This is a genomic window from Anaerolineales bacterium (assembly GCA_003105035.1).
Classification (GTDB): Bacteria; Chloroflexota; Anaerolineae; order Anaerolineales; family UBA4823; genus FEB-25.
Genome location: PQAL01000018.1, coordinates 57,672 through 115,342, shown reverse-complemented (window position 1 = coordinate 115,342; position 57,671 = coordinate 57,672). Strand labels below are relative to the sequence as shown.

Below are 57,671 nucleotides of genomic sequence, written 5' to 3'. Positions count from 1 at the left end.
CGATGGATGATCGTCCATGGTTTAAGCATTACGACAAGGGTGTTCCACAGCATATTGATTACCCAGCGATTCCATTATTTGGCTTGCTGGAAGAATCGGCACGAAAATATCCCGATAGTCCATGCACAATTTTCAAGGGGGCGGTAACCACCTATCGTCAGATGGATGAAATTACTGATCGCCTGGCGGCAGGTATTGCAAAACTAGGCATTAAAAAAGGAGACCGGGTTGGTATATTTATGCCCAACACGCCTCAATTTGTCATTACTTTCTTTGCCATCCTGAAGGCCGGGGGGGTAGTGGTATCGATCAACCCTCTCTATAGCGCTAGAGAAATCATCCACCAGGTGAACGATGCGGGAATCGAATTTATCTTTGTGATGAGCAACTTCTACAACCTGGTCAAGCAAGCCCAGCCGAACACCAAAATAAAGAAAGTCATCGTGACGAACATTAAAGAATACCTGCCTCCATTACTGGCAGTACTATTTGGGCTTGCCAAGGAAAAAAAAGGCGGCTTCCGAGTGGAGCTCGCTGCTGGCGATATCTGGTACAAAGACCTCCTTGCCAGTCACAAAGTGGAGGACCGGCCGAAGCTGGATCTTGGCCCGGAAGATACCGCCATTTTTCAGTATAGCGGAGGAACCACTGGTATCTCGAAGGGCGCCATTGCCCTACACCGCAACCTGGTGGCGAACGCCCTGCAGGTACGCAGCTGGATGCCCACTGCTGAAGACGGTAAGGAAACCGTCTTGATGGCAATTCCTCTCTTCCATGTCTATGGTATGGTGGCAGGTATGTTGTTCGCCATCCGCACAGGAGCAGCGATGGTGATGATTCCCAATCCACGCGATATGGCTGATGTGCTAGACAGTATCCAGAAATACAAAGCTTCCATATTCCCCGGCGTACCAACCATGTACAATGCGATCAACAACCACCCAGAAGTCATCGCCGGAAAATATAACCTGAGCTCGATCAAAGGCTGTATCTCAGGCTCGGCGCCATTGATGAGGGAGACCAAAGAGAAATTCGAAGCGTTGACAGGTGGAAAACTGGTCGAAGGTTATGGATTATCGGAAGCTCCTACAGCCACGCATTGCAATCCATTATATGGAGACATCCGCACAGGCTCCATCGGTTTACCATTATCCGATGTTGACTGCCGGATCATCAGCCTGGACGATGGCATCACCCCGCTTAAACCTGGCGAAGTCGGTGAGTTGTGCATTCAAGGCCCGCAGGTGATGAAAGGCTACCACAATATGCCCACCGAAACAGCCAACACTTTGCGGGATGGCTGGCTATACACGGGTGATATCGCTAAAATGGATGAAGATGGGTACTTCTACATTGTGGACCGCAAGAAAGAATTGATCAAACCGGGTGGTTACCAGGTGTGGCCGCGTGAAGTAGAAGAAGTGATCTCCACTTACCCCAAAGTGATGGAGGTGGGTGTCGCCGGTGTAGTAGATGCTTATCGGGGTGAAACTGTCAAAGCCTGGATAGTCCTCAAACCCGGTGAAACCGCCACTGAAGCAGAGATCCGAGACTATTGTAAGAAGAATATGGCACCATTTAAAGTGCCTACTGAGGTGGAATTTAGAAAGGAACTACCCAAAACGACGGTAGGGAAAGTCTTGCGGCGCGAGCTTGTGCGAGAGCACATGGAAAAACAAGCCGCCCAAGCGGTAGTAACCAAAAATTGATCTGAAAAATGCCGGAGGCTGGTTTACACACTCCGGCATTTTTTATTTAATCATCGGGTGATCTTTTCTACAAAAGTATGCAACAAGTCTGGAGAGGCCAGGTGGATATGTAACACCCGCCTGCCATGTGCTTCCAAGGCTTCGATATCACCAAGCGCTTGACCATATTCAAGCACGCCGAAGCTTAAGCCCTTGCCAGGGATTTCAATATCCTTCTTGGGTGTAGCCGTGATTACCAGGAATAAGCCCCGATTGTATCCACCTTTGTGCAGCTGCCCGGTAGAGTGCTGGAAGCGTGGTCCAAAACCGACCATCGTGGCCATTTTTGAGTGTTCCAATATCCATTGGCGTAACTTTCGCAAGGAGGCGGTATTTTTTTGATCTCGAGCAAGGTAGGCGTTGATTGCTACGTAATCCCCTGGTTTCCCAGAGAGAATAAATTTTTTAACAACCGTCTCAAACCCGCTTCCATCGATATTGAGCTTGCCGCTGATCTCCACACCCTGACCTACGAGGAGTCGCTTCTCCTCTATAAAGCTGTGATGCTTCTGATAATAGGCGATCTTTTCAACCGTCCGATTTTTACTATCTTGCACATCAGGCTGGTCAAAAGCATTCACCATAAGCACGGAACAGGCTGTCGCCACCGCCAGTTCCCATTTGTAGAACTCGGCCCCCAGGTCATAATCTTCGGTAAATTCCTGGGTCAGCACCGGTTGGCCGGCCTTACGTAGCTGTTTTACTTTCTGATCAAGCTCCCCAGACCTGCGGAAGTAAACGAACAAGCGGTCAGAACCGTAAATTTGGGGTTTGGATGTCGGTTCACCCGCTACTGGAACGATACCCTTCCCCAGCTTACCACTGCTTTCAGCCACAAGTTGTTCCAACCAAGCACCAATAGGTGCAATTTCAGGGTCGGAAAGTATGGTGAGTTTGTCATGACCGAGCAGGGCTGCTTCACCCAGTACAGTCCCGAGAACCACGCCGGGATTTCGTCCAACGGGCTGAGATAAGCTGCTTTCTGAAGACATCCAGGCAGCGCAATCGAGTAGCTGGGCTATATCGATGCCCATCAAGGCTGCCGGCACCAGACCAAATGCGGTGAGGGCAGAGTATCTGCCACCCACCTTCGAGTCAGCGAGGAAAATCTTACGGAAGTTCTTTTCGAATGCCAGTTTCTCCAGGGACGTCCCTGGATCTGTGATGGCAATAAAATGCTCACCGGCTCGTTCGCCGACAGAACGCCGTGCAACCTGCCAGAAATAATCGAACATGGCATTGACTTCAGCCGTTCCACCAGATTTGCTGGATACAATATATAAGGTGGTCGGAACTGGGTTTCCTCGGGCAGCCGCAAGCACCTGGCCAGGATCGGTGGAGTCCAGGATGGTGAGCTTCAACCCCTGAGCTTCATTCTCGAAGATGAGGCTCATCACCTCAGCTGCCAGAGATGAGCCCCCCATCCCAAGCAGTAAGGCTTGTGTGTATCCAGCCTCCTTCACCTGTGTAGTGAATTTACTTAATCCGGGTAGCAAGGCTTTGCTTGATTCAGGCAAGCCCAGCCAACCCATGCGAATACGCACTTCCTCCTGACCTTTCGGATCATCAGTCCAGAGCGATCCATCCAGTGCATAGAAGCGCTTAAGGAATTGCTCGGCTTCGAATTTTGAGATTCGGACAGCAACAGGTTCGGCCAGTTCACCCAGTTGGTTAACAGCTACCTCACACCTGGTTTTTACCGTGGCAAATAATGATTCATAAGAATCCGAAAACGCCTTCACCCCCTCTTCCTCAAGCTCCGCTGTGACCTTTTTTATTGAGATACCGACAGCTTCCAGTTCCGAAAACGCTTTTTGTGCTTTATCCAGGTCCTTTTCAATCGTCAGCTCCACTTTACCGTGGTCCTTGAAGGCCTCCAATGTCTGTGGAGGAACAGTATTGACGGTGTAATTTCCAATCAGCTCGTCCACATACATCGTGTCGGGATACTCGGGATTTTTCGTGCTCGTCGAAGCCCATAAAACACGCTGGATGGTAGCACCCTGCTTCTGCAAGCTTCGGAACCGCTCGCTTTCGAATACGACACGGAACTCCCGATAGGCAAGCCGGGCATTGGCCACAGCGATCTTACCTTGCAAGGCCTGGGCAACTTTCGCATGCTCAGGCGAAGTTTGAATCACCTGCGAAAGGTATTTATCCACTTTTGAGTCGATGCGCGAGACGAAAAACGAGGCAACTGAATGGATATGGTCAACAGGTTTACCGGCTTTCAGGCGGTCTTCTAAACCCGATAAATAGGCCTCCATGACTTCCTTGTATCGTTCAATTGAGAAGATCAGGGTAATATTCACATTGATTCCTGCGGCGGTGGATTTACGGATGGCAGGCAGGCCGGCTTGGGTAGCTGGGATCTTGATCATCACGTTGGGCCGATTGACGGTTTCCCAATATCGCTGTGCCACCGCGATCGTCTTTTCGGTATCATTGGCAAGCTCAGGTTGTACCTCAAGGCTGACGAACCCGTCGCCGCCGTGCGTACGATTGAATAATGGTCGTAATAGGTCGGCAACCCGCTCGATATCCTCGATCATCAGCTGCTCGAGGATGCGCTTGTCCGAGTATCCCGCCCAAGACATGGGGACCAGGGCAGAATCGTAGTCCTTCGATTTCGCGATAGCGTTATTGAAGATACTTGGGTTTGAAGTCAATCCCCTCACGTCCCCTTCATCAATTAATCGTGCTAATTCGCCGTTTACAAGGATACGGCGTTCCACATAATCCAACCAGATAGACTGACCGAGGTCAGTTAGTTTATTAATCTTTGTAGACATTTTTCCACCTTTATTCTAAAATTCTCCCTTTTTCAAGCTCATAGACCTTATTTACGCGACGGACATGACGCTTGCCATATGAGAACTGTGCCATTAAGAATGCCGCCACCAGCTCTTTAGCTAATTCATCACCGATCACCCTGGCCCCCAGGCACAGGACGTTCATGTTGTCATGCTCCACCCCCTGGTGAGCTGAGTATGTATCATGGCATAGACCTGCATAAATCCCCTTGATTTTATTGGCAGCGATGCTTGCACCAACCCCTGAACCGCAGATCAAGATGCCGCGTTCCGCCTCGCCACGCGTGATGGCCAGGCCTAATTTTTTAGCAAAATCAGGGTAATCAACGGGCTGTGTGCTGTCTGTGCCGAGATCGAGCAACACATGACCGCTCTCCGTCACACACTCCTTTATGATGTTTTTCAGTGGAAATCCACCATGATCACAAGCAAGAGCGATTATCATAAGTAGCTCCGAAATTCTTCGAACCAAGAACAATTAAAAAATTTTTGAAAAGCGACTATACCTTACCATCCATCACAAGCTGGCGTGCACGCTGGATGACATTATCAACGGTAAAACCGAAATGTTCGAAAATAGTCTTGTAAGGTGCTGAGGCTCCGAAGTGTTCGATGGATATACTAGTTCCATGGTCGCCCACCCACTTCTCCCAACCCTGTGCTACCGCGGCTTCAACAGAAAGCCGTAGCGTGATATCTGGGGGCAGCACCTCGTTGCGATAAACATCATCCTGGGCTTCGAACAATTCCCAGCTTGGGAATGAGACCAATCTGACATTCACACCTTCGCTGGCCAGCCGCGCTCCAGCCTCGGTGATCAGGCACACCTCCGAACCGGATGCCATCAAGATCAGCTCCGGTCGCTCATCACCCATGTCTGCCAGGATGTATGCGCCTTTATGCAAGCCCTCCGTAGAGGCGTAAATAGTGCGGTCAAGGATAGGGATCGCCTGGCGGGTTAATATCAGGGCTGTCGGTGCATGACGACGGGAGATGGCTTCCTTCCATGCTTCGGTCACCTCATTGGCATCTGCCGGGCGGATAACAACCAGATTGGGGATCGCCCGTAATGCCGCCAAATGTTCAACCGGTTGATGCGTGGGTCCATCTTCACCAAGTCCAACGCTGTCATGCGTATAAATCCAGATGCTGGGATAGTGCGATAATGCTGAAAGCCTCACCGCCGGCCGCATATAGTCGGAAAAGACCAAGAAGGTGCCACCATACGGGATGACACCACCATGAACTGACATCCCATTAATCACCCCACCCATACCGTGCTCACGCACGCCAAAGTGAAAATTGCGTCCCCCAGGGGTCACTTGTTGGAAATCTGGGATATCCTTGATCCAAGTATCGTTGGAGGGGGTCAGGTCAGCTGAGCCACCGATCAATTCCGGCAGCTTGGGAGCCAGTGCATTGATCACCTTGCCTGATGCAGCTCGGGTTGCCATTCCCTTGGGATCAGCTGGGAAGATGGGCAGATCAGTATCCCATTGTGCCGGCAAATCACCCATTAAACGCCGTTCCAGCTCGGTATCCAGCTCAGGGTATTCAGCCAGGTATGCTTTCAGCTCATTACGCCAAGATCGTTCAGCCCGGTTGCCGCGCCGGATCGACTTTCGGAAGAACGCCAGGACATCTTCGGGCACAAAGAACTTGGGGTCGAGTGGCCAGCCCTGTTTTTCCTTGGCACCATTCAGCTCCTGCTCGCCGGGAGGCTCACCATGGGCTTTGGAAGTGTCCTGGCGGGTGGGAAGGCCATACCCGATGTGCGTCCGGCAGAGGATTAATGATGGTCGAGGGTCGCCCTTGGCGCGCGAGATCGCCCGGTGCACTGCAGCAGTGTCGTTCCCATCCAGTACTTTTTGGACGTGCCAACCGTAGGCTGCAAAGCGAGCTGCCCTGTCTTCAGTAAAAGCAATTTCCGTGCTACCATCGATGGAGATGTGATTATCATCATAGAGGTAAACAAGTTTTCCCAAACCCAGGTGACCGGCGAGTGAAGCCGCTTCTGACGATACGCCTTCCATTAGATCACCATCCGTCACGATCGCGTAAATATAATGGTCAATCACTTTGTGGCCTGGGCGATTGAACTCGGCAGCCAAATGAGCTTCAGCGATCGCCATACCCACTCCGTTGGAAAAACCCTGTCCGAGCGGGCCTGTGGTCACTTCAACACCTGGGGTTAGACCGTACTCTGGATGTCCAGGGGTCTGGCTTCCCCATTGGCGAAAATTCATAAGCTGTTCAAGCGGGAGATCATATCCGGTTAGATAAAGCAGCGTATAAAGCAGTGCTGATCCGTGACCACCAGAAAGAATGAAACGATCGCGACCTGGCCATTTAGGATTGCGCGGATTAAAGCGAAGATGGCGTGTCCACAAGGTGTATGCCACAGCAGCCGCTCCCATGGGTAACCCTGGATGGCCCGAATTTGCTTTCTGAACTGCATCAGCAGCTAAAAATCGAATGGTGTTAATGGCGCGATTTTCTAAATCTTGCGATGGTTTCATACCTTCCTCCCGCACTTTTGATTGGCATAATTTTACCGCGTAAGCAATAAGATAGTTATCTTCCAAAATAATACCCGTGACAATTATCACTAATGTTGTATGTACTTATCCACTGGTAATGATATTCTGGTTCGACAATAATATATTCATCGCCTTTTAGATGTATTGTTTTAATGTATGTTACAGTCGTTGGTAACAGTTTGAAGACTTGGTTATTGTATTTAAATGACAAAAGCACCAAATTTTAACCACCGGGCAACCCGGAAGTATTAATTTAAGAGGAGGTTTCTATGGCGGAAGCCACAACGCAAGCAAGAGCTCCAACGATTTTTGACAGAGTAGTAGCTGCAACACCTGGAACACCTCGATTGGAGATGTGCATCCAGTGTGGCACCTGTGGAGGCTCTTGCCCCTCAGGCGCCGATATGGATCACACACCACGTGCCCTGTTCGCAATGATCAAGGCGGGTATGGAGACCCAGGTATTGAGCAGCAATACTCCCTGGTACTGTGTGTCGTGTTATTACTGCACGGTACGCTGCCCTCAAGAAGTGCACGTCACTGACCTGATGTACACACTCAAGAGATTCTCCATTCAAGAGAAGTATTATCAAGATTCGTCTTCCGCAGACGCCCCCCCGTTTTCACAAACATTCATCCACTATGTTGAGAATTACGGCCGAAGTTTTGAGCTCGGGCTGGCGACCTGGTACCATCTCAAGTACCATCCCCTGGATATGCCAAAGATCATGCCCATGGCAACGGGACTGCTCCGCAAAGGCCGTATCGACATCACCCCAAAGAAGATCAAGGGTATGGATAATCTGAAGGCAATCCTGGCAAAGGCCAAGGAACTGGAAGGTGAGATATGAAATACGGATATTATCCCGGCTGCTCGCTTGAGAAAAACGCAGCTTCATATAACATGTCTACACTGGCAGTCGCCAAGCCTTTGGGAATCGAATTCCAGGAACTGGAAGATTGGAACTGCTGCGGTGCCACCGAGTACATGACGCTTAACCGCATGGCAGCTTATGCCCTCATCACCCGCAACCTGGCTCTGGCAGAGAAACAGCTCACCGACGGGAAACAGGTGGCTGCCCCATGCAGCATGTGCTTCCTCAACATGGCCAAGGCCGATCACTATCTGAGTGAAGACGCTACACTGGCTAAGAACGTCAATCTGGCTCTGGCTGCCGGTGACTTGCACTATACCCCCGGCTCCGTTCGAGCAAGGCACCTGCTGGAGATCATGATCGAAGATATCGGGGTGGAAGCGATCGCCTCCAAAGTCACGAAACCACTCAGCGGTTTAAAGGTAGCCCCATATTATGGCTGCTTAATCACCCGACCGGGGTACCTGTCGAAATTTGACGACTACGAATATCCGACCTCTCTCGATAAGATCATGAAGGGCCTCGGGGCAACCGTGGTGGATTACCCCATGAAAGCCCATTGTTGCGGTGGACACATGACTCAAATCAGCCAGGCTGTGGCGCTTGAGTTGATCCGCCAATTACTCCAGAATGCCGCTGAATATGAAGCGGATATCATCGTCACTCTGTGCCCCATGTGTCAGCTAAACCTGGATGCATACCAGGGAGATGTGAACCGCTTTTTCAAGACCAAATATCACATACCCGTCCTGTATTTCACCCAGATGATGGGCTTAGCTTTCGGCTTTTCAGCTGGCGAGCTGGGCATTGGCAAAGAGCTGGTGGATGCACGGCAGGCACTGGCCAAGATCGGTGTACAGGTGCCGGAAGCTGAACCAACCAAGAAGAAGAAACCTTCCAAGGAAGAGCTTCCAATGCCACGAATGCCGGAGGAGAGTTAGCCATGACAGAGAAAATTGGTGTATATGTATGTCACTGTGGCAGCAACATCGCCGGCACCGTTGATGTAGCTGATGTTGCCAAGTGGGCAGCTGAACAGCTGAAGCACCGTGGAGTGGTGATCGCCCGAGATTACAAGTTCATGTGTTCTAGCCTTGGGCAGGAGCTGATCGAGAAGGATATCAAGGAACTTGGCCTGACCCGCGTGGTGGTAGCTGCCTGCTCCCCCCACCTGCATGAAAAAACCTTCCGCAATGCCTGTAAAAACGCTGGGTTGAACCCGTATCTGTGCGAACTTGTTTCAATCCGTGAGCAAGTCTCATGGGTCCACTCAGATAAGGTTGCTGCGACTGAAAAATCGAAAGCCATCGTGGCGGGCGGAGTCGAGCGGATCATCTGGCATGAACCCTTGACCCCACTCAGAGTCCCCATTCACCCTGCGACGCTGGTCGTTGGTGGTGGGATCGCTGGAATCCAGGCGGCCCTTGAGATCGCGGATGGCGGAACACATGTCTACATGGTCGAGCGTGAACCATCTATCGGCGGTCACATGGCCCAGTTTGACAAGACTTTCCCCACCCTCGATTGCTCTGCTTGCATCCTGACCCCCAAGATGGTCGACGTTGGGAATCACCCCAACATCACCCTGCTCACCTGGGCAGAAGTAACCCACGTAGATGGCTACGTAGGAAATTTCCAGGTCACCATCCGCCAAAAACCCCGCTATATTGACACCGCTACCTGCACAGGTTGCGGTATCTGCCAGGAAAAATGCCCGAAGAAAGTGGTTGATGAAGTCTTCGAAGCTGGATTGGGCTACCGGAAAGCCGTTTACACCCCCTTCCCCCAGGCTGTGCCAAAGTTTCCAGTCATTGATCGGGAAAACTGCACCTTCTTCCAGAAAGGCACTTGCAAGGCATGCGAGAAATTCTGCCCCACCAATGCCATTAACTTCAACCAGGAAGAGACTACTTTACAGATCGATGTTGGGCAGATCATCCTGGCCACAGGTTATGACCTTTTCGACGCCCGACGCATCCCCCAGTATGGCTATGGGCGCCTGGCGAATGTCTTCACCAGCTTGGAGTTTGAGCGCCTGACCAATGCAGCTGGGCCAACGGGTGGCAAAGTATTCTTACGCGATGGGGTGACTGTACCGAAATCCATCGCCATCATCCACTGCGTGGGCAGTCGTGATAAGAATTACAACAATTACTGCTCCAGCATCTGCTGCATGCAGAGCTTAAAATTTGCTCACCTGGCGCATGAGAAGACAGGCGCTGAAGTGTACAATTTCTACATCGACATCCGCACTCCAGCCAAGGCTTACGATGAGTTCTACCAGCGCATCATGGAAGAAGGCACGCACTTCATCCGCGGGCGTGTGGCAGAAGTGACGGATGCAGCCCGCAATCCCGGTGAAGAAGGCAAGCTGATCATCCAGGCCGAAGACACACTGATCGGCAAGCAGCGCCGCATTCCGGTTGATATGGTAGTGCTCTCCGCAGGGCTCGAACCCCGCCACGATGCAAAAGATGTCGGACGGATGTTCGGCCTTTCTTGCAGCTCGGATGGCTGGCTTATCGAGAGGCACCCGAAGCTCGATCCGGTGGCTACGATGACCGATGGTATTTATATCGCCGGCGTTGCACAGGGACCGAAAGACATCCCAGCCAGCGTTGCCCAAGGCGCTGCAGCCGCAGCGCGTGTGATGGGCAAGATCCAGCAAAAAGAAGTCGCTATGGAACCCATCCGGGCGACAGTCAACCAGGATAAGTGCTCTGGCTGCCGCATCTGCAACAACCTTTGCCCGTTCAGTGCCATCCTGTTCCACGAAGACAAGATGGTATCCGAGGTCAACCCAGCCTTGTGCCAGGGTTGTGGCACCTGCGTTGCAGGCTGCCCGGCCGGTGCGATCACTGGAACTGGCTTCAGCGACCAGCAAATCCTGGCTCAGCTCGAAGGCCTCTTACTGCTCAATGTCAAACGACTTGAGCCAGAGCCTGTGCCGGCATAAAAGGAGAACGATATGAGCGATCAATTCGAACCCGTAATCATCGGTTTCACCTGTAACTGGTGTAGTTATCGCGCAGCCGATATGGCAGGCACAGCCAGGATGAAATATTCACCCAACATCCGCCTGATCCGCCTGATGTGCTCCGGACGCCTTGACCCAACCTTCGTGCTCAAGGCTTTTGCCGGGGGAGCGGACGGCGTGATGATCACCGGCTGTCACCCTGGTGACTGCCACTATGTAGAGCAGAACTATAAAGCCATGCGGCGCTTCGTCATCCTCAAGAAGACCCTGGCGCAGTTGGGCATCGAGACTGGCCGAATCAAACTATTATGGGCCAGCGCAGCTGAAGGCGCCATTTTCACCGATGAGGTCAACAAATTCGTCGAGCAGGTAAGGGAACTAGGCCCTCTGCAGTGGCCAACCAGTGGAGGTGGCCTGGAGAAGATGTTCGCCATGCCAGAGCAAATGCTGGTCAAGGAGGTGTCGGCATGAGCGGTAACGGAAAACCTAAATTTGCCATGTACTGGGCTGCTTCGTGCGGTGGTTGTGAGATCGCAGTGCTCAACATCCATGAGAAAATCCTGGATGTGGATGCCAATTTCGAGGTAGTCTTCTGGCCGGTTGCCATGGACGCCAAGTACAAGGATGTCGAAGCCATGGAAGATGGCTCGATCCTGCTCACCCTGTTCAACGGGGCTATCCGCAACGACGAGAATGAGCATATCGCCAAACTTTTACGGAAGAAATCTAAGCTCCTGGTGGCGTTCGGTTCTTGCGCCAATGAAGGCTGTATGCCCGCTTTAGCTAACCTGAGCAATATCCAGGAGATCGTAGACACTGCATTCAGCACACCATCGACTGACAATCCCCAGAATATCCGCCCCAACACCAAATTCAGCGTGCCTGAGGGCGAGCTACATATCCCCACGCTCTACCCGGTGGTGCGGACACTGGACCAGGTCGTGCCGGTGGATTACTACATGCCTGGTTGCCCGCCCGAGTCTCACCAGATCGCGGCTGTGATCGACCTGGTGATCCAGGTGCTGCAAGGTAAAGCCGAGCTACCTCCCGCTGGATCGGTCATTGGCGTGGGTAACTCTACGGTCTGTGATGAATGTACCCGCAAGCGCAACGAAAAGAAGATCAAGAAGTTCGAGCGCATCCAACACATCATGATTGATCCCGAGCTGTGCATCCTCGAGCAAGGCGTGCTGTGCAGTGGCCCTGCCACGCGCAGTGGCTGTTCAGCACTGTGCCCGAAAGCTGGTAGCCCTTGCATTGGTTGCTACGGCCCCGCTGAAGGTGCTGAAGATTACGGATCACGCCTGATGACCGCAGTAGCTTCGGTGGTAGATAGCAACGACCCGGCAGAGATTGAAAAGATCTTTGAAGGCATCCCCGACCCAGCCGGGCAGTTCTACCGCTTCAACCTGGCAGGCTCGCTGCTGCGCTTCAGTAAACCCGCGTGGAAAGGATAACCGGAGGAGGAAACCATGCAAAGAATATCAATTGACCCCATCACCCGGCTGGAAGGCCATGGAAAGATCGAAATATTCCTGGATGACGAGGGAAATTTCGCCAACTCATACTTCCAAATCCCTGAGCTGCGCGGTTTTGAACGCTTCTGTGTCGGCCGTCAGGTCGAAGAAGTACCCATTCTGACCAACCGCATCTGTGGTGTGTGCCCCGAGGCCCACCACATGGCAGGTGCCAAAGCCGTCGATGCTGTGTACCATGTCGATCCACCTCGCACTGGCAAGATGCTACGCGAGCTGCTGTACAGCGCCTTCTACTGCACCGACCATACCACCCACTTTTATGCCCTGGCCGGCCCAGACTTTATCATGGGGCCGACTGCACCGGTTGCTGAGCGCAATATCCTGGGTGTCATCCACAAGGTGGGCCTGGAGATCGGTGGCAAGGTGCTTCAGATGCGCAAGTACGGCCACACCGTGGTTGAGATGATCGGTGGGCGGAAAGTTCACCCCTGCACTTCGATCCCTGGAGGATTGACCAAAGGTATCACCGAGGAACAACGCGTAGAGATCGAGAATATGGGCCGCTGGGCGATCGAATTTGCCCAGTTCTCCCTGCAAGCCTTCAACGATATCGTCCTTGGCAATAAAGAATACGTCGACCTGATCCTGGGAGACATCTACACTCACCACACCTATTACATCGGTACCGTCGATGAGAACAATAAAGTCAATTTCTACGACGGTAAGGTCAGTGTGGTTGACCCCGAAGGCAAGCGCTTGGGGAAGTACGCAGCCAATGAGTATATGGACTGGATCGCTGAACATGTCGAGCCATGGACATACCTGAAATTCCCCTACCTTAAGAAAGTTGGTTGGAAAGGTTTCGTAGATGGCAAGGATTCGGGCGTTTACATGGCTACACCACTCTCACGGCTCAATGCGGCAGATGGTATGGCCACCCCATTAGCCCAGGCTGAATACGAGAAGTTCTATAGCACCCTGGGCGGAAAACCGGTCCACCAGCGACTGGCGATCCATTGGGCCCGACTGATCGAGCTGCTTTATGCAGCTGAGCGGTGGGTGGAACTCGCAACGGACCCGGAAATCACCAGTGATAACTTCCGCACCATCCCGACCGAAACCCCCACCGAAGGTGTGGGTATCGTTGAAGCGCCTCGCGGCACACTCACCCATCACTACTGGACCGATGAGCGCGGGATCACCACCAAGGTCAACCTGATCGTTGGGACAACCAACAATTATGCACCCATCCAGATGTCAACCAAGAAGGCGGCTCAAAATCTGATCAAGAAGGGCGGTGAAGTTTCGGAAGGAATACTCAATATGGTTGAAATGGCCTTCCGAGCCTACGACCCATGTTTCGGCTGCGCAACGCACAGCCTGCCCGGTCAGATGCCACTTGAGATCATCATCAAAGATGCCAACGGCGAGACCGTTAACATCCTAAAACAGAATTGCTAAATGAACGAAGTGAAGGCTCTGGGAATCTCTCCTGGAGCCTTCACTCAATTTATCAGACCATAACCAAGTGAAAACGTTAGTTGTTGGATTGGGGAACCCCATATTAGGAGATGATGGAATCGGCTGGCAGATTGCACAAGAGCTACAGAAGACACAAGGTATTCCATCAAACGTAACCATCGAATGCCTGGCACTGGGTGGAATTAGCTTAATGGAAGCGCTCATCGGTTATGACAGGGCAATTCTAATAGACGCGATCATTACTCACCAGGCTCCCGTGGGCAGCGTTAGCTGCTATAAACTTGAAGATTTACCCAACCTGACCTCAGGGCATATGACTTCAGCGCATGACACATCGCTGGTGAATGCCCTTCAGATGGGTCTTTCCCTCGGAGCTCAGCTGCCCGAGGTTATATCGGTTGTAACCGTTGAATCTCAGAAGATATACGAGTTCTCAGATGAAATGTCGCCGGCAGTGGCTGCCGCTGTCCCCCAAGCATTAAGAATTATTCAGGATTTACTGATAGAATCAGGTGCTGAAGAAGCACCCAACATAGACCAATCTATAAACTGAGGAGGAATCCCGATGGTTTCACCTGAAATTATTCGCCGTTATCCATTCTTCGGTTCACTATCAGACGCTCAGATCAAGGCATTTGCCATGATTGCTGAAGAGGAATCCTTCGCCAAAGGCGCTGTTATATGCGAGGAAGGGCAGCCTGCTACGGCATTTTACCTACTCATGGATGGCGGAGTCAGCCTGTATTACAAGTCGGAAGAAGAATTCCACCCAAACACCCGCAAAGATTTTTTAGTAGGTGAAATCAACCCCGGCGAGGTATTCGCCATCAGCGTGTTTATCGAGCCCTACAAGTTTACATCTACGGTCAAGGCAGAGCAGGCTAGCAGGGTGATCAAGTTCGATGCCGGTGAACTGAACAAGCTGATTGAAAAAGACCCAAGATTGTATTGCATTTTAATGCGAGAGACTGCGAAAGCAGCTATGGAACGGCTGGCCTATGCACGCGTCCAGCTCGCTGCGGCATGGGCAAAATAAGGCAATTAGTAGACCAAGGAGCGCAGGTATGGTTACCAAGGAAGATCTCATCTACCGCCAGGTGTTCACCCTAAAGGATGGTGCCCGGATTCTACTCCGCCCACTCACCCATGACGATCGCCAGGCATTAATTGATCTATTCGGACCAGTATCAGTGGATGACTTGAAGTATATGCGCCATAATCTCATCGATACGAAGGTTATCGACCAGTGGGTAGATGAATTGGACTATACCAAGGTATTTCCATTGGTGGCTGTATTTGGCAGCCGAATCGTAGGTCTGGCCAGCTTGCATCTCAACCAGGGGCCTGCCCGGCACCGAGCAGAAGTACGCATATTTCTTCCTAAGGACTTCCGGCACCGCGGCGTAGGCAGCCGGCTGCTGCAGGGCTTGATTGAGCTTGCCAAGCGCCACAATCTGTACCTGATCGAAGCACAGATCCCCAGCGACCAGACACCCATCATCCGCTCCTTCCAGAACCTGGGATTTGAGCCAAAAACCGTTTTTGATGACTACTTCATGCTCCCAGATGGGGAGCTACGCGATGTAACCCACCTGATCTTGCGTTTACGGGCCACCGATGACCAATTTTAAGCGTTTTGTACATAAAAAAGCTGACATTCTATCCTGGAGGACGACTTCTTAAAATAATACACTTTTTTTGCATTCATCATTAATTCTATATCTTATCAATGCCTTTGGAGGAACATATGCTAAAAGTAACTTTCGAGACCCCCTCACTGTACGGGGATCACCATGTTACCGAGGTGAGACGGATTTTGTTGGAGCTGCCTGGGGTGGAAGATGTGTATGCCAGCAGCGCCTTCCAGGTTGTAGAGGTGACCTACGACCCTGAAAAGATCAACGACCTGCAAATTGCTATGAAGCTGGATGAGGCGGGATACCTGGGGGAATGGACTGTACCCATCGAGTCAGGTGCTACAGCCTACCATTCTACCGAAGGCTTGAAGCCGTATTTTCGCCATACGGCAGCCTACGAACAGACTCGATTAACGGTAACTTTCGCACAAAATGTAGCCTACCTGGGCCGTCCTCTCTGGCCTTGCCCTGGTATGGGTATTATTTCAAAGCCAATGGAGGATTAATCAATGGTACTTAAAGGTAAAAGAAGCAACGAGGATAGGACATCAGATCCTGCGGCCCAGGAGATGCTCATCCGAGCGGATGAACTGGGAATTAACACTGCCTTTAGCCGGGCTGAAGAAATGGTCCCCTGCAATATTGGTGGGGCTGGGATGTGCTGCAAGCAATGCGGAATGGGACCATGCCGGTTAACCAAGGAAGGCCAGGTGGGTGTATGTGGTGCGACCATCGACACCATCCAGGCGCGTAACCTGGTGAGGGCAATCGCAGCTGGTACAGCCGCCCATTCAGATCATGGTCGCGATCTGGCATTCACATTGAAAGCCGTCGCCAATGGTCAAACCGAAGGTTACATGATTCGCGATGTTGCCAAGCTTCGAAACATCGCTTCGATATATGGTATCAAAATTGAAGGCCGATCACCCAACGATATCGCCAATGACCTGGCAGATTTATACCTCTCGCAATATGGCCAGCAAAAAGGGGAGATCGTGTGCATCAGGCGGGCACCCGAAAAGCGTCAAAAATTATGGCGGGAACAAGGCGTTGTCCCCCGGGGTGTTGACCGCGAGGTGGTTGAAGCCCTCCACCGCACGCACATCGGTGATGACCAGGACGCTGTGCACATCTTACATCACGCAATCCGCACCGGTCTGGCCGATGGCTGGGGTGGAAGCATGATGGCTACCGATATCTCGGATATCCTGTTCGGCACTCCGGCACCCCTGCTTGGTCAGGCTAACCTGGGCGTGCTGAAGGATGATATGGTGAATGTCGTCGTGCACGGGCACGAACCCACGCTGAGCAACATGATCGTTGCCGCCTCTCAAGATCCGGAGATCATCGAATACGCCAAGGCGGCTGGTGCTAAGGGTGTCAACCTGTCGGGGATCTGCTGCACAGCCAACGAGATCTTAATGCGCCAGGGTATCCCCGCTGCAGGGAATTTCCTGCATCAGGAGCTGGCCATCCTGACTGGTGCTGTGGAATCCATGGTGGTAGATGTGCAATGTGTCATGCAAGCTCTTGTCGAGCTGGCAGGGAATTTCCACACCAAGATCATCACCACCTCCCCCAAGGTGCAAATTAAGGGTGCCATGCATATCGAATTCGATGAGCACAAAGCCCTTACCATCGCCAAGCAAATATTAAAAGCTTCCATCGATAATTATAAAAACCGCGGCAAGATCCACATCCCGCAGATCCGGGAGGATCTTATCCCCGGATTTTCGCATGAGTACATCAACTACATGCTGGGTGGCAGCTATCGAGCCTCCTTCAGGCCTTTGAACGATGCCATCATGTCCGGCCGTATTCGTGGTGTGGCTGCCATTGTCGGCTGCAACAACCCCCGCAGCAAACAAGATTACCTCCACACCTATGTCACTCAGGAGTTGCTCAAGCAGGATGTGCTGGTGGTAGAGACTGGCTGTGGTGCCATTGCGGCTGCCAAGCTCGGTCTGCTACTCGGTGAAGCCGGACTGGATAAGGTCGGACCGGGTTTACGCGAGATATGCGAGACTGTGGGTATCCCACCCGTGTTGCACATGGGTTCCTGTGTCGATAATACCCGCATCCTGACAGTACTAACTCAGATGGTGTTAGAGGGTGGCCTTGGTGATGATATCGACCAGATCCCTGCGGTAGGTCTCGCACCTGAGTGGATGAGCGAGAAAGCCCTGGCCATTGCCACGTATTGCGTTGCTTCCGGTGCTTATGTCATTTTTGGTGGTGCCAGCCCAATCAGCGGTATGCCCGACCGTGTTTCCGACAGTGATGTGGTGCTCAAGTACATTAGCACCGAGGGTTGGGAAAAGCTGTATGGTGGAAAGCTCGAATTCGTCTCCGACATTAACGAGATGGTTCGCAGATCTCTGGAGCACATTGACAAGAAACGCGCCTCCCTCGGCTTGCCGGTATATGACCCGGCGAAATTCGGCCGAAGTGGTGACACACGCATGCTCGAGTTTGAAAAACTACCCATCTCTGAACGCCGTGAGAAAATTTACGGCACCGCTGCTGATTAAAGAGGAAGAGACACATGTCACGTTATATAGCCACACGAGCAATCCGGGGTGCAAATGCCCTGGTAACCGAAGCAGAATTAATGTTAGACAAGGCCCTGAAGGAAAAAGGACCAGACACCCCTGTCTCCTTTCCTAACACAGCTTATTACATCCCAGTTATCGGTGGGATGACCGGTGCGACAGTTGAAAAATTAGGGCAGCTCAAAGGGGTGATCGAGCATGCCCGCGGCCTGCTGCACCCCTCCCCATCGGTAAATAAGTGGACGCCCTATCTGGGTGAGACCCTCGACAGTGGTATGGCCACATTGCTAGCCGCTGAAATCATAGAAGTGGTGCGGTTCATATACGGGCTGCAGCCCGAGCCGATGCCGGGGCTCTCCCTGGCTGGCGCCACCCAGTATGGGGATCAGAATGGGTCCGGTCATCTCAATGGACCCATCGATGATATCCGCCTGCGATCCTGGGGCATCCAGCTGGTGGATGGCCGTATGCCCGGCTTTGCTGCCATTGTTGGTGCAGCCAAAAACAATGAAGTCGCGGTCAAGATCGTGCGTGAGCTACAGCGCCGCAATATCCTGTGCTTCCTCTCTGGAAACGTCAACGGTCGGAGCATTATCCATCAATTAATGGAAGAGGGCGTTGAGCTGGGGTATGACACCTATACTGTGCCTTTTGGAACCGATACGATCAGCGCTATCTACGCCCTTGGTTTTGCCACCCGTTCCGCCCTCACTTTCGGCGGGTTGAAGATGGGGCAAGCGCGTGAGATCCTGCTCTACAACCGGGCACGCGTGTTCGCCTTCGTGCTGGCGCTGGGCGAGGTGGACGACCTGAAATACGCCGCCGCCGCCGGGGCCATCAACTACGGCTTCCCGGTGATCGCCGATACGGTCATCCCCGAGATCCTGCCCACCGGCGTTACCACTTACGAGCACGTGGTCAGCATGCCCTTTGAAGAAATTGACGGCAAGGATGACCTGGAGAAGGCTGAGCGGCTGGTCCAGAAATGCATTGAGGTGCGTGGGGTCAAGTTAAAATTGACCGAGGTACCCGTACCCGTGCCTTACGGCTCGGCTTTTGAAGGTGAAGTGGTGCGCCGCAATGACATGCGCGTCGAATTCGGCGGCAAGAATGCCCGCTGCTTTGAATACCTGGAGATGGCTGATCTGGATGCGGTGGTGGACGGTAAGGTGGAAATCGTTGGACCTGATTTTTCCAACATCCCACCCCAGGGTTATATGGATATGGGCGTGGTTGCCCAGGTTGCTGGGCGCCAGATGCAGAAAGACTTCGAACCGGTGCTCGAGCGCCAGTTCCACTATTTTGTCAATGGCGCTTCAGGCATCCAGCATATTGGCCAGCGCGACATCACCTGGATCCGCATCTCAAATGCGGCCGCCGACAAAGGCTTCAACCTGGAGCACTTTGGCAAGATCCTGCATGCGCGTTTCCACGCTGATTTTGGAGCGATCGTGGACAAGGTCCAGGTAACGGTTTACACCGACCCGGCGAAGGTTGAAGAATGGCTGGGTAAAGCTCGGGCGGCGTATGATTACCGGAATAAACGCCTGGCAGACCTGACGGATGACAAAGTGGAAGAGTTCTACTCATGCACCTTGTGCCAGTCATTTGCCCCCAACCACGTTTGCGTGGTCAGCCCCGAGCGCCTGGGGTTGTGCGGAGCGTATAACTGGTTGGACTGCAAGGCATCCTATAGCATCAACCCAACGGGCCCCAATCAGCCAATTAAGCTGGGTAAGCTGATCGACCCGCAGAAGGGGTATTGGACCGGGACCAACGATTACGCTACCGTCGGATCACATGGGGTGGTGAGCGAAGTAACCATGTATTCGATCATGGAAAACCCGATGACGGCTTGCGGGTGCTTCGAATGTATTTGTATGCTTATCCCAGAAGCAAATGGCATCATGGTGGTTAGCCGTGAAGATCCCAGTATGACCCCCGCGGGTATGACCTTCAGTACCCTGGCTGGGATTGCCGGAGGGGGTCTTCAGACCCCGGGCGTAATGGGTGTAGGCAAATTTTACCTGACCAGCCCGAAGTTTATCTCTGCTGATGGCGGTTTTAAGCGAATCGTTTGGATGAGCAGCTGCCTGAAGGAAATGATGGCAGATGAATTCAAGGTCGTAGCACAGCGCGAAGGTGACCCCGATTTACTCGACAAGATCGCCGATGAGCGCCTTGTATCCACAGTTGATGAACTCCTGAACTGGATGGCAGAGCACGAACATCCTGCCCTCAGCATGGAGCCGATGTTCTAAGGATTGTTCAGCTAAAAAAGGAGAGAAACATATGCCTGTAGATATACCTAAGGATAATTGGCCCGGCACCGTCCGTACGGTGACCATTGGAGCGACCGCTGCCGATGGTGGTACACGCACTTCCACAGTGACTGTGGGTGGTGAAAAGAATCTACCTTTCCTGCATTTTGAAAGTAAAGCTCCCAACCGTCCGGTGATCGCCATCGAGATCAAAGACCACCGACCGGAAGATTGGTCAACGTTGCTGCTCGACGCCTGGGGAGAGGCGGTGAATTACCCAGTTCAATGGGCTAAGGCCGCTGAAGCTGCAGGCGCAGACCTGATTGAGCTATCCCTCTCTTTAAATGATCTCAACGGCAATCCAACCAGCCCCGAAGCCGCCGTTAAAACCGTAAAGGATGTGCTGGCGAACACCGGTTTGCCGCTACTTGTATTCGGTCCGGGGCAAGCTGAAGCAGACAATAACCTGCTTGTGGCAATTGCTGAGGCAACCAAAGGTGAAAAAATCGTGCTAGGTATTGCCGAAGATAAGAATTACCGCACGATCATCGCCACTGCCATGGCCAATGGTCACTTGGTGAACGCGCGCAGCCCCATGGATGTCAACCTGGCCAAGCAGCTGAATATCCTAATCAGCGACATGGGCATGCCGCTTGACAGGGTCCTGATGGACCCAACCACCGGCGCCCTCGGTTATGGCATCGAATACGGCTTTTCAGCCATGGAAAGGCTACGCCAGGCTGCCTTGCAGGGTGATGCGATGACTCAGCTTCCCATGCTGGTAACCCCTGGATTCGAAGCCTGGAAAACCAAGGAAGCCAAGGTGAACACAGGTGTGCCCGATGGATGGGGTGACTGGTTGGAACGTTCCATCAACTGGGAAACCTTAACTGCCATGACATTGATCGAAGCAGGAGCAGATATTGTCGTCCTGCGTCATGCAGAGAGTGTCCGGCGGGTAAAGACTGCCATCACGGACCTGATGGCTGCCGCGTATACACTTGCCTGAGCGGATGAAAGCAGATCAAGAAGAAAAATACGGAGATGAACTATGGCTCTGACTGGCATTCAAATCTATAAGTTACTACCCCAAACCAACTGTAAAGAGTGCGGCTTCCCTACCTGCCTGGCATTTGCCATGAAACTGGCTGCCAAGCAGGTGGAATTATCCGCCTGCCCGTACGTGACCCCTGAAGCCAAGACTCAACTTGCTGAATCTGCTGCACCACCTATCCGCCTGGTTACCTTGAAATCTGATGGCTATGAAGTGAAAGCAGGGAACGAGGTGGTTCTCTTCAGGCACGATAAAACCTTCTACAACAAGCCAGGGTTGTTCATCAGGCTGTTTGATAACCAACCTATTGACGCCATTAAGGAAGTGGTAACCGAAGCGAGTACGTATGCGGTCAACTATGTCGGTATGGACCTGACCGTGGACGGTTTTGTTGTAGCTTCCACCGCAGGTGACCCAAACGCATTCACAACGGCCGTCCAGGCAGTACGCGCGGCCAGTAAACGTCCTGTCATCCTGATGACCCGCGATGCAAATGTTGCCCGAGCAGGTCTTAAGGCACTACAGGGTGAGACCCCATTGATCTATGGGGCAGATGCCACAAATTGGGAAGCTTTCGCAGACCTGGCCAAGGAAGCCAAGACTTCCCTGGGTGTGGTCGCCGGTTCACTGGCTGAGATGGCCGATCTCACTGAAAAGATAAAAACCAAAGGTGTTGAAGATCTGGTGATCGACCCGGGTGGCCGTGATCTGGGTTCTGGCCTGGCATTGGGCACGACAATCCGGCGATTAGCCATCAAGAAGAATTTCCGCGCCCTTGGCTTCCCGATGATCACCTTCCCTGGTGATGTGGGTGACCCCGGTCTAGAAGCACTCCACGCTGCGCAGGCGATCACGAAATATGCCGGGTTTATTGTGATGGATCATTTCAGCCCGGCGAGCATCTATCCACTGCTTGTCCTGCGCCAGAATATCTACACCGACCCGCAAAAACCGATCCAGGTCCAGCCCGGTATCTATGAGATCAATGCACCCAAACCTGAATCGCCCGTACTGGTAACCACCAACTTCAGCATCACTTACTTCAGCGTGGCGAATGAAGTGGAAGGCTCAGGTCTGCCTGCCTGGCTACTGGTGACAGATGCGGAAGGAATGAGCGTGCTGACTGCCTGGGCGGCCGGCAAATTCGATGCCGAGAGGATCGCCAAAGCGGTGAAGGGCTTCAATGTTGCCGATAAGGTCTCGCGTAAGCGTATCGTCCTGCCGGGGCATGTTGCTGTCCTGTCAGGTGAGTTGGAAGGAGAATTACCCGATTGGGAGATCCGGGTGGGGCCGCGTGAAGCGGTTGACCTGCCCGCATTCATGAAACAGGCACTCTAAACGCAATTAATTGCCTATTCATGATTTTAACTGTTCGGAGTGAGTGCAGCAGGGATAATCCTGCATGACTGAACATTCGGTAACCTTTGATATCGCAGCACAGCCAGTGCGCGTCCCCACGGGCACACTGCTGAGTGAGGCAGCGCGCCTGGCTGGCGTCGATATCGGGCAGCCGTGCGGTGGGCAGGGCCGCTGTGGCCGTTGTGCGGTGCAAGTCACCTCAGGTGATGTCCGCCGGCGCAGCTCTCTCCGCCTTAGTGCGGAAGATATTGCTCAGGGATATGCCCTAGCCTGCCAGTCGGTTATTGAAGGCGACCTCTCAATTACCGTCCCGCCTCAAGAAAAGATTGAACGCCGCCTGACGACCGACAGGACAGCTATAGAAGTATCTATCCCCATCGATTACGATCCAATCTATGTCCAGACCATTCGGCGGATTAACCTCAGGCTGGCGCCTCCACGCATGGACGACCAGACTGACGACTGGAGCCGGTTGAAAACCGCCCTGCGCCAAAAAACTGGGATCGAAGATATCGGTATCTCGTTAAACCTCCTGCAAAAACTTGGCAATATCTTGCGCGAGAATGATTGGCAAGTCACAGTAATCACCGATGCACACGTGGAGCTGGATGGCCAGCGCACGGATGAACGCCTGGTAGCCCTGATCCCCGATCAGGTGCCCATCGACGACCCGCTCTACGGCATCGCCGTGGATATCGGCACCACCACTGTCACCGTGTGGCTGGTTGACTTGATCTCGGGTAAGGTGGAAGCACAGGCATCGGAATATAACGGCCAGATTAGCCGGGGTGAGGATGTGATCTCACGCATTATCTACTCCGGTAAGAACGGGGGTCGTGAAGAGTTACAAAACCGCGTATTAGAAACGATCAACAAACTAGTCAACCAGACCTGCAAGCACGCAAAGGCCAGGCCCCAGGATATTGTCAAAGCCACAGTGGCTGGTAACAGCACAATGACACACCTGTTCCTGGGCATCCCAGCCGCCAGCATCCGGCTTTCCCCGTTCATCACAGCCGTTAACCAGCCCCCGATTGTCACAGCTGGCTCGATCGGCTTGGCGATAAATTCGGAAGCTACAGTGGATTGCTTGCCAGGTGTGGCCAGCTACGTGGGTGCCGATATCAGCTCGGGTGTGTTGGCTAGCCGCATGGATGAGACAGAAAAACTGACCCTCTTCCTGGATGTGGGTACCAATGGCGAGACTGTGCTGGGTAGCCGTGAATGGCTGGTGACATGTGCTTGCTCCGCAGGGCCAGCCTTCGAAGGTGCCGGGGTATTATTCGGTATGCGGGCTACCCGGGGTGCTATCGAAGAATGCTGGATATCAGGAGAAAATTCTCCTCATCCGTATGAGCCGACTTATCGAGTGATCGGCAATGGGAAACCGCGCGGCATCTGCGGCAGTGGTCTGATCTCATTGCTGGCCGAAATGTTCTTAACCGGGGTAGTCGATAAGGGAGGGATGATCAATTTATCACTTGTCGGTACTAACCCGCGCATCCGCGAAGGGGAGCACGGTCCTGAGTATGTAATTGCCTGGGGCAACCAGGTTGAAAACGGGAAAGATATTTCAATCAATAATGTCGATATTGATAACCTGAAGCGTGCCAAAGCTGCCATCTATGCCGGCTTCACCGTGCTGGCACAAAGCGTGGGTGTTCCGCTGGACATGGTCGAGCAAATCTTGATCGGTGGTTCCTTTGGCAAATACATCAACGTTGAAAAAGCCGTTCAAATTGGCTTGTTACCCGATATGCCCTGGGACCGCTTCAAATTCCTGGGCAATACCTCCGTGCAAGGCGCTTACCTGGCTCTACTGGATTGGCGTAATCGCGATCGCATTCGGGATATTGCCTCACAGATGACTTATATTGAGCTCTCAGCAGACAATACATTTTATGATGCCTTCATGTCAGCCATGTTTCTGCCGCATACCGATTTGGCGAGTTTCCCAAGTGTGGCTGCGGCGATTGAGAAAAAAACCATAACCCAAACCAGCGAAACCTAAGGAGGCCATATGTACATCATTGGTGAAAATATCCATATTCTTTCGGATAAGGTGAAAGAAGCTGTCAAAACGAAGGATGCAAAATTCTTTCAAGAACTGGCAGTGAAGCAGGTAGAAGCCGGAGCCCAGGCGTTGGATCTTAATCTAGGCCCGCGCAAAGTTGACTGGATGGATATGTTCCCCTGGATCGTGAAGACCGTGGAAGCGGTCGTGGATGTGCCATTGTCCATAGATACGATCAATATTCTGGGGGTCGAAGCAGCCCTGAAGACCGTCACCAAAGCTCAGCCAATCATCAACTCCGTTTCTGATGAGCCAGAACGATTGGAAAAAGTGCCACTGCTGGCGAAGCAATATAACGCTCGCCTGGTTGCCCTGACGATGAGTACGAGTGGAGTTCCGGTTACCGCGGATGAGCGTGTCAACATTGCCTTAGAGAAGCTCATCCCACGCATGGTGGAAATTGATTACCCAATAACAGATCTAATCATCGATCCATTAGTCCTCACTGTCTCAGGTTGTCAACAGTATTGCCCTCATCTAATTGAAGCCATCCGTACACTTCAGTTCGCCTGGGATCCACCACCGCAAATATCAGTCGGACTATCCAATGTTTCCAATGCAGTCCCACGCGAAGGAAGACCGTTGATCAACCGGGTTTATTGTGCCATGCTGATGGGCGTTGGTATGAATATGATGATCGCGGATCCACTTGATCTAGAGCAAAATGAAGTCATCCGCATCATTGAACAACGAGATTCCAGCACACCTGTTGGAAGACTATACCTGAAGATTGCAGATCGCATCTCAGCCATGGAAGAACCTCAACTGGAAGACGTAGATATGTCTGACCCTGAACAGGCAGCAATCTGGAAGACCATCCAAATCTTGCTCAACAAAGTCATCTACGCCGATGGCTATTTATCACAATAGGAGAACATTATGACCAATCAAGACCAAGTGACAATCGAACAATTATTAGCAAAGGCAAAAAAGCCCGCAGCAGATGCGATGGTCCTGCATCCATTTTACAGGGGGAAAGTCGAAACGGCTTTGAAATGCTGCGTGCGAGATTTTAACGATTTTGCCATCTGGTATACGCCAGGTGTGGCTGCCCCATGCCGCGCCATCGAGGCGGACCCGGAGAAAGTTTATGAATATACCAATAAATGGAATACGGTCATCGTAGTCAGTGATGGCACGCGCGTGCTTGGATTGGGTGATATCGGACCAAAAGCCGGCCTGCCGGTGATGGAAGGTAAAGCCTTGCTGTATAAGTACCTGGGTGGGGTGGATGGGGTTGCCATCATGCTTGACACGAAAGACCCGGATGCCATCATTAACACAACTTTGATGCTTCAACCAGGTTTTGGCGGTGTGAACCTGGAAGACATCTCCAATCCAAAATGCTTTTATATTCTTGACACCCTGCGGGAAAAAGCAGAAATCCCCATCTGGCATGACGACCAGCAGGGAACTGCTACGGTCACCCTGGCTGGCTTGATCAATGCACTCAAGGTGGTCGGAAAAGACAAGGAGAAAGTCAAGATCGCCTTCATTGGCTGTGGAGCTTCCAATGTAGCTATCTCGCGCCTGATCTTTAGCTGGGGGGTGAGGCCAGAAAATTGCCTCATTGTTGATAGCAAAGGTATCCTCGGCATGCACCGCAAGGACCTTGAGATGCGTAAGGCTGAGTATGTCGATAAATGGAAATTATGCCAGACCACCAACAAAGAAAAGCTGGAAGGTAATATCCCCGATGCGATTAAGGGAGCTGATGTGGTAATTGCCCTCTCACGCTCTGGTCCAGGAGTGATCCAGCCAGAATGGATCGAGACCATGGCCAAGGACGCGGTATTATTTGCCTGCGCCAATCCAGTGCCAGAGATCTGGCCTTGGGAAGCAAAGGCTGCTGGCGCAGCGGTCGTTGCCACCGGCCGCTCCGATTTTGACAACCAGGTCAATAACTCACTCGGCTTCCCGGGTATCTTCCGTGGTACCCTGGATGTGCGTGGCCGGACGATCACCGACGAGATGTGCTATGCAGCGGCCAATGCCCTTGCAGACCATGTTGGTAGTGCACTCACCAACGAGCACATTTTGCCCACCATGGATGACTGGGAAGTATTCCCACGCGAAGCTGCCGCGGTGGCGGTGAAATGTCAGGAACAAGGTCTGGCTCGCAAGCAGATGACCTATGAGGAGGAATTCAAGAACGCAACCGAGATCATCGGACGATCGCGCAACCTGACTCAGATGATGATGAAAGACGGTTTCATTGGCCAAGCACCTGTATAAGCAGAGAGGATATTAAAAAGGTGAACTATGTATGATCTAATTGTCGTCGGTGGTGGACCCGCAGGATTAACTGCAACAATCTATGCCATTCGTAAACGCCTGAACGTGCTGCTGATCACCAAGGACCTGGGAGGAAAGACGAATTTCCGCCTGGCCCTCCCCTGGGTAGAAGATTACCAGGTGATCAAAGGCCTTGAGATCGTAAATAAATTCAAAAGCGAGCTTGAGTACCTGGAATTTGCCCGCCATATGGAGCCCGCAGATAAGATCATCCGCAAGGAAAAGGGCTTCATTGTCAAGACACGCGGTGGTGGTGACCTGGAGACTAAAGCGGTGATCATCGCCACGGGTACCCGCCAGCAGCTACTGAACGTCCCGGGTGAAAAAGAGTTCATCATGCGTGGGCTGTGCTACTCAGCACTCAGCTATGCTCCCTTATTCATCGATAAGGCAACCGTTGTGATTGGTGATGGTGACCTGGCCCAGCGCTCGACCGCTGAGCTGGCTACCGTTGCCAAGCATGTGACTTTGGTCTGCCCAGCAGATAAACTGAAAGTTTCATATGTAAACGAAAACTTGAAGACTGCTAAGAACGTCACCATCCTGGAGGGGCATCAGGTAGTTGAAGTGAAGGGTGATGATTATGCCAAGAGCCTGATCGTCAAGGATAAGGCTGGCAAGGCAAGCGAGCTGCAGGCAGACGGGACTTTCGTGGAAATGGCCCTTGTACCCAATTCACAGATCGTTTCAGATTTTGTTGCCTTGGATGAGCAAAAGCGCATCATCATTGATCAAAATAACCACACCAATATCCCCGGCATCCTTGCAGCTGGTGATGTGACCAACACGTATGCAGAACAGGTGTTAGTTGCTGTGGGTGAGGGAGCCAAGGCAGCCTTGAGTGCCTATGAGTACCTGCTTTCATTGATGTAAACGAGCATGCCTGTGGGGAGTGGTTGTATGCCACTCCCCAAGCAAATCTAATCGCCAAGATGGAGGTTTATTATGCCCGGATTTACTCCAGTTAGAAGATGGCAGCCGCCCTACTATCCATTCCGTAGAGATCCCTATGGACTGCGGGTTCTTGAATCAATCGAGCGTCTCATTAAAGGACCGATGTTCGGATGCCGCATGTGCGGGAACTGCCTGCTACAGGAGACTGCATTCATTTGCCCAATGGAGTGCCCAAAGGGGGAACGTAACGGACCTTGCGGGGGCTCCACTACCGAGTACTGCTACGTCGATAAGACCCGTCCATGTGTCTGGTATAAGATTTACGAACGTGCCTTCAAGATGGGCCGGGAAGAAATGCTGATGGAAGTGCTTCCTCCACTAGACTGGGACAAAACGGGTGGAGAAACCTGGGGGGATGTGTATCACCAAATTAAAAAAGTAGGTGGCCGCAAGTTTTTCGGCGGGATATTGAAGAAACAGACCCGCCCTGAAGTCTGGTCGGCAGTCTTTCAGCCCATCCGCCAACCAGATTGGTGGAAAGGTGATGCCGAATACCATGCACCAGCTTATGCCGAGCCAGTTTCCAACCTGGAAAAGCGCCTGAAAGCCGGTGAATTTGTGGTAACGACAGAAGTCGCCCCACCCGCTACGGTTGCCACCAACAAGCTGATCAAGAACATAGAGCTGGTCAAGCCATACGTAGCGGCCATTAACTTCACTGACTGCCCCTCAGCCAGCCCGCGCATGTCCTCCTGGGCGTGCAGCTCGTTCACCGTGCAGGCAGGTGCAGAACCGGTCATGCAGATCGCAGCCCGCGACCGGACCCGCATCGGCCTCCAGGCAGAAGTGTTGGGTTCCAATGCTTTAGGTGTGCGCAATGTCCTGTGCCTGTCGGGTGATAGCATGAATATGTCCAGCACCCCCAAAGGGAAGATGGACATCCTCGACATGGATTCGATCCACATGTTGTGGATCCTGCGCCGGATGCGCGACGAGGCCATTTACATGGATGGCCGGTCGATAATGTTCCCACCCAAATATTTCCTCGGCGCTGCAGGCTCACCCTATGCCTCCAATCCGAAGATCCAGGCTATTCGGGAACATAAAAAGATCAATGCTGGGGCGCAGTTCTTCCAGACTAACCTGGTATATGACCCGCAGAAGCTGGATGACTGGCTCGAAGCCCTGGAAGTGCGCGGCATCCTGGATAAAGTTTACATCCTGATTGGGATCACGCCGCTCAAGAGCCTGAAGGTGGCCAAGTACATGAACGAAGAAGTACCTGGCGTAACCATCCCCGATCATCTGGTCAAGCGGATGGAAGCTGCCGGTGACAAAGCCGATGAAGAAGGCGTGCAAATCGCCCTCGAGCTGATCGATGCGGTCAAGAACAAGAAAGGCGTGAACGGGATTCACTTGATGGCCGTTGGTTGGGAAGAGATCGTGCCGCGCATCATCACCGAAGCAGGCATCCTGCCTCCCGACTTCACACCCCCTCCAGCTCCGGCACCGAAAGGATAGGCCAAAGGATTTTACTGGTTGTATCTATTATTGGTTTACAAATGACTTTACGCAGGTTGATATTAAATAAAACCGGGCAAGATGTGCAGCGCTGTCGAGGCTGCCAGCTGTGTAACGGAGAATTCAGCCAGGACCAGGATATCCCACTGGATAGCCTGGTCCAGCTTATTATAATGAATGATGAAGAAGTCCTTACTTCACGGACTGTATGGTCCAATGAAGTCCTGCGTTCAGCGAAAGATGCCTGTGCGCGTGAGCTGGACCTGGAAAAAATCCTGCTCATTTTGAGGGATGAAGCTATTAAGCGGGGATTGGTCAAGCCCGAGAACCGACCTTAGTTGGGTTATAATTCTCGGCACTTTATTATTTGGGAGATACGATGAAACTAGCGATAAGTGGTAAGGGGGGTGTTGGCAAGACAACCCTGGCAGCCCTGCTGGCCCAGGTGTACGCAGACTCAGGCCGCCAGGTATTGGTGGCAGACGCAGACCCATCACCGTGCCTGGCAGGTGCGTTGGGTTTCCCGCAGGAATTGCGCGATCAGCTGCACCCCATCGCTGAGATGGATGCTTTAATCGAAGAACGCACGGGCGCCAAACCAGGGACAATCGGTGGGTTTTTCACCCTTAACCCTCGCGTGGATGATATCCCCGAGCGATTCAGCGTGGTGCACAAAGGTGTACGCCTGCTCGAAATGGGTTCTGTGGATACCGGTGGTTCTGGCTGTATATGCCCGGAAGCTGCCATGTTAAAAACCCTGTTCACCCACCTGCTTTTTCGCAAAGATGAGATCTTGATCCTGGATATGTATGCCGGGGTCGAGCATCTCGGCCGCGCCACCGTTGATTTTGTGGATGCCATGTTAATCGTGGTGGAACCGACCCGCCGCAGCCTGGGCACCGCCTCACAGATCAAGCAGCTGGCAAATGATATTGGCCTGACACGCTGTTATTTGGTGGGGAATAAAGTGCTAAACGAAGACGAAAAACTATTCCTTGAAGCTGAAACCCCTGGGTTGCCTGTTTTAGGGATTATGCCGGCTGATCTCGGCGTCCAGGAAGCCGATCGACTGGGGATCCCTGTGTATGAGCACGTCCCTGCATTACGCAAGGCAGCTGAGCTGATGGCTAAAGAGCTGGACGAGCAGCTGGTGCGGAGTATGACCGAATGACGATCACAATCGCACTGGCTGGAAAAGGTGGGGTGGGTAAGACCACCATCGCAGGGATGGTGATCAAGTACCTGGTTCAAAACAAGCCCGGCCCGGTACTGGCGATCGATGCCGACCCGAGCAGCAACCTGAATATGGTGCTAGGCCTGGAGCTGGATTGGACTGTCGGGGATATCCGTGAAGACATGTTGGCCCAGGTTAAAAACTCTCTGGTAGCTGGCGGGGCAGCCATGGGTGCCTTGCCGGGGGGTATCTCCAAGCATGATTATCTCGACCACAAGATCAGGGCATCGCTTGCCGAAGGGGAAGCATTCGACCTGATCGCTATGGGTCGCTCGGAAGGCACGGGCTGCTATTGCGCAGTCAACCACAACCTGCGCGAGGTGATCGATTCGATCAGTAAGAATTACCGCTTCATCGTCATTGATAATGAAGCCGGCATGGAGCACTTGAGCCGCAGGACCACCCGCGACGTCCAACACCTGCTGGTGGTCAGCGACCCTACCCAACGCGGCATCGTGGCTGCCGAGCGGATTGCCTCCTTCCGCAATGAGCTGGACATCCGCATCGAGCACGCCTACCTGATTATCAACCGCCTCCCGGGCGAGCTCCCTGCCAGCCTGAAAACGGAGATCAACAAGCTGGATCTCCCCCTCCTGGGTACGGTACCCGCGGATAACGACCTGATCAACTTCGAATTCAGTGGGAAACCCCTGGTAGAGCTGGGAAATGAATCGCAGGTATACCAGGCGGTGGCTGGAATCATGGAAAAAATCCTGTAATCTAAAAACTCGCCGGTAAGAAACTAACCTGTCAGCCCGAACAAGCAGTCTTTTGGAAAAATGCTTCCAACCCATGGAAGCATTTTATGCTTAATTTATGCCCCACATCATCCTCACAGTACGTAACGCTGGCACCTGCCCTCTCCAGGTCAGCCACGCTTTGCCTGGCTTTCTCGACCGGGACAAGCTTGTCTTGTGTTCCATGGGCGATAAATACCGGCATCCCCTGCAAGCGAGTCGGTCGTAACCAGTCTGACGCTCCGTCCGCCAGGAAGCCGGATAATCCTGCCAGCGAGGTGACCAGCTCAGAGTGCATGATGGCAATCGAATAGGCAAAAGCTGCCCCCTGGCTGAACCCAACCAGGTGTAAGTTAGAAAAATCCCCTGAGGGGAAATACTTTTCCGATAAAACGGGAAGCAATCTCTCTACTGCACGTTGAAAATCAGCCATCCACGGCCAGCGTTTTGAGATCTCGGGATACCAGCTATAACCTGCACCAGCGGCTTTAAATAGGCCCCGTGGCGCAATCATCAGTGCATTCCGGGGTAGCCGCGGTGAAAATACCCACATGGAGCGTTCATCACCTGTCCAACCATGCAACAGCAGGATAACAGGAAAAGGGCCTGTCCCCTCAGGCTGGTGAACACGCATCACCCAGCCACCGATGGATATTTCGTGGTCCGCGTTCGACATTATCCGCTATATCCCTTGGTTATTGCGCTTCGCGATCCAATCGATCAACCACAACGAAAGGACAATCAAAAGGAGAGGTAGCAAAACGCTAATCAGGCAGACTAAACCCATCAGAGCTGCTCCTTTCCCAATAAAAATGTAAATCAATCCATCGCCAACGATGAACAGCAAAATGACGAAGCCAGCCACCAGGCGAAAATTAGTCTGCCTGGAGTATTTACGGAGATCACGCCCCATGCTTTGCTCTCCGCCCAAAGGTTAATAATTGAGACATCTTCCGGCTAAATCGCCGTCTCAACTCCCCCGCTTTGCGGAGGGCAGGCAGTGCTTCCTGAGCTGCCAGCTCACCGGTCATGATCACCTGGCGGATGTCCACCCGATCCACAATGCCTATCTGGCCTAGTTTCGGACGGATGATCACATCGGGACGTTCAAGCTGAAGCTGTTTATCCATCAGCATCTGACCGGAAAGGTCCATGGAGTGGATAAATATATTAAACGCCTGAGCCAACCGTAACCTCCCTGCCAAGCGATACACCAGGGGCAGGTTGGTCATTAGAAGAGTGGCATTGGTGGTCGAATTGATACCCGCGTCCACCTGCCAGCCCAATGGCGGTGATAAAACCACCGCAACCACTGGAATATCAGGATTGAAAGCCCGCGCTTCAGCCACCGGGATAGGATTCATCACTCCCCCATCCACCAGCACATGGCCTGAAATGTGCCTGGCAGGAAAGATGCCCGGTGCTGCACTGGTTGCTAATACCCCGTCCATTAATCTCCCTTGTTTAATGACCACCGGGAGGCCAGTGTTCAGATCTGTAGCCGTAAGCGCCAGGGGCAGGCGCAGCTCATCAAAACTTCGCTCACCGAGCAGCTCACCTAAGATCGCTTCTACACCCGCAAAGCCTAAGAGCGCTGGCCCATCACCATGCATGTGAGCAAAGAAGTTACCCTGGTCGATATCTCTCAGGCGGTTCTCCATCTCATCTGGGGAATACCCAGCCGCATAAAGCGCGCTAACCAGCCCACCTGCGCTTGTCCCAGACAAACCTCGAATTTGTATCCCGGCCTTTTCCAGAACGCGGATGACCCCAATGTGGGCAAATCCCTTTACCCCACCACCACTCAACGCTAATGTAATATTCATCCATCTGATTGTATCCAGAGGAGGTTCTCTGGTCAAGGAATGGTAAAATCTGTCCGTGAATTCGCGGCACACATGGCAGCAGGAATATCAATCAGAAATCGAACACGCTGAGCTGGCACGCTTAAATGGAAATGCAGGTATGGCGCGGGTTTGTGCCAGGCGTGCCGCCGGCATTGTCATTGGCGAATATCTGGCGCGACACGGTTATTCCAAACTCACCCATAGTGCTTATGACCGAATAGCGCTTTTTAATCGCTTACCAGAAGTAGACCAGGGACTCAAGATCATTGCACAACATTTTTTGCTCAAGGTGAATAAAAATCACGAGTTCGCCCAAGACCTTGATTTGATAAAAGACGCCCAGATCCTGAAGAAAACCTTACTCACCAACGAAAACTAACGACTATGCGCATATTAGCACTCATCAACAGCGATTATGGTACCAGGCATGTGACCAATATCACCCAGCATGCTCCTCCACATTGGACTATCAACCAGTGGAGAGCCCCGGTTTTCTTTCCCCTGGTCATCGATTACCCCGAAGAATTTATCCCCTCTGATCTTCCGCCTGCAGACCTGATCCTGTCCTTCGCTGAACACAAAGGAGTGGCAGAGCTCATTCCAGACATTGCCAAAATGACAGAGGCGCAAGCGGTGATTGCCGCAGTGGATAACGAAAACTGCCTTCCACGCGGGCTGGCTCGCCAGCTGCGCGGCTGGCTTGAGAAGATGGGGGTTGCCTGCGCCACCCCTAAGCCACTCTGTTCACTGACTGAATCAGACTACGGGGTCACACGCCGGCAACGCCTGGAACACCACAGTCCTCTGATCGCAGAGTTCGCCCATTACTTTGGGAAACCGGAGTTTTCAATCATCGTTGACCCTCAAACCCGGACGGTCAAGTCGGTGGAGGTTAAAAGGGACGCTGTGTGTGGTTGTGCCCGTTTTGTAGCGCAAAAACTGGTAGGGTTGTCGGTCGATGTAGCAGAGTATGAAGCAGGTATGGCTCACCACCACTACCCCTGCCTGGCTAGCATGGGGAAGGATATCGACTTTGGCGATACCTTGATGCACATTTCAGGGAACATCATGAGAGACAATGTGGCAGACCAGGTAAAGCCATACAAAAAGATCCAGTATATTGCGCCAGGGTTTCGATCCGATGAGATACCTGGAGAAAAAACTTGAGCCACATCTGTGGATATGGCCCGAGGGTATAAAATATTACATTACCGTCGAAGGCGATTATTCGGCTAATTTCCGTGTCCTGGATGACTGCATCATACCCAGAGCGCTGAGAATTACCAGCATCAGCCTGATCCACAAAGAAAACAGGAAGAACAAACCGATCACCCCGATCAAGGCAAATACCAGAGGCCTGCGGATATCCTGTTGTGTTTCTTCGACCTCAGGATAGCTGTAATTCATCAACCCTTTTTGCAGGTTTTGAATAAATTCTGGGCGAGGTGAGACTGGCTGCAGGCCTGATTGCAGCATGGATTCCACATCGATCAGATCCCGTTTGCCCTTTTTTGATCTTCGGCGAAATAAACTAGACATTTCCGTCATCTCACTTAGGCGACTGCATATGCAACAATACCAATAGTGCCTGGCCCTAAATTAGCTGCCACTCCAATGGATAACTCCGAAATGAACGACTCATTGATATGCAAAGTAAGGGAGACTTTGTTCATCATCTCTTTGGCTGTATCCAGTGATTGAGAATGGACAACCGCGACGTTCACCAGCTTGTCACCTACCCGCTGGTGAATGATATCCAAAACCCTATCAAGCGATCGCTGGCGGGTGCGAACAATTTCTCTCATGTCCAGCAAGCCTTCTTTCAGGATAATGATCGGTTTTATTTTGATTAATGCTGCCAGGGCAGCGGGTAAGTACTTGACTCGCCCACTTCGGCGGGCATATTCAAGCGAATCCAGGGTAAGGACAATATTGACGTTCTTACGAATAACATCCAGCCGTTCAAGGATGGCCTGGATGGTGGCACCTGCTCTTTCGAGCTGCCGTACTTCCTGACACATAAAGCCCATAGCTGCCGAGCCCGAACCAGAATCAATCGGGATAATGGCCAGTTTTTCTTTAAGCTCCTTGGCTGCCATCACAGCTGAATCGAACGTCCCCGAGAGCTTGCTGGTTACATGCAAGGATAAAATCGTATCTCCAGCACGGGCGATGCGCTCATAAAGATCTACGAACTGTTGCGGACTCGGCTGGGAGGTTTTGGGAATGACCCCTGTCGTGTCGGCGAGACGGTAAAAATCATCATTGCTGAGATCAGTACCTTGCAGGTAGGACTTGTCTCCGAATTGAATATTAATCGGTATCACTTCGACCTGATACTCCGCTTTCCACTCGTCCGGGATATCTCCTGCGCCGTCTATGACAATTCTTAACATGGATCCGTCCTCTAATTCTCCAGTTTTTCATCCATGGATAAGCTATCCATTTCAACTCGCAGGGCAAGCAGGGTGCGATGATAAAGGCTTTTCACTGCCCCTTCTGTGCGGCCCATGATTTGCCCAATCTCAGCATTTGATAAATGCTCTACAAACTTCAAGATGATCAGCTGCTGGCGTTCTGGTGGCAAACCCTGGATGATATGCAGCAGATTATTCTGCTCTTCCATATGTAACAAGGTAACCTCAGGATGCTCAGAATGGGGGATCGCTGCATAGCCTTCATCCAATGATATTTCAGGCCGTCTGCCACGATCACGATGCCAGTTAGCCACCAGGTTATGCGCGATCCGGTAGAGCCAGGCTGAGACCGGTAAACCCCGTTCTTCATAGTCCGGGATCCTGCGCATGGCGCGAAAGAATACTTTGGCAGTCAGGTCTTCCGCCTCATGTTGGTTACCCGTTCGATAATACACATAGCTGAAGATCCTCCCGACATACTGTTCATACAATAAGCCGAAGGCTTCATGATCTCCGTGTATGGCCTGATTTAGATTAAATTCTTCAGCGGTGTTTGACAACCAATCACCCTTTTCAGGCGGGAGTTCTATACAGATGAACCCCGGTTTTGAAAAAAAGTTTCACCGAGTATATCATGATGAATGCTTGTCGAATATGCTCTTAAGCCTTGATACATGAGGATAGACAATTCCCATGCTGGTTGTTTTATGACGCTCACTCTTCTTCATGTTGGGCTAGCCGTGTAATCTCATCCAAGCCCTCGGTGAGCAAACGCTGGAGAAGAGCTGCGGTCTCAGCGTAATCAGATAACTCGCCATTAATTGGGTCTGAGATATCCGCAACCTGTCCGACCATCTCGCTCAGCATATACGTGCGGTCAGCATAATCGCGGTACTGATCTGCAAGCCATCTCTTGTGGTCTTCCTCCATGGTAAGTAAAAGATCGAATTTCTCTAACATGCGTAGAGTGATGGATTGCGAGCGATGTTCACTGATGTCCATCCCCATCTTTTCCATGACATACTTCGATAGAAAGGCAGGCTCGCGGCCATCCGTTGCCCAGGTACCGGCAGATTCGACATGCCACTGGTCAGCATCCGGCTGATTTGCCAGGATTTTTTTTAATATCGCTTCTGCCATGGGCGAGCGGCAAACATTGGCGGTGCACACAATGAGTATAGCTGGCATAATTTGTCTTTGTTCGGCAGATGATTTAATCGACCAGAACGATCCTTCGATCAATAAAAAACCATCATGCCCAGAATTTGTTAAATCCTATATAAATATATATCCGACTGCGAGTATTTGGTTTTACGGTTCACTTAAATCCTGGCATTGATCAGGAATGTTTTTTGGGCTCAAGCTGGCCTGCATCCAGCTCAATTGGGACATAACGATCGCTCAGAAATTGAAGCAGAACCCGCACGCGTTCTGTTCCAGGCAAACGGGTATCGAAAATCGCTTCGTAGCCTTCAAAAGGTCCATAACCAATCCGGACCACATCACCCTTGTGCAGGTCATCAAACACCTCGCCACCAGCTTCTGCAATCTCCTTTACACGGCGCATGATGGCGTTGATCAAGTTATCCGGCACTGTCGAAGGCTCGCCGCCAAAACTTACCAGACCATTCGAGTGCGGCAGCCATTGAAACGTGGACAGTCCAACTGCGTCGATATCCACTCTCACGAACAGGTACCCAGGGAAATATGACCTATACTTCCGCGACCTGGGATTCACCGGGTTGACGCGTAAGCGTGGATAGAACACCTCAAAACCACGCACGCGCATCTGCTTGGTGACAACCTCTTCTTTTTGCGGTTTGCTCCGCAGTGCATACCAGTGTTCAGGCATTAATCTTACATTTCTCCCAGAATGAGCTTGTTAAGCAATCTACTCTCGTACTTACAAAACTCATTCACCAATAATCATGCACTCCAAGAAGCACATTTAAGTGAATATTATAAAACATTATATCTTCACACCACTTTGATTCCAGTGATGCGCGAAAGTAATTTCCTGAATAACCAGGTGGGTGGCAATAGTAGAAAATGGATCAGGATGGTAATACCGAACACCGTATTGATGGCGTTCAATGCCAGGATTAGCCCCCCTTCCAGGCGAGTCGCCAGCCATGGTCCCAATCCGATTAGCAGGATCAACCCAAGCAACCCCAAGACCATGAGTCCAATTGGCAACCAGGACCTGCGGTCAGAAGCTGAAGGCATCATTGTGCTGCTGACCGTGAAAACCAGGTAGAACCACAGCCAGAAATCAGGCTGGTGGATAATAGTCCCAAATGCCTGGCTGATAGCTTGTAGCTGCCCTTGAATAAGACTGCTCCAGACCGTATCGAGACCAAGCCGGTACACCCCCACCAGTGAGACAAAGACACCTCCGGTGAGCATGGGAGCGATCCCGATCAGGGCGTCCCGAAAAAAATCGGTCTGCGCCGTCTCCACATACCCGAGGCGAATGCGTCCTTCATCGATTTTCTTGGGCATGATTGAAAATCGCCCCGTTCTGACGCCCAGGATCTGTGCCATGATAAAGTGACTCGATTCGTGCAAGAGCACACCCGGCAGGAATAACAAGGCAAATAAACTCATCGATAGGTCAGCCTGGCGGGTGATTACCAAAAAAACCGCCTGTATTTCCCGCTGCAGAAACCGCGGAAGGTAGACCATGGGCACCAATAACAGCAATAAAAAAAGGAAGGTGCTCCAGAGCTGATTGTGCATTAACGGGAAGCAGCGGCAACAATTGGGACGAACTCGCTGGCTTTCAGGCTTGCTCCACCCACCAGCGCGCCATCAATATCAGGCTGATCGAATAATTCGCCGGCATTGCTGGCTTTGACTGAACCACCGTACAGGATACGTACTGCTTGAGCCGTTTCCCTGCCATATACTTGCTCCAGTCCACCCCGGATATGGCCTCCTATGACCGCATTAGCCCCTTCTGCAGTTGCTGCTCTTCCTGTACCGATCGCCCATACAGGTTCATAAGCAAGCACGATAGTTCGCGTCAATGTAGCGTCTATCCCATCCAACCCGGCCGTTAACTGCCTGGTCACCACCTCTGCAGTAGAGCCGGCTTCATTCTCTTCTAGCGTCTCCCCAATGCACATTATCGGGATGAGCTGATGGCTTAGGGCTGCCTTAACTTTCCGATTCACAGAAAGGTCAGTCTCGCCAAAATACTGCCGCCTCTCAGAATGACCAATGATCACGTATTTACAGAATTCAGCCAACATGGGGGGAGCCACCTCACCCGTGTACGCGCCGGAGACTTCCCAGTGCATGTTCTGCGCTCCCACAGCAATTTCGCTGCCTTCCAGCATGGCCGCCACGGGGAGGATCGATGTGAAGGGCGGGCATAAAACGATATCGACGCCTTGAATTGTGGCTAAACCCGGAAGCATTTCAGAAACTAAGACCCGGGCTTCACCAACAGTCTTGAACATCTTCCAATTACCTGCCACCAACGGACGGCGCATAATCACCTCGTATGTATCAATGGTTACAGAATAATGACTTGTTATCTGGATACCTAGTATTTTGCTTGCTTACGCAATCAAATTTTACCAAGCAGAATTGCTCGAACAGGAATGGATAAAAATCAGCATTTCTTCCATCCCCAATTGGGTTTTGGGAAATGCTGATTTATCGTTATTTGTCCTGTAGCGCAGCCAGGCCTGGCAGCTCGATGCCTTCCAGCATTTCTAGCGAAGCACCGCCGCCGGTCGAGATGTGGGTGATTTTATCCGCAAGGCCTGCTTGATTGACCGCGGAAACTGAGTCACCCCCACCGATCACCGAGACAGCCTTGCTGGCAGCTACAGCCTTGGCAACCCCGATGGTTCCCTCTGCAAAACGTGGGAATTCAAATACTCCCATGGGACCATTCCAAACGATCGTGCCAGCAGTGGAAATTGCCTTGCCAAAATTGGCAACTGTGCTCGGCCCAATATCGAGGATGCGCCAACCATCGGGAACTGGCCCCATGGCAATGACCTTCATTTCAGCCTCGGCATCATACTTGTCTGCAATAACTACATCCACGGGTAACCGCAGGTGGGTAGCACCCGATTTGAGCAGCTCGCGCGCAGTATCTAAAGCTTCATCCTCGCATAAGGAATCGCCAATGGGATAACCCTGGGCTTTAAAGAATGTATTGGCCATGCCACCGCCAATCAAGATCTGGTCAGCCTTGGTCAGCAGGTTGCGGATCACTCCGATCTTATCGCTGATCTTTGCCCCGCCCAGGATGGCAACAAATGGTCGCTTCGGGTCTGCAATTGCCTGCCCCAGGTATTGAATTTCTTTCTCCATCAGAAAACCCGCCACGGCTGGAAGATAGTGGGCCACACCTTCCGTGGAAGAATGGGCCCGGTGAGCTGACCCGAAGGCATCATTGACGTAAATGTCCGCCAGGGAGGCCATCTTGCGGGCTAACTCGGGATCATTTTTCTCTTCTTCAGGATGGAAGCGGGTATTTTCCAGCACTAATATCTCACCGGGTTTGAGGGCTTTGGCGGCTGCCTCGGCAGCTGGGCCAACGCAATCCTCGGCAAAGGCCACCGGCTTCCCCAGCAATCCGCTTAAATAAGCTGCGACAGGGCGCAAGGAAAATTTTGGATCGGGTCCACCCTTGGGGCGACCCAGGTGGGAAAAGAGGATCACTGCAGCACCGTGTTCCAACAAATAATTAACGGTTGGCATGGCAGCCACGATACGGGTGTCGTCGGTTACCTTACCATCCTTGATGGGCACGTTGTAATCTACCCGTACCAGCACCTTTTTTCCTTTTATATCGACATCTGTAATGGATTTCTTATTGAACATATTCCCTCCATATATACAGGAAGCGGATGGCGGTCAGCCATCCGCTTCTAGAGTTTGGTCTACAGGGATTTAGCGAGTAATGCAGCTAAATCAGCAGTGCGAACAGAATAACCCCATTCGTTATCATACCAGGCGACGATCTTGGCGAAATTATTCCTTTCCTTGCCTAGTACCAAAGTGAAGGGTAGATCGACGGAAGAGCTGTGAGGATCGCCCTTGAAATCGATACTGACCAATGGCTCGTCAACTGCCTGCAGGATGCCCTTCAGTGGACCCGCCGCAGCATCACGGAATGACTGGCGTAGCTCATCCGTGGTCGTGCTATTTTCGAGCTCGACGGTTAAGTCAATCACTGAGACTGTGGGAGTCGGGACGCGTAGTGCATAGCCATCCATCTTGCCTTTCAAGTCAGGGATCACCAGGCTGATCGCTTTAGCTGCGCCGGTAGTGGTGGGAATGATGCTCAATGCAGCTGCGCGCGCTCGGCGCAGGTCGCTATGGGGCAGGTCCAGGATCTTCTGATCGTTGGTGTAGGCATGCACAGTGGTCATGAACCCGCGCACGATCCTATACTTATCATGGACTACTTTCACTGCTGGCGCCAGCCCATTGGTAGTGCAGGATGCGTTCGAGATTACATGGTGGATCTTGGGATCGTACATGGCATCATTCACGCCTAAAACAACTGTCAGGTCTTCCCCTTCAGCAGGTGCTGAAATGATAACCTTTTTAGCGCCACCCTTGGTGATATGGTTCTCCGCACCCTTAACAGTCTTGCCTTTTTTATTTACCCCATCGCTCTTGATGGTGAACAGTCCGGTGCTTTCAACTACGATATCCACACCTAATGAGCCCCAGGGGATGTTCGATGGGTCGGTTTCCTTGAATACCTTGACTTCCTTGCCATCCACGAACAGCGAATCATCCTTAACTTCAACAGTGCCGTCAAATCGCCCATAATTACTGTCATATTTCAACAGATGAGCCATGGTTTTCAGGTCACCAATGTCATTAAATGCCACCACTTCCAATGTGTCTGGATGATAATCACGGATTGCCTTCAATACCTGGCGGCCAATCCGTCCAAAACCATTGATTCCTACTTTTGTTGTCATTTTTTCCTCCATCCGAAATATTATTCAGCAGCATGCCTTTCGGTCAGGCTCCTGTGATTTACCCATAGAAAATATTCGTTGATTATTCTACCAAAGGTCCTGTTCGTTCTTGATACAGGTCGACCAACGTTCTGGCTAATTTGGATGAATCATGCCGCCAGGGTTGGATCGTGTCAGCAAAATTTGCCCGATAGATGGGCACCTCCAATTCTTGCTCCGGTGTGGTTTTCACCCAATCTGTGCCGGGAGGTAATTGTGCCTCAAAATTATCATTCGTGACCACAAGATCGAAAAGCGTCGTCCCAACATGGTCACTGATTACTTTAACATGATCTTCACAGCTATAGCCTTCAGTTTCGCCCAGTTGCGTTGCCACATTACACACATAAATCTTTAACGCCCGGCTGGCCCGGATGGCGGCTGCAATATCTGGGACAAGTAAATTAGGCAGAATGCTGGTAAACAGGCTTCCCGGTCCAACCACAATCAGCTCTGCCGCAAGGATAGCCTGGATAGCCAGCGGATATGCAGCCGGGTTATTGGGTTCCAACCATACCCGCCGTACGTCCCCGGGGAATGTGGGGATGGAGCTTTCACCTTCCACCCTTACTTCGCCAATGTTATGAGGGAGCTGAACGTCGGCAACCAGACGGACATCATGCAACGTAGCAGGAATTACTTTGCCCTGAACTGCCAAAACTTTACCGGATTCAACCACTGCTTCTTCAAAACTGCCCGTGATTTCTGACAGGGCACTGATGAACAGGTTCCCAAAAGGATGTCCATTTAGCTCATCACTGGTATCGGTGAAGCGGTATTGAAACAGTTGGGTCATCAGCGCTTCATCGCTCGACAGGGCAGCCAGGCAGTTGCGGATATCACCCGGAGGCGGGATACCCTTGGCTCGCCTGATCCTGCCCGAAGAACCACCATCATCCGCGACGGTCACCACTGCAGTAATGTTGTAGCTATGGCTCTTCAATCCGCGTAACAGGGTGGCCAGGCCGTGCCCGCCCCCAATGGCAACGATGCGCGGCCCGCGTTCTTTTCTTCGGTGGTCGGTGAGCTCATCCAGCATAGGTTTTCCTGACCGGCGGTAAGGTGCCAATAGCGAGCGGTTGATGCCCCATATCCCTAGCAGAAGCAATCCAACCCCAATCCCCCCGAAGATCAGCACACGCACCGGGCGGCTAAGGGCACGCAGTGATGCAGTAGATAATATCGGAAGCCACCAGGTATCGGGAGCGGTGCGGTAAACTTCCAACAGCAAGAATGCCAGACCAACGGCTAATAGTGTAATACCAAGGAGGATGATCAGCATCCACCGCTTTACCCCCAAACCTGGAACCAACCAACCGAGAGGATTATTGACCCGTTTCCAGGTCTTTTTTTGATTGCCCGTTTTAGCCTTGCTCATACCAACCCTTGATGATAGCAGTCTTTAGGCATCTCGTCAACAATAAATTATGCTATACTGTGAAACATGGGTCGAAATTTCATTGTTGCAGATGTTGGGGGAACTCACATACGGACTGCCTGCATTCCGGTTGATAGCCAAAAACCAATTGATGTAAAAAAGATCAGCACCAAGGAACCAGGTACTCCGCATGAACGGCTCATTAATCTGATCGCTGCCATCGCCCCTGAGGGTGATGAAATCGCAGCCATCACCATTGCAGCTCCAGGTCCAACCGACCCATATGAGGGGATCGTCTTTGAGGCACCCAACATCCCTGGCTGGACAAACCTGCCACTCAAGAAGCTGGTAGAGGAGCGATTCGGTGTGCCAGTCGCCATTGGCAATGATGCCAACCTAGCTGCCCTGGGTGAATGGCGATTCGGAGCCGGTATCGGTCACAAGAACTTGATTTATTTTACGGTCAGCACTGGCATCGGCGGCGGCGTGATCATCGATAATCAATTACTGCTCGGTGTACATGGCCTAGCCGCCGAGCTCGGCCACGTCACTGTCATCCCTGATGGACCCTTATGTAGTTGTGGGCAGCATGGGCACCTGGAAGCTGTCAGCTCCGGCCCAGCGATCGCACGCTGGGTGGAGCAGGAAATAACCAAGGGTGTGCCATCTAGCCTGACCGTCAAGCATCCGATTACGGCCAAGGATATCTCGGAGGCAGCTAGCCAGGGGGACGAGCTTGCCAAATCAGCCCTTGCACGGGCAGGCTGCTATATGGGGATTGCCGTCGCAGATTACCTCCACATATTTAACCCCAGTATCGTGATCATTGGGGGTGGGGTTTCAATGAGTGGTGAGATATTCTTTGGGCCGTTACGCAAAGCCATGCAAGAGCATGTCTTGTCTCAAAAGTATATTGAGAACCTGATCTTGACCACCGCTTCCCTGGGCGACGATGTAGGCTTAATGGGTGCCCTGGCTCTTGCTGAAAAACTGGACGAACCAACGCCATGCCCATAATCACCAAGCGATGGGAGGTGGCTCCTGTACTCCCGCATGATGTCGATCAGGAGTTGAGCGGGTATCCCCCGATACTACGCCAGTTATTATTTAACCGCAGCTATACAACTCATGAAGAGGCACGTATCTATTTAGAGGCCCAGGCTCCACCCGGCTGCGAGCCTGCGAATATGCTCGATGTGCCCAAAGCTGCAGAGCGCATAAGCTATGCCATTCAACATCAGGAGAAGATCATCGTCTATGGTGATTATGATGCCGACGGGGTTACAGCCACTGCCCTTTTGACGTTGGCATTAAGATCACTCGGGGCAGATGTGGAAGAATATATCCCGAACCGTTTCGATGAGGGATATGGCCTGAACCTTGAGGCGATCCGCAGCCTATCTGACAAGGGGGCACGCCTGGTAATCACCGTGGATTGCGGTATCCGTTCGTGGGATGAAGCAGAATATGCACGTTCTCTCGGCCTTGATTTGATCATCACCGACCACCATCATCCACTGGATGAGCTGCCTCCCGCATTTGCGGTGGTCAATCCAAAGCAATCCGGGGATGTTTACCCGGAGAAAAATCTCTCGGGTGTGGGCCTGGCGTATAAACTTGTGGAAGCATTAGCGTTATCAGGCCAATACCCTGCCTTGCACGCGAATGATTATCTCGACCTGGTTGCCCTGGGGACAGTCGCCGACCTGGTCCCGTTGACCGGCGAAAATCGAGCCCTGGTCAGATCAGGGCTGGAGCTGATCCGCCAACCCATCCGCCAGGGGATGATGGCACTCATCGGCGTTTCTGGGTTGATACCCGCCCGGATCACGACCGGTGATATCAGCTTCATGCTGGCACCCAGGCTAAATGCCTCGGGCAGGCTTGAATCAGCCCTGGCATCTCTGCACCTGCTCACCGCCCAGGACCCTCAACAAGCAGGTCAGCTGGCGCAATGGCTGGAAATCCAAAACCGTGAGCGGCAAAAGATCACGCGCGAAATCCAGGCTAAGGCTGAAGCACAAATCATCACTGATGAACAGATCCCGCTGCTCCTTTTTGCAGCTGATGCGGAATACAATCCAGGCGTGGTTGGCCTGGCAGCCTCAAGACTCACCGAGCAATATTATCGCCCGTCGATCATCGCCCACTTTGGCGAGGATTACACCCGCGCGTCCTGCCGCAGCATCCCGGAGTTTCACATCACCAATGCCCTGGATCAATGCAAGGAACTTCTAGAGCATCATGGTGGCCATGCTGCGGCTGCCGGCTTCACCGTACGCAACGATCTGCTGCAAACTTTGATCGAACGGCTGCGCGCGATTGCTTTTGAACAGCTGGGTGATCTGGACCTGCGCCCAAAGATTACCGCTGAGCTCGAGATCCCATTATCCGAGCTCAGGCCTGAGCTGCTCAAGTACACCGGATGGCTCCAACCTACAGGCATGGGAAATCCAGCGCCGATATTCATGTCCAGAGACTTGCGTGTGGTCCGTCAAAAGGCCATCGGTACCGATAACGCCCATTTAAAAATGGTGGTCACCGACGACCGGATAACCTTCGATGCAATCGCCTTCAGGCAAGGGCACTGGATCGCCCAGCTGCCTCCCAGGGTTGACTTAATGTATACTTTCGAGGTCAATGAATTTAATGGCCAGGTATCGCTGCAACTTAATGTAAAAGATATCCGGGCCACTCAGGGGTAAGCTCCCGCGATTAATCAACAAACCGATATTTGAGCAGGGTCCACACGGCAATAAAAGCATCACGCATCTTGATCTTTTTCCCCTCGTTGTAATCGCGCGGGTTAAACTCAATGGGTACTTCATATAAGCGAATTTTTCGCTTGAGAATCTTGGCTGTAAATTCAGGCTCGAACTCAAATCCATGGGCATGCAGCGGAATATCTTTAACCACCTCACGGCGGAAGAGTTTATATCCAGTTTCCATATCGGTCAGGATATTATTGTAAAGGATATTGGTGATGAAGGTTAATATCCTGTTGGCCACCATATTCCAAAATAAAACAGGCCTGCGCCCTGCCCCAAGGAAACGCGAACCATAAACGATGTCGGCAATTCCCTCCTGAACCGGTTTTAGTAAATGGGGATACTCACGCGGATCATATTCAAGGTCAGCGTCCTGGATGATGATTAGATCACCGCTGGCATTTTCGATCCCATCACGCACAGCCCGGCCTTTACCCAGGTTGCGCGCATGGGTGATAAGCCTGATCTCCCCCTGTTCAACCAGGGTTTTAAGGATTTCTCGGCTTCCATCGGTCGAGCCGTCGTCGATGACCAGGATCTCGTCCACCAAACCGGTAGCTTTGACCCGCCGGATTATCTCCTGGATTGTTTTCTCTTCGTTATATTCTGGGATAATCACTGAAAATTTCATTGCATCTCCTGCGCTTTAGCTTAATTTTAACTGATAATTGAGAGACTTATAACTTTCCAAAACAGTCCAGCATGCTATAATCATCCTTGATACCTGATAAAAGCCATTTTATATGGAGGTTGGACCATGGATACTTCAACACGTGCCAAACCAATGATGGGGACCGCGAGTGGCGTTTTCAACCCTTCAATTCTAGAAAATATCGAGGATACAGGGCTCTCGACCCTCTGGCTTCAGGACCTGGCGCTGAAAATTCTCTATTTCCAAGGCTATATGACAGGTTATAAGATTGCCGAGGAAATGGCGTTGCCGTTCACGGGGATCATCGACCAGCTCCTGGAAAATTTGAAACGCGATAAATTTGTTGAAGTCAAAGCCTCCCAAATAGGTTTAGGTGAAGGGGCATACCTGTATGCAATCACCATGGCAGGGGCAGACCGGGCAAGGGAAGCCATGGAACGCAGCCAATATGCTGGACCTGCGCCGGTGCCTATCCAGGAATACAATGAATCGGTGCTGCGCCAGGCCCAAGGTCGCCCGACCGTATCCAACCGCATGTTGCATCAGGGGCTCTCTCACCTGGTACTGCCTGACACGACCTTGCAGCGTATCGGGCCAGCTGTCAACTCAGGTACCTCGATCTTCATGTACGGGCCGCCTGGAAACGGCAAGACAAGCGTGGCCAGGGCAATCGGGAATATGATCCTTCACGAAAGCATGTATATCCCATATGCCATATATATCGATGGCCAGGTCATAAAAATATACGATTCGGTAAATCACCAGCTGTCACCTGATGAATCTGCTGCTTCGAGTGGAGCGGCTGGTGGGAAGATGACCGGGCGGAAAGACTTACGCTGGATACGCATCCGCCGGCCGTTCATTGTCACCGGTGGAGAGCTGACTCTGTCAGGGTTAGACCTGGTCTTTGATAATGTGCACAAATTTTACGAGGCTCCATTCCAGATGAAGGCCAACGGCGGCATCCTGCTGATTGATGATTTTGGCAGGCAGCTCGTACGTCCGCGCGATTTACTTAACCGCTGGATCGTGCCGCTAGAAAACCGCATAGATTTCATGACCTTGAACACGGGCCGGAAGATCGAAGTACCCTTCGATGTGCTGGTCGTTTTCTCAACCAATCTCCCGCCGCGCGACCTGGTGGACGAAGCCTTCCTGCGCCGTCTACGCCATAAGATTGAAGTGGGTGATCCGACATTTGATGAATATCGCGAGATCTTCTCCAGGGTTGCAGCAGCCAAGGGTGTCCAATATAATGATGAAGGTCTGGCATACCTGCTCCAGGAATGGTACATCAAGCGCGCCCGCAAGCTGCGCGGCTCCCATCCACGCGATCTATGCGACCAAATCCTGGATATCGCCCGCTATTTATCGGTAGAACCGTCCATGACCCGTGATCTTATCGACCGGGCGGCGAGTGCTTATTTCGTGGAGCTATAAACCACTTTTATGTCCGTATCTACCTTACTTTCTTTATTTGCCGATTATAAGAAACCGGTGATATTTGCACATCGCGGCGGTAGTGCGTACGCACCAGAGAACACATTGGCGGCCTTCAAGCAGGCAGTTGAGCAACACGCCGACGCCATCGAGCTGGATGCCAAGCTCAGCGCAGATAACCAGGTGGTGGTGATGCACGATGATACGGTCGACCGTACCACGAATGGCACTGGCAGGGTTAAATCACTGACCCTGGCAGAGCTGCAAAACCTGGATGCTGGCTCGAAGCACCCCCCTCATTTTCAACCACAAATCGTTCCCAGCCTGGAGCAGGTTTTTGAAGAAGTGGGCCAGAAGATTTTCATCAATGTGGAATTGACCAATTACTCTTCTCCAATAGATGAACTGCCTGAAAGAGTGGTGGAACTGGTAAAAAAATTCAACCTGGATGAGCGAGTCATGTTTTCATCGTTCAACATGATCGCATTGATCAGGGCACGCAGGGCATTGCCAAAGATACCCCTTGGATTACTAACCTTCCTGGGTTTTGCTGATGCTTCCGTGCGTTTCCAGATGATCCACTTTGGCCCGCTGCTGGCCTTGCATCCAAACCACGAAGACATCAGCCTGGATATCTTAGCCATGCTCCACCGCGCGAAAAGCCGGGTGCATGCTTACACGGTCACCGATCCTAATCGGATGCGAAAACTGTTCGATTTAGGTGTGGATGGCATATTTACCCCCGACCCATTGTTAGCTCAAAGAGTATTGGCGGGTGAGCAATTCTGAAAACCATGATTCCCTACACATGGATCGAGCAAGCTTCTGAGCGGATACACCCGTATATCCACAAAACACCGCTGACGTACGATGCAGGGCACCAGATTTACCTGAAATGGGAAAATCACCAGGCGACCGGATCGTTTAAAGCTCGCGGCGCGCTCAATAAAATCCTGGCGTTACAGGATTGGAAAATTATGCAGGGGCTTGTGACCGCATCCGCAGGGAACCACGGTCAGGGCGTTGCCCTGGCTGCAAAACTACGTCAGGCTTCTGTGACGATTTTTGCTTCAAACCATGCCTTGCCAAATAAGGTCAGGGCGATGCAAGCGCTGGGTGCCAAAGTCCACCTGGTGGAAGGTGGCTATGGTGAAGCTGAAAAAGCCGGCATAGAGTATGCCCGGGAAAGCAGAGCTACCTGGGTGTCACCCTACAATGATGGGATGATCATCGCTGGCCAGGGGACCCTAGCTATAGAAATCCTACAGGAGCATCTCGACCCCTCCCCACTTACCTGGCTCGTGCCTGCAGGTGGAGGCGGGTTGGTATCCGGGATCGGTTGTGTTCTTCAGATGCAGCAACCTGCCACAAATCTGGTAGCAGTCCAATCAGTGGCATCCCCCTTTCTCTATGAAATCTACCATCACAATACCCAAAAAGGAGTGGATGAGCTCCCCAGCCTCGCTGACGGTTTAGCCGGCCCAGTGGAAGAAGGCTCAGTCACCATTCCAATCGTGAAGAACGTCGTAACTGATTTCATCCTGGTGACTGAGGCTGAGATCCGCGATGCCATCAACTATGCCTGGAATACATATCATGAACGTATTGAAGGTTCCGGAGCTGCCTCCCTGGCAGCGGTGCTTTCCCAGAAAGTATCCTCTCGGCCTGCTTTGGTGGTGATCACCGGTGGTAATATTGAGCCGGATGACTTCACAAAGATCATCTATGAATCCGGTTCAGTGCGGATGGAATAACTCATGGACATCACACCTGATGAATACATGGTCGTTTGTATGTCTCGCCAGGTGCGGGATGGAGAATTGGTTGCTCAAGGGATTGCTACGCCTTTGGTGGCAGCTGCCTATCTGCTCGCTCGCCGCACGCATGCACCTAACCTGTATTTTTCATCTGCCATAGGGCAGGGTATCTGCCGCCAGCCTGCTCCGATGAGCCTCAGCCAGGTGGAGCGCCTGTGGCTAGACCGTGCCTTGGTGAATATTGGATTTGCCCGGGCAGTGAGTGAAGTCCTGCCAACCTTGCAGCCTCTCGAATTTTTCCGTCCTGCCCAAATCGATCCCTGGGGTAACTTTAACAATATCGCTATGGGTAAGGATTATCACCATCCTCGTTTACGGTTGCCCGGTACGGGCGGTATCCCTGATGTAACCACATATTTAAATGACATTATGTTGTATGTCCCCCGGCACTCGAGGGTTACGTTCGTAACCCAGCTTGACTTTTGTGCTGGACTCGGGCATAATTCCGCGCGCAGACATGGCAGTGGTCCTCGTTGGCTTATCTCCGACCTCGGGCAGTTTGATTTTGAGGCAGGTCGCCTGAGATTAATCTCGTACCATCACGGTGTGACATTGCAAAATATACAGGCTCATACAGGGTTCCCGCTGGTTGTAGCCCCCGATCTACAAGAAACTCCTACCCCTTCCGAGCAGGAAATTCGTTTACTCCGTGATGAGATCGATCCGCTAAACATCCGTCGCCTTGAAACGCTGAGCGGTCCTGCACGTCGTGAGTTATTGCACCAAATCATACAAGCTGAGAAGATAACCTGACCTGATAGAGAGAAAGCGTTATTAAAGTCAAGAATGCAATCAGGATTGCGTAAATTAATCGCCATAGTTTTTATCCTGAGCCTGATCGTACCTGGCTCGGTCGGACAAGCCTCGCTTTCTTACCAAACCACTGCGGATGAGCTTGCCCAGGCCATGCTAAATCGGCTGACCCCTGAAGAACGGGTAGGTCAGCTTTTCCTGGTGACTTTCACTGGTCCTGAAGCCGCCAGTGCTTCCACCACCGGCGAAAAAATCTACGAATTGATCGTTAATTATCATGTCGGGGGCGTGATCCTGTCACTCAGCAATGATAATTTCGTCGGGACTGACCAGACCTTACCCATCGCCCAAAGCCTGACAGACCAGCTACAGAGGGACGAGTACAGCGCCTCACAATCCACCCAATTGAACCCTGATACCAACGAAACGTTCACCCCAGCTTATATTCCGTTGCTCATCGGGATTTCCCAGGAAGGCGACGGTTATCCATATGACCAAATCCTCAGTGGTAGGACGCCTCTACCCAGCCAAATGGCACTCGGCGCAACCTGGCGCACCGAGCTGAGCCGCCAGGTTGGAAATGTACTGGGAAAAGAGTTGGCTGGCTTGGGCTTTAACTTACTGCTCGGTCCGTCTCTTGATGTTCTGGAAGTCCCGACTTCCGATAGTGGTGGTGACCTGGGCGTCAGGACGTTCGGAGGCGATCCCTTTTGGGTGGGTGAGTTAGGGCAGGCTTACATAGCTGGAGTGCATGAAGGCAGCAATGGAAAGATGGTTGTCGCCGCCAAGCATTTCCCCGGTTTCGGTGGATCGGATCGCCTCCCCGAAGAAGAGGTCGCCACAGTCCTATCTTCCCTGGAACAGCTGAAGCAGATCGATTTGGCTCCGTTTTTCGCGGTTACCGGTGACGCACCCGATACCTTATCCATGACAGACGCGTTGATCGTGTCTCATATCCGCTACCAGGGATTTCAAGGGAACATCCGTGCCACTACCCGTCCGGTGAGTTTCGATCCCCAGGCGTTCTCACAGCTGATCTCCCTTCCAGAATTTAGCACCTGGAGACAGACGGGTGGGGTGATGATCAGCGATAACCTTGGCAGCCGTGCCGTCAGGCGCTTCTACGATCCAAGCGGTCAAACCTTTAATGGCCCGCTGGTAGCACGTGATGCCTTCCTGGCTGGGAACGACTTACTGTATCTGGATAACTTCCTTTCCAGCGGGGATGAAGATGTGTACACATCGTATATTCGCACACTTGAATTCTTCGCCCAAAAATACCGGGAAGACACTGCCTTTGCCCAGCGCGTTGACCAATCGGTGCTTCTAATATTAAAACTGAAATACAAGCTGTATAACAATTCCTTCTCAGTTGCATCGACGCTACCCAGCACAGACGCTTTGAATTCCATTGGGATTTCTTCACAGGTCACCTTCAGTGTAGCTCAGCAAGCAGCCACCCTGATCAGCCCTTCACCAGAGGAATTGAGCAATGCCATCCCATTACCCCCTTCACGTGAAGATAACATCGTGTTCATCAGTGATACGCGGGTGTACCAGCAATGTACGAATTGCCAGCAGCAATACACATTGAGCGTTGATGCACTGAAAAACGCGGTGATCCGGTTGTATAGCACAAGTGGCCAAGTAATCCCCAGTAATCTGTTTTCCTACTCGTTTCAAGACCTGACTGACATGCTCAATAGCGGTATCGGCCAGATGCAGATCGAAAATGACCTGCGGGCTGCGGATTGGATCGTATTCGCCATGGATACGGTATCCAACGATAATCCGGTATCGCTCGCCTTACGCCAGTTTCTTGATCTCCGTCCGGATCTTTTCCAAGGCAAGCGTTTACTCGTCTTTGCCCTAAGTGAACCATACGCCTTGGATTCAACCGATATCTCCAAACTTTCTGCATATTATGCGCTATATAGCCGCTCGAGTTCCTTCATAGAAATTGCAGCCAGGATATTGTTTCACGAAATCCAACCTTCGGGTCATCTCCCTGTGTCTGTTCCAGGGATCGGCTATGAGATCCTGATCGCTACCTCGCCCGATCCAAATCAAGTCATCCGCGTGTATCAGGATGTACCATTCACTCCCATAAGTGAAGGACCTGAGACACCTGCGCCAACCCCGACAGCAATGACTGTAGGAACTCCAATTTCAGTGGTGACGGGTGTAATCCTGGATCATAATGGTAACCAGGTACCCGATGGGACGGTAGTCACCTTCTCCCTTTATCATAGCGGGGAGAATGTCCCATCTCAAATCGTAGAAGGACAGACAGCCCAAGGTATCGCCAGGGCAAATTTCGTCATCGATCAATCTGGGGAGATCAACATCCGGGCTGTGAGCGGTCAGGCGGTCAACTCGGATGTCTTAACTTTCGAAATCCCGCCTGAAGCTGGTACAGCCACGCCTGTCCCGGAAACCCCAACACAGCAGCCTTCGTCAACCCCAACCTTGCAACCCACCTTCACTGTTACAGCCACTCCCCAAGAGACGCCAGTTCCCACGAACGTCAAAAGCCAAGGGCAAGTAAAATTCGGCGATTGGATGATCGCTCTGATCGTGACTGCTCTGATCAGCGGGGCGAACTTCTGGTTCTCCAACTCTAAAAGCGGTCTTCGCTGGGGTGTAAGAGGTGCGCTTCTCCCCATTATCGGTGGTATGCTAGCTTATATTTATTTGGCGGTTAATTTCCCCGGAAGTGACTCGTTAATCAACCAAATGGGTGGGTGGGGAGTATTGTTGACCGTATTGCTCGGAGCGGGTATCGGTGCTGGCGCGATGTGGCTATGGCAGATGATGGATTTACGCCACATTAAGCCAGTATAGATTTGATGCGATCGGTATCCGCTTAGCTAGCTTTAGCTTCCACCTATTACAGCCCGAATGATTTTGTACCCTTCCTTTTCAAAGGTTGTGGCCACCTTATCCTGGAGTTTTTCCCCGGGAGTCAGCGCAACCATGTAGCCACCCCTACCCCCACCGGTGACTTTGGCACCCCAGGCACCTTTATCGATGGCCAGGGTACACAGGTAATCCAGAATCGGGTGAGAAAAATCCATATCTACCAGGAGCTTATGGTTGGTAACCATGATCTGCCCGACTGATGCTAAATTGCCAGCCTCAAGGGCCTGTTTCATCTCATTCGATTGGTCAGTGATCAGTTGCATTCGTGAGGCAAATAAGCCTGGATCTTCCCGTTTTTGTTTATCGCTGACTTCATCCAGCAGGGCGGTATTGGCAGTGATGCCACTATTGGCTAAAACGATCTCAAATGGTTTTGGGGTCTTGATCCGCTCGAAATGCTGCTGCCCACTGATTAAACGGAATTGGAGCAGCCCACCGTAGGTCGAGGCAGTGTTATCTACCCCACTGGCTACCCCATGGTAAGGGAACTCACCCTGCCACGCCACCCGGTTAATCGCTTCGATCGAATATCCCAGGTTGAATTCTTCATTCAATGCCCGCGCCAGAGATACACAGCTGGCCGCACTGGCACCCACACCACTACCGGCCAATAACGTCCCACCGATAGTGATCTTGATCGGATAGCTTTTTATATCGATCTTCATCTCTTCTAGGATCCGATCAATCGAGCGTACCTGTTGTTCCTTTTTCTTTTCCTTGTAGCCAGGAACCTCGTTGCGATTATCTTCCAAAGTCCATCCGGATCCAGTGCTCCGCTCGACGATTGTTTCAGTTTCATAGGAGATAGCTGAGACAATGGCCGGGACCTCTTCAAGCACGAATTGATCCCCAATTAAAATCGTTTTTCCAAAACCTGTACCTTTACCCATGCGATGTCCTTTCAATGATTTTTTCCATTTCAACAATCAGCTGTTCTTCCTTACCGATCGCCACAGTGGTAGCCGCAGTCAGGCTGTGGCAGGCGTCTGAGAACCCACCAAGGATCGTGGTGGCTTCAGGCAACAGGATATTAAGCCCGATCGCACGCCCTGCTCTAATTTCTCCCTCCATGGTCGGAGAGACCCTCATTGAAACCTTTACTTCATTAAACCTGATCGTACCAAAACCAGGGATTTCATCAGGGATGACCTGAAAGCCCGCCAGGTATTTGTGTGGATCGATCAGATCCGTCACCCGGATCGCATCACAGAATGCACCGATCATCTTTACGCCCATCGGGAAGAAGCGTTGCTGCACGTGAAACCATTGGATATGGGGTGCCTGGATGAGCTCACCAGAGCGAAGCCTTCCAATCTCTTCGTCGAAGATTTTCTTGCGGATATTATTCAATTCATCGACCATACTGTCGGAGTCTGCGCTAAACCCATCAAGACACACCTCAATCCCCACGTCAGGTCCATTGCGGTAATAGCCGACTCCCCCCAGCAGGTCCAGATAATCACCAACTTCGAAGCAATCCATTGAGCCTTTCGCGGTGGTCAGTAAGTATTTCTCCCCATCTGCCGTTTCCTGTATCTTTAACTTTCCTTGCCCGACGGCTTCCAAGGCGGCCTCACGGTTTTGGCTAACCAACTTGCCATCCACAAAAAAGCCATCTCCCACCGCACCGATGGTAGCAACGGACGCCAGGTCACGATTTGAGGGATCCATCGTCAGGGCAAACAGATAGCAGGTGGTTGAGCCAGAGATGTCCCGGTCACCTTTCAATCCATACAGGTCAGGATCGAGATTGTGAACTAGTGGATCGGTGGAAGCCTCGGCAACATGATGATCGAGGATCAAGGTCAGATTACGCCCCCGATTCAAGTCAGAGATCAACGGTGCGATCCGGCCGGCAAAATCTGCAAATACGATCAATCCACCTTCTTGTTCAAAGACTTTTTTAAGCACCGCCGGGTAAGGTTTTTCCAGGCAGAATCGCCTGACTTTGAACCCCTGCCTTTCGAATGCACGGGTCAGGATAGCCCCTGAGCTGAGCCCGTCTGAATCATTATGGTGAAAGATCTGCACGGTCCTATCTGGCCATGCTTTTAGCTCTTGGATCGCCTGTTCCATGGCTTTAATCAGAGTATCCAATTTATATCTCCTAAACTTGATCTTGAGCGTAGGAATCATATCACAGAGAGAATAAAAATCAAGACGACTAAAATCACTCAGGACAAATACCAATATTATCCTCATAACTTACTTGCAGCAATCAAATACTCAAAGCCTATCGGGAAGTGGTAAAATCTTGCCTGGCAGTAGCATTCCGACCGCCGCTGGGTAATTGCACCAAGTAAACACTGCTTTGCGAGCCAAATAGGTCATACATACACAACAACAAAAAGGTATTCAACATGGATGATAGCCGCAAATTGAGTCTGGCACGTGGTTTTCTGCTTGACATGGATGGCACATTTTACCTGGGTGATCGTTTGCTTGAAGGAGCCTTGCGATTCATAGAGCTTTTACATCAGCAGCGCAAAGAATTCCTCTTCCTCACCAATAATTCATCCAAGCAGCGCAGCCAGTATGCTGAGAAGATCAACCGGCTTGGCTTACCGATCACGGAAGAAGCAGTGCTGACCTCCGGAGAGGCCACCGCCCTGTATCTTCAAGGACGCTATCCAGGAGCCCGGCTTTTCCTGGTTGGAACCCCCTCCCTGGAAGAAGAATTCCGCCACCACGGCTTTCAGCTGGTGCAACACGATCCTCAGCTGGTTGTGCTGGGTTTCGATACTACCCTGACCTACCAGAAATTATGGGCGTTATGCGATTTTGTTCGCCAGGGTTTACCCTACATCGCCACGCATCCCGACTTCAATTGCCCAACCGAAAGTGGCTATATGCCGGATGTGGGCGCCATGATTGCCTTCGTGAATGCCTCTACCCGCAGGTTACCAGACCTGGTGGTGGGGAAACCCAACCGCATGATCGTTGATGCAGCTGCAGTAAAGCTGAACCTGCCAGTCGAAGGGCTGGCAATGATTGGAGACCGGTTATATACTGACATTGCCCTCGGGCAATCCAGCGGAATTACCACTGTCCTGGTGCTCAGTGGGGAGACAAAATTGGAAGACCTCAAGGATTCCCCTTTTAAGCCAGATTACGTCTTCGAAAACCTGGGTGGCGTGGCAGATTGGTTAGCAGAGAATGCCTAAGGTCTACCTGCGGTGTACGTAAGCATCCCAAGTTTTGTGGATGACCTGACTGATTGTTCTATTTCACCAGGGTGATGATCAAACTGAACAAAATCAAGGCCGCGGCCACGCCAAGCAGCACTTGCTCGCGTGTGTTTGAGATGATCAACCTGATCGAAGGCGGCTGAGGCTTTTTAGTCGGATGGATAGGTGGGGTCCAATTCCCGATCAAGGCCTGGCGGAAGGTTTCAATATCCTGCGGGCGCTCATCCGGATGCAGGTTCATCGCCCATAGTATGGCTTTTTCGGTACGAACGCTGATTTCAGGATTGATCTGCCGGGGTGGGCTCAGATTCTCAGGGTGCAGGAACCGCTCCCTCGCTTCCAATGGGGGTTGGTTGGTAAGTAAATGATACAGGGTCGCGCCGAAGGCATACACGTCGCTGCGACGATCGGTGTGGCCTGTGTCGCCACCATACTGTTCCAGTGGGGTGTACAACGCTGTACCGCGTCCTTGCAGGATGGTGATCGTCATCTCTTCAGAGGCTAGGATTTTCACCAGGCCAAAATCCACCAGCTTGATCAATCCACTTGGGGTCACTTTAAGGTTGCTGGGCTTGATATCGCGGTGCAGGATGGGGGGCGCCTGGTTGTGAAGATAACTCAGGGCATCCGCAATCTGGCTGGCCCACGACAAGACTTCCGCTTCAGGTAAAAACATGCCTTTCTGGCGCGCTTCCATCATTAGCGTGCGTAAATCATTCCCCGGCACAAAATCCATCGCCAGGTAATCGCGTGGCCCTATTGAAAAGAAATCTGAAACCTTGGGTAGATTCGGATGATCCAGGCGCGCTAAAACAGTCGCTTCGCGGAGGAATTGTTCGCGGGCCTGTTGAACAATTTCCTGCGGTAATGTGCGGTCATGCTCGACCTCTTTCAACGCACATTGTCGCCCTTCCAGGCGGAGATCGTCCGCAAGATATATGCTTCCCATGCCCCCGTGC

Annotated in this window: 53 protein-coding genes (1 of these 53 only partly in view); 33 read left to right on the top strand and 20 right to left on the bottom strand. The window is 51.9% G+C overall.

Features of this window, described 5'->3' with window-relative positions:
* Positions 1-2 precede the first annotated feature (2 nt).
* Complete coding sequence (locus C3F13_08135) at positions 3-1,709, top strand: long-chain fatty acid--CoA ligase (GenBank protein ID PWB53866.1); 1,707 nt, start codon at positions 3-5, stop codon at positions 1,707-1,709.
* 50 nt (positions 1,710-1,759) lie between these two features.
* On the opposite strand, the gene tal is transcribed toward C3F13_08135, so the two are convergent.
* The 3 genes from tal to tkt are packed head-to-tail and all read right to left on the bottom strand — an operon-like array spanning position 1,760 to position 7,080.
* Positions 1,760-4,540, bottom strand: coding sequence for a transaldolase (gene tal / locus C3F13_08130; protein ID PWB53865.1), 2,781 nt, complete (start codon positions 4,538-4,540; stop codon positions 1,760-1,762).
* A gap of 10 nt (positions 4,541-4,550) precedes the next feature.
* Positions 4,551-5,006, bottom strand: a complete 456-nt coding sequence (gene rpiB, locus C3F13_08125; GenBank protein ID PWB53864.1) for a ribose 5-phosphate isomerase B — start codon at positions 5,004-5,006, stop codon at positions 4,551-4,553.
* Positions 5,007-5,061: 55 nt separating this feature from the next.
* The gene (gene tkt, locus C3F13_08120; protein ID PWB53863.1) at positions 5,062-7,080 is read right to left on the bottom strand and encodes a transketolase; all 2,019 of its coding nucleotides are present in this window, start codon (positions 7,078-7,080) and stop codon (positions 5,062-5,064) included.
* A 290-nt stretch (positions 7,081-7,370) separates the two neighbouring features.
* Here tkt and C3F13_08115 point away from each other — a divergent pair, with 290 nt between their 5' ends.
* From C3F13_08115 to C3F13_08010, 22 genes are all read left to right on the top strand, one after another.
* Positions 7,371-7,952, top strand: coding sequence for a heterodisulfide reductase (locus C3F13_08115; protein ID PWB53862.1), 582 nt, complete (start codon positions 7,371-7,373; stop codon positions 7,950-7,952).
* Positions 7,949-8,917 carry a disulfide reductase gene (locus C3F13_08110; GenBank protein PWB53861.1) on the top strand — a complete coding sequence of 323 codons (969 nt, stop codon included), beginning with the start codon at positions 7,949-7,951 and terminating at the stop codon, positions 8,915-8,917. The genes C3F13_08115 and C3F13_08110 overlap by 4 nt, the downstream gene beginning before the upstream one ends.
* Positions 8,918-8,919: 2 nt before the next feature.
* On the top strand, positions 8,920-10,932 hold the full coding sequence (locus C3F13_08105) for a disulfide reductase (GenBank protein ID PWB53860.1): 2,013 nt from the start codon (positions 8,920-8,922) through the stop codon (positions 10,930-10,932).
* A 12-nt stretch (positions 10,933-10,944) separates the two neighbouring features.
* The gene (locus tag C3F13_08100) at positions 10,945-11,424 is read left to right on the top strand and encodes a methyl-viologen-reducing hydrogenase subunit delta (GenBank protein ID PWB53859.1); all 480 of its coding nucleotides are present in this window, start codon (positions 10,945-10,947) and stop codon (positions 11,422-11,424) included.
* Positions 11,421-12,410, top strand: coding sequence for an oxidoreductase (locus C3F13_08095; GenBank protein ID PWB53858.1), 990 nt, complete (start codon positions 11,421-11,423; stop codon positions 12,408-12,410). The genes C3F13_08100 and C3F13_08095 overlap by 4 nt, the downstream gene beginning before the upstream one ends.
* A 15-nt stretch (positions 12,411-12,425) precedes the next feature.
* On the top strand, positions 12,426-13,892 hold the full coding sequence (locus C3F13_08090; protein PWB53857.1) for a Ni/Fe hydrogenase subunit alpha: 1,467 nt from the start codon (positions 12,426-12,428) through the stop codon (positions 13,890-13,892).
* A gap of 31 nt (positions 13,893-13,923) precedes the next feature.
* The gene (locus tag C3F13_08085) at positions 13,924-14,466 is read left to right on the top strand and encodes a peptidase M52 (protein PWB53856.1); all 543 of its coding nucleotides are present in this window, start codon (positions 13,924-13,926) and stop codon (positions 14,464-14,466) included.
* Positions 14,467-14,478: 12 nt separating this feature from the next.
* Positions 14,479-14,949, top strand: a complete 471-nt coding sequence (locus C3F13_08080) for a hypothetical protein (GenBank protein PWB53855.1) — start codon at positions 14,479-14,481, stop codon at positions 14,947-14,949.
* Positions 14,912-15,544 (top strand): hypothetical protein, encoded by a 633-nt coding sequence (locus C3F13_08075; protein PWB53854.1) that lies wholly within the window; start codon positions 14,912-14,914, stop codon positions 15,542-15,544. Before C3F13_08080 ends, C3F13_08075 begins: the two co-directional genes overlap by 38 nt.
* A 116-nt stretch (positions 15,545-15,660) precedes the next feature.
* On the top strand, positions 15,661-16,056 hold the full coding sequence (locus C3F13_08070) for a hypothetical protein (protein ID PWB53853.1): 396 nt from the start codon (positions 15,661-15,663) through the stop codon (positions 16,054-16,056).
* Between the two features lie 3 nt (positions 16,057-16,059).
* Positions 16,060-18,081 carry a carbon-monoxide dehydrogenase catalytic subunit gene (cooS, locus tag C3F13_08065; GenBank protein ID PWB53852.1) on the top strand — a complete coding sequence of 674 codons (2,022 nt, stop codon included), beginning with the start codon at positions 16,060-16,062 and terminating at the stop codon, positions 18,079-18,081.
* A 14-nt stretch (positions 18,082-18,095) separates the two neighbouring features.
* Positions 18,096-20,363: a CO dehydrogenase/CO-methylating acetyl-CoA synthase complex subunit beta gene (cdhC, locus tag C3F13_08060; GenBank protein PWB53851.1), complete on the top strand. Its 2,268-nt coding sequence runs from the start codon at positions 18,096-18,098 to the stop codon at positions 20,361-20,363.
* 31 nt (positions 20,364-20,394) lie between these two features.
* Positions 20,395-21,372, top strand: a complete 978-nt coding sequence (locus C3F13_08055; protein PWB53850.1) for an acetyl-CoA decarbonylase/synthase complex subunit delta — start codon at positions 20,395-20,397, stop codon at positions 21,370-21,372.
* Positions 21,373-21,414: 42 nt separating this feature from the next.
* Positions 21,415-22,755 (top strand): acetyl-CoA decarbonylase/synthase complex subunit gamma, encoded by a 1,341-nt coding sequence (locus tag C3F13_08050; GenBank protein ID PWB53849.1) that lies wholly within the window; start codon positions 21,415-21,417, stop codon positions 22,753-22,755.
* 64 nt (positions 22,756-22,819) lie between these two features.
* Entirely contained in the window at positions 22,820-24,787 is a 1,968-nt protein-coding gene (locus tag C3F13_08045; protein PWB53848.1) for a ferredoxin, read from the top strand.
* Positions 24,788-24,796: 9 nt separating this feature from the next.
* Positions 24,797-25,720 carry a hypothetical protein gene (locus C3F13_08040; GenBank protein ID PWB53847.1) on the top strand — a complete coding sequence of 308 codons (924 nt, stop codon included), beginning with the start codon at positions 24,797-24,799 and terminating at the stop codon, positions 25,718-25,720.
* A 9-nt stretch (positions 25,721-25,729) separates the two neighbouring features.
* On the top strand, positions 25,730-27,085 hold the full coding sequence (locus tag C3F13_08035) for a malate dehydrogenase (protein PWB53846.1): 1,356 nt from the start codon (positions 25,730-25,732) through the stop codon (positions 27,083-27,085).
* A 27-nt stretch (positions 27,086-27,112) separates the two neighbouring features.
* The gene (locus C3F13_08030) at positions 27,113-28,018 is read left to right on the top strand and encodes a hypothetical protein (GenBank protein PWB53845.1); all 906 of its coding nucleotides are present in this window, start codon (positions 27,113-27,115) and stop codon (positions 28,016-28,018) included.
* A gap of 72 nt (positions 28,019-28,090) precedes the next feature.
* Positions 28,091-29,560 (top strand): hypothetical protein, encoded by a 1,470-nt coding sequence (locus C3F13_08025; protein PWB53844.1) that lies wholly within the window; start codon positions 28,091-28,093, stop codon positions 29,558-29,560.
* A 41-nt stretch (positions 29,561-29,601) separates the two neighbouring features.
* Complete coding sequence (locus C3F13_08020) at positions 29,602-29,898, top strand: hypothetical protein (GenBank protein PWB53843.1); 297 nt, start codon at positions 29,602-29,604, stop codon at positions 29,896-29,898.
* A gap of 29 nt (positions 29,899-29,927) precedes the next feature.
* Positions 29,928-30,731, top strand: a complete 804-nt coding sequence (locus C3F13_08015; protein PWB53842.1) for a hypothetical protein — start codon at positions 29,928-29,930, stop codon at positions 30,729-30,731.
* Complete coding sequence (locus tag C3F13_08010) at positions 30,728-31,513, top strand: carbon monoxide dehydrogenase (protein ID PWB53841.1); 786 nt, start codon at positions 30,728-30,730, stop codon at positions 31,511-31,513. The genes C3F13_08015 and C3F13_08010 overlap by 4 nt, the downstream gene beginning before the upstream one ends.
* Positions 31,514-31,544: 31 nt before the next feature.
* On the opposite strand, the gene C3F13_08005 is transcribed toward C3F13_08010, so the two are convergent.
* From C3F13_08005 to C3F13_07995, 3 genes are read right to left on the bottom strand one after another with little or no spacing between them, the layout of a single operon-like run.
* Entirely contained in the window at positions 31,545-32,207 is a 663-nt protein-coding gene (locus tag C3F13_08005) for a hypothetical protein (GenBank protein PWB53840.1), read from the bottom strand.
* A gap of 6 nt (positions 32,208-32,213) precedes the next feature.
* The gene (locus C3F13_08000) at positions 32,214-32,444 is read right to left on the bottom strand and encodes a hypothetical protein (GenBank protein ID PWB53839.1); all 231 of its coding nucleotides are present in this window, start codon (positions 32,442-32,444) and stop codon (positions 32,214-32,216) included.
* On the bottom strand, positions 32,434-33,357 hold the full coding sequence (locus C3F13_07995) for a hypothetical protein (GenBank protein PWB53838.1): 924 nt from the start codon (positions 33,355-33,357) through the stop codon (positions 32,434-32,436). Before C3F13_07995 ends, C3F13_08000 begins: the two co-directional genes overlap by 11 nt.
* Positions 33,358-33,412: 55 nt before the next feature.
* On the opposite strand from C3F13_07995, the gene C3F13_07990 reads away from it, so the two are divergent.
* Both C3F13_07990 and C3F13_07985 read left to right on the top strand, forming a co-directional pair.
* Positions 33,413-33,757 (top strand): hypothetical protein, encoded by a 345-nt coding sequence (locus C3F13_07990; GenBank protein ID PWB53837.1) that lies wholly within the window; start codon positions 33,413-33,415, stop codon positions 33,755-33,757.
* A 5-nt stretch (positions 33,758-33,762) separates the two neighbouring features.
* Positions 33,763-34,545, top strand: a complete 783-nt coding sequence (locus tag C3F13_07985; protein PWB53836.1) for a hypothetical protein — start codon at positions 33,763-33,765, stop codon at positions 34,543-34,545.
* Positions 34,546-34,602: 57 nt separating this feature from the next.
* Here the strand turns inward: C3F13_07985 and C3F13_07980 are convergent, their stop codons facing one another.
* The 10 genes from C3F13_07980 to C3F13_07935 form a co-directional block, all read right to left on the bottom strand.
* Entirely contained in the window at positions 34,603-34,917 is a 315-nt protein-coding gene (locus C3F13_07980; protein ID PWB53835.1) for a hypothetical protein, read from the bottom strand.
* Between the two features lie 14 nt (positions 34,918-34,931).
* Entirely contained in the window at positions 34,932-35,774 is an 843-nt protein-coding gene (locus tag C3F13_07975; GenBank protein ID PWB53834.1) for a hypothetical protein, read from the bottom strand.
* 11 nt (positions 35,775-35,785) lie between these two features.
* Complete coding sequence (locus tag C3F13_07970; GenBank protein ID PWB53833.1) at positions 35,786-36,391, bottom strand: RNA polymerase subunit sigma-70; 606 nt, start codon at positions 36,389-36,391, stop codon at positions 35,786-35,788.
* Positions 36,392-36,509: 118 nt separating this feature from the next.
* Positions 36,510-37,037, bottom strand: a complete 528-nt coding sequence (locus C3F13_07965; protein PWB53832.1) for a hypothetical protein — start codon at positions 37,035-37,037, stop codon at positions 36,510-36,512.
* A 97-nt stretch (positions 37,038-37,134) separates the two neighbouring features.
* Positions 37,135-37,647 (bottom strand): hypothetical protein, encoded by a 513-nt coding sequence (locus tag C3F13_07960; GenBank protein PWB53831.1) that lies wholly within the window; start codon positions 37,645-37,647, stop codon positions 37,135-37,137.
* Between the two features lie 125 nt (positions 37,648-37,772).
* Complete coding sequence (locus C3F13_07955; GenBank protein PWB53830.1) at positions 37,773-38,534, bottom strand: hypothetical protein; 762 nt, start codon at positions 38,532-38,534, stop codon at positions 37,773-37,775.
* The gene (locus C3F13_07950; GenBank protein PWB53829.1) at positions 38,534-39,292 is read right to left on the bottom strand and encodes a triose-phosphate isomerase; all 759 of its coding nucleotides are present in this window, start codon (positions 39,290-39,292) and stop codon (positions 38,534-38,536) included. Before C3F13_07950 ends, C3F13_07955 begins: the two co-directional genes overlap by 1 nt.
* A gap of 172 nt (positions 39,293-39,464) precedes the next feature.
* Positions 39,465-40,640: a phosphoglycerate kinase gene (pgk, locus tag C3F13_07945; GenBank protein ID PWB53828.1), complete on the bottom strand. Its 1,176-nt coding sequence runs from the start codon at positions 40,638-40,640 to the stop codon at positions 39,465-39,467.
* Positions 40,641-40,699: 59 nt separating this feature from the next.
* Positions 40,700-41,755 (bottom strand): type I glyceraldehyde-3-phosphate dehydrogenase, encoded by a 1,056-nt coding sequence (gap, locus tag C3F13_07940; GenBank protein ID PWB53827.1) that lies wholly within the window; start codon positions 41,753-41,755, stop codon positions 40,700-40,702.
* 82 nt (positions 41,756-41,837) lie between these two features.
* Positions 41,838-43,172 carry a hypothetical protein gene (locus tag C3F13_07935; GenBank protein ID PWB53826.1) on the bottom strand — a complete coding sequence of 445 codons (1,335 nt, stop codon included), beginning with the start codon at positions 43,170-43,172 and terminating at the stop codon, positions 41,838-41,840.
* Positions 43,173-43,238: 66 nt separating this feature from the next.
* On the opposite strand from C3F13_07935, the gene C3F13_07930 reads away from it, so the two are divergent.
* The gene (locus tag C3F13_07930) at positions 43,239-44,189 is read left to right on the top strand and encodes an ROK family protein (GenBank protein ID PWB53825.1); all 951 of its coding nucleotides are present in this window, start codon (positions 43,239-43,241) and stop codon (positions 44,187-44,189) included.
* Positions 44,180-45,877, top strand: coding sequence for a single-stranded-DNA-specific exonuclease RecJ (gene recJ / locus C3F13_07925; protein PWB53824.1), 1,698 nt, complete (start codon positions 44,180-44,182; stop codon positions 45,875-45,877). Before C3F13_07930 ends, recJ begins: the two co-directional genes overlap by 10 nt.
* Before the next feature lie 10 nt (positions 45,878-45,887).
* Here recJ and C3F13_07920 read toward each other — a convergent pair whose 3' ends face one another.
* On the bottom strand, positions 45,888-46,571 hold the full coding sequence (locus tag C3F13_07920; protein ID PWB53823.1) for a glycosyl transferase: 684 nt from the start codon (positions 46,569-46,571) through the stop codon (positions 45,888-45,890).
* Between the two features lie 126 nt (positions 46,572-46,697).
* Here C3F13_07920 and C3F13_07915 point away from each other — a divergent pair, with 126 nt between their 5' ends.
* From C3F13_07915 to C3F13_07895, 5 genes are read left to right on the top strand one after another with little or no spacing between them, the layout of a single operon-like run.
* Positions 46,698-48,032, top strand: a complete 1,335-nt coding sequence (locus tag C3F13_07915) for an AAA family ATPase (GenBank protein ID PWB53822.1) — start codon at positions 46,698-46,700, stop codon at positions 48,030-48,032.
* 9 nt (positions 48,033-48,041) lie between these two features.
* A complete protein-coding gene (locus C3F13_07910; GenBank protein ID PWB53821.1) occupies positions 48,042-48,821 on the top strand; it encodes a hypothetical protein in 780 nt (259 codons plus the stop codon).
* 5 nt (positions 48,822-48,826) lie between these two features.
* Entirely contained in the window at positions 48,827-49,786 is a 960-nt protein-coding gene (locus C3F13_07905) for a hypothetical protein (GenBank protein ID PWB53820.1), read from the top strand.
* A 3-nt stretch (positions 49,787-49,789) separates the two neighbouring features.
* Entirely contained in the window at positions 49,790-50,602 is an 813-nt protein-coding gene (locus C3F13_07900) for a hypothetical protein (protein ID PWB53819.1), read from the top strand.
* A 33-nt stretch (positions 50,603-50,635) separates the two neighbouring features.
* On the top strand, positions 50,636-53,446 hold the full coding sequence (locus C3F13_07895) for a hypothetical protein (protein ID PWB53818.1): 2,811 nt from the start codon (positions 50,636-50,638) through the stop codon (positions 53,444-53,446).
* A gap of 32 nt (positions 53,447-53,478) precedes the next feature.
* Here the strand turns inward: C3F13_07895 and mvk are convergent, their stop codons facing one another.
* Both mvk and C3F13_07885 read right to left on the bottom strand, forming a co-directional pair.
* Positions 53,479-54,414, bottom strand: a complete 936-nt coding sequence (gene mvk / locus C3F13_07890; GenBank protein ID PWB53817.1) for a mevalonate kinase — start codon at positions 54,412-54,414, stop codon at positions 53,479-53,481.
* Positions 54,407-55,621, bottom strand: a complete 1,215-nt coding sequence (locus C3F13_07885) for a hypothetical protein (protein ID PWB53816.1) — start codon at positions 55,619-55,621, stop codon at positions 54,407-54,409. Before C3F13_07885 ends, mvk begins: the two co-directional genes overlap by 8 nt.
* A gap of 263 nt (positions 55,622-55,884) precedes the next feature.
* On the opposite strand from C3F13_07885, the gene C3F13_07880 reads away from it, so the two are divergent.
* Positions 55,885-56,688, top strand: coding sequence for an HAD family hydrolase (locus C3F13_07880; GenBank protein ID PWB53815.1), 804 nt, complete (start codon positions 55,885-55,887; stop codon positions 56,686-56,688).
* A 58-nt stretch (positions 56,689-56,746) separates the two neighbouring features.
* Here C3F13_07880 and C3F13_07875 read toward each other — a convergent pair whose 3' ends face one another.
* Positions 56,747-57,671 carry the 3' portion of a serine/threonine protein kinase gene (locus C3F13_07875; protein ID PWB53814.1) on the bottom strand. It continues 65 nt past the right edge of the window, so 925 of the gene's 990 nt are visible here — the last part of the coding sequence; its start codon lies off the right edge, out of view; the stop codon is at positions 56,747-56,749.

Excerpts from the sequence above, each read along its gene's own strand:
- C3F13_08135 (PWB53866.1), top strand. The coding sequence starts at position 3 with ATGGATGATCGTCCATGGTTTAAGCATTACGACAAGGGTGTTCCACAG.
- tal (PWB53865.1), bottom strand. The coding sequence starts at position 4,540 with ATGTCTACAAAGATTAATAAACTAACTGACCTCGGTCAGTCTATCTGG.
- rpiB (PWB53864.1), bottom strand. The coding sequence starts at position 5,006 with ATGATAATCGCTCTTGCTTGTGATCATGGTGGATTTCCACTGAAAAAC.
- tkt (PWB53863.1), bottom strand. The coding sequence starts at position 7,080 with ATGAAACCATCGCAAGATTTAGAAAATCGCGCCATTAACACCATTCGA.
- C3F13_08115 (PWB53862.1), top strand. The coding sequence starts at position 7,371 with ATGGCGGAAGCCACAACGCAAGCAAGAGCTCCAACGATTTTTGACAGA.
- C3F13_08110 (PWB53861.1), top strand. The coding sequence starts at position 7,949 with ATGAAATACGGATATTATCCCGGCTGCTCGCTTGAGAAAAACGCAGCT.
- C3F13_08105 (PWB53860.1), top strand. The coding sequence starts at position 8,920 with ATGACAGAGAAAATTGGTGTATATGTATGTCACTGTGGCAGCAACATC.
- C3F13_08100 (PWB53859.1), top strand. The coding sequence starts at position 10,945 with ATGAGCGATCAATTCGAACCCGTAATCATCGGTTTCACCTGTAACTGG.
- C3F13_08095 (PWB53858.1), top strand. The coding sequence starts at position 11,421 with ATGAGCGGTAACGGAAAACCTAAATTTGCCATGTACTGGGCTGCTTCG.
- C3F13_08090 (PWB53857.1), top strand. The coding sequence starts at position 12,426 with ATGCAAAGAATATCAATTGACCCCATCACCCGGCTGGAAGGCCATGGA.
- C3F13_08080 (PWB53855.1), top strand. The coding sequence starts at position 14,479 with ATGGTTTCACCTGAAATTATTCGCCGTTATCCATTCTTCGGTTCACTA.
- C3F13_08075 (PWB53854.1), top strand. The coding sequence starts at position 14,912 with ATGCACGCGTCCAGCTCGCTGCGGCATGGGCAAAATAAGGCAATTAGT.
- C3F13_08070 (PWB53853.1), top strand. The coding sequence starts at position 15,661 with ATGCTAAAAGTAACTTTCGAGACCCCCTCACTGTACGGGGATCACCAT.
- cooS (PWB53852.1), top strand. The coding sequence starts at position 16,060 with ATGGTACTTAAAGGTAAAAGAAGCAACGAGGATAGGACATCAGATCCT.
- cdhC (PWB53851.1), top strand. The coding sequence starts at position 18,096 with ATGTCACGTTATATAGCCACACGAGCAATCCGGGGTGCAAATGCCCTG.
- C3F13_08055 (PWB53850.1), top strand. The coding sequence starts at position 20,395 with ATGCCTGTAGATATACCTAAGGATAATTGGCCCGGCACCGTCCGTACG.
- C3F13_08050 (PWB53849.1), top strand. The coding sequence starts at position 21,415 with ATGGCTCTGACTGGCATTCAAATCTATAAGTTACTACCCCAAACCAAC.
- C3F13_08045 (PWB53848.1), top strand. The coding sequence starts at position 22,820 with ATGACTGAACATTCGGTAACCTTTGATATCGCAGCACAGCCAGTGCGC.
- C3F13_08040 (PWB53847.1), top strand. The coding sequence starts at position 24,797 with ATGTACATCATTGGTGAAAATATCCATATTCTTTCGGATAAGGTGAAA.
- C3F13_08035 (PWB53846.1), top strand. The coding sequence starts at position 25,730 with ATGACCAATCAAGACCAAGTGACAATCGAACAATTATTAGCAAAGGCA.
- C3F13_08030 (PWB53845.1), top strand. The coding sequence starts at position 27,113 with ATGTATGATCTAATTGTCGTCGGTGGTGGACCCGCAGGATTAACTGCA.
- C3F13_08025 (PWB53844.1), top strand. The coding sequence starts at position 28,091 with ATGCCCGGATTTACTCCAGTTAGAAGATGGCAGCCGCCCTACTATCCA.
- C3F13_08020 (PWB53843.1), top strand. The coding sequence starts at position 29,602 with ATGACTTTACGCAGGTTGATATTAAATAAAACCGGGCAAGATGTGCAG.
- C3F13_08010 (PWB53841.1), top strand. The coding sequence starts at position 30,728 with ATGACGATCACAATCGCACTGGCTGGAAAAGGTGGGGTGGGTAAGACC.
- C3F13_08005 (PWB53840.1), bottom strand. The coding sequence starts at position 32,207 with ATGTCGAACGCGGACCACGAAATATCCATCGGTGGCTGGGTGATGCGT.
- C3F13_08000 (PWB53839.1), bottom strand. The coding sequence starts at position 32,444 with ATGGGGCGTGATCTCCGTAAATACTCCAGGCAGACTAATTTTCGCCTG.
- C3F13_07995 (PWB53838.1), bottom strand. The coding sequence starts at position 33,357 with ATGAATATTACATTAGCGTTGAGTGGTGGTGGGGTAAAGGGATTTGCC.
- C3F13_07985 (PWB53836.1), top strand. The coding sequence starts at position 33,763 with ATGCGCATATTAGCACTCATCAACAGCGATTATGGTACCAGGCATGTG.
- C3F13_07980 (PWB53835.1), bottom strand. The coding sequence starts at position 34,917 with ATGTCTAGTTTATTTCGCCGAAGATCAAAAAAGGGCAAACGGGATCTG.
- C3F13_07975 (PWB53834.1), bottom strand. The coding sequence starts at position 35,774 with ATGTTAAGAATTGTCATAGACGGCGCAGGAGATATCCCGGACGAGTGG.
- C3F13_07960 (PWB53831.1), bottom strand. The coding sequence starts at position 37,647 with ATGCCTGAACACTGGTATGCACTGCGGAGCAAACCGCAAAAAGAAGAG.
- C3F13_07955 (PWB53830.1), bottom strand. The coding sequence starts at position 38,534 with ATGCACAATCAGCTCTGGAGCACCTTCCTTTTTTTATTGCTGTTATTG.
- C3F13_07950 (PWB53829.1), bottom strand. The coding sequence starts at position 39,292 with ATGCGCCGTCCGTTGGTGGCAGGTAATTGGAAGATGTTCAAGACTGTT.
- pgk (PWB53828.1), bottom strand. The coding sequence starts at position 40,640 with ATGTTCAATAAGAAATCCATTACAGATGTCGATATAAAAGGAAAAAAG.
- gap (PWB53827.1), bottom strand. The coding sequence starts at position 41,755 with ATGACAACAAAAGTAGGAATCAATGGTTTTGGACGGATTGGCCGCCAG.
- C3F13_07935 (PWB53826.1), bottom strand. The coding sequence starts at position 43,172 with ATGAGCAAGGCTAAAACGGGCAATCAAAAAAAGACCTGGAAACGGGTC.
- C3F13_07930 (PWB53825.1), top strand. The coding sequence starts at position 43,239 with ATGGGTCGAAATTTCATTGTTGCAGATGTTGGGGGAACTCACATACGG.
- recJ (PWB53824.1), top strand. The coding sequence starts at position 44,180 with ATGCCCATAATCACCAAGCGATGGGAGGTGGCTCCTGTACTCCCGCAT.
- C3F13_07920 (PWB53823.1), bottom strand. The coding sequence starts at position 46,571 with ATGAAATTTTCAGTGATTATCCCAGAATATAACGAAGAGAAAACAATC.
- C3F13_07915 (PWB53822.1), top strand. The coding sequence starts at position 46,698 with ATGGATACTTCAACACGTGCCAAACCAATGATGGGGACCGCGAGTGGC.
- C3F13_07910 (PWB53821.1), top strand. The coding sequence starts at position 48,042 with ATGTCCGTATCTACCTTACTTTCTTTATTTGCCGATTATAAGAAACCG.
- C3F13_07905 (PWB53820.1), top strand. The coding sequence starts at position 48,827 with ATGATTCCCTACACATGGATCGAGCAAGCTTCTGAGCGGATACACCCG.
- C3F13_07900 (PWB53819.1), top strand. The coding sequence starts at position 49,790 with ATGGACATCACACCTGATGAATACATGGTCGTTTGTATGTCTCGCCAG.
- C3F13_07895 (PWB53818.1), top strand. The coding sequence starts at position 50,636 with ATGCAATCAGGATTGCGTAAATTAATCGCCATAGTTTTTATCCTGAGC.
- mvk (PWB53817.1), bottom strand. The coding sequence starts at position 54,414 with ATGGGTAAAGGTACAGGTTTTGGAAAAACGATTTTAATTGGGGATCAA.
- C3F13_07880 (PWB53815.1), top strand. The coding sequence starts at position 55,885 with ATGGATGATAGCCGCAAATTGAGTCTGGCACGTGGTTTTCTGCTTGAC.